Annotated in this window: 45 protein-coding genes, 1 tRNA gene and 1 pseudogene; 19 read left to right on the forward strand and 28 right to left on the reverse strand. The window is 71.7% G+C overall.

Annotated features, from left to right (window positions below):
• Positions 1-120: 120 nt before the first annotated feature.
• Positions 121-1,161 carry a glycosyltransferase 61 family protein gene (locus C5H89_RS08025; RefSeq protein ID WP_162799283.1) on the forward strand — a complete coding sequence of 347 codons (1,041 nt, stop codon included), beginning with the start codon at positions 121-123 and terminating at the stop codon, positions 1,159-1,161.
• Positions 1,162-1,317: 156 nt separating this feature from the next.
• Positions 1,318-2,901 carry an MDR family MFS transporter gene (locus C5H89_RS08030; protein WP_104106489.1) on the forward strand — a complete coding sequence of 528 codons (1,584 nt, stop codon included), beginning with the start codon at positions 1,318-1,320 and terminating at the stop codon, positions 2,899-2,901.
• Here the strand turns inward: C5H89_RS08030 and C5H89_RS08035 are convergent, their stop codons facing one another.
• The gene (locus tag C5H89_RS08035; RefSeq protein ID WP_104106490.1) at positions 2,902-3,783 is read right to left on the reverse strand and encodes a universal stress protein; all 882 of its coding nucleotides are present in this window, start codon (positions 3,781-3,783) and stop codon (positions 2,902-2,904) included.
• Between the two features lie 154 nt (positions 3,784-3,937).
• Here C5H89_RS08035 and C5H89_RS08040 point away from each other — a divergent pair, with 154 nt between their 5' ends.
• Positions 3,938-4,846 (forward strand): universal stress protein, encoded by a 909-nt coding sequence (locus C5H89_RS08040; protein ID WP_104106491.1) that lies wholly within the window; start codon positions 3,938-3,940, stop codon positions 4,844-4,846.
• 4 nt (positions 4,847-4,850) lie between these two features.
• Here the strand turns inward: C5H89_RS08040 and C5H89_RS08045 are convergent, their stop codons facing one another.
• The 6 genes from C5H89_RS08045 to selD all read right to left on the reverse strand — a co-directional run bounded on the left by C5H89_RS08045 (position 4,851) and on the right by selD (position 14,234).
• Positions 4,851-6,257, reverse strand: coding sequence for a DUF4389 domain-containing protein (locus C5H89_RS08045; protein WP_240181765.1), 1,407 nt, complete (start codon positions 6,255-6,257; stop codon positions 4,851-4,853).
• Positions 6,258-6,468: 211 nt separating this feature from the next.
• A complete protein-coding gene (locus C5H89_RS08050) occupies positions 6,469-7,782 on the reverse strand; it encodes an OFA family MFS transporter (RefSeq protein WP_104106493.1) in 1,314 nt (437 codons plus the stop codon).
• A 9-nt stretch (positions 7,783-7,791) separates the two neighbouring features.
• On the reverse strand, positions 7,792-8,862 hold the full coding sequence (nrfD, locus tag C5H89_RS08055; protein ID WP_205304922.1) for an NrfD/PsrC family molybdoenzyme membrane anchor subunit: 1,071 nt from the start codon (positions 8,860-8,862) through the stop codon (positions 7,792-7,794).
• A complete protein-coding gene (locus C5H89_RS08060; RefSeq protein ID WP_104106494.1) occupies positions 8,859-9,836 on the reverse strand; it encodes a 4Fe-4S dicluster domain-containing protein in 978 nt (325 codons plus the stop codon). The genes nrfD and C5H89_RS08060 overlap by 4 nt, the downstream gene beginning before the upstream one ends.
• On the reverse strand, positions 9,833-13,174 hold the full coding sequence (fdh, locus tag C5H89_RS08065) for a formate dehydrogenase (RefSeq protein WP_275887110.1): 3,342 nt from the start codon (positions 13,172-13,174) through the stop codon (positions 9,833-9,835). Before fdh ends, C5H89_RS08060 begins: the two co-directional genes overlap by 4 nt.
• Before the next feature lie 46 nt (positions 13,175-13,220).
• The gene (gene selD / locus C5H89_RS08075) at positions 13,221-14,234 is read right to left on the reverse strand and encodes a selenide, water dikinase SelD (protein WP_104106497.1); all 1,014 of its coding nucleotides are present in this window, start codon (positions 14,232-14,234) and stop codon (positions 13,221-13,223) included.
• A gap of 57 nt (positions 14,235-14,291) precedes the next feature.
• Between selD and C5H89_RS18905 the strand changes: the two genes are divergently transcribed.
• The 3 genes from C5H89_RS18905 (at position 14,292) to selB (ending at position 17,552) form a co-directional block, all read left to right on the forward strand.
• A tRNA-Sec gene (locus C5H89_RS18905) sits at positions 14,292-14,386 on the forward strand.
• A 34-nt stretch (positions 14,387-14,420) separates the two neighbouring features.
• Entirely contained in the window at positions 14,421-15,773 is a 1,353-nt protein-coding gene (selA, locus tag C5H89_RS08080; protein ID WP_104106498.1) for an L-seryl-tRNA(Sec) selenium transferase, read from the forward strand.
• A 3-nt stretch (positions 15,774-15,776) separates the two neighbouring features.
• The gene (gene selB / locus C5H89_RS08085; protein ID WP_104106499.1) at positions 15,777-17,552 is read left to right on the forward strand and encodes a selenocysteine-specific translation elongation factor; all 1,776 of its coding nucleotides are present in this window, start codon (positions 15,777-15,779) and stop codon (positions 17,550-17,552) included.
• An 8-nt stretch (positions 17,553-17,560) separates the two neighbouring features.
• Here selB and C5H89_RS08090 read toward each other — a convergent pair whose 3' ends face one another.
• Positions 17,561-18,868 carry a PP2C family protein-serine/threonine phosphatase gene (locus C5H89_RS08090; protein ID WP_104106500.1) on the reverse strand — a complete coding sequence of 436 codons (1,308 nt, stop codon included), beginning with the start codon at positions 18,866-18,868 and terminating at the stop codon, positions 17,561-17,563.
• Between the two features lie 22 nt (positions 18,869-18,890).
• On the opposite strand from C5H89_RS08090, the gene C5H89_RS08095 reads away from it, so the two are divergent.
• Positions 18,891-19,352, forward strand: a complete 462-nt coding sequence (locus C5H89_RS08095; protein ID WP_205304924.1) for a DUF1294 domain-containing protein — start codon at positions 18,891-18,893, stop codon at positions 19,350-19,352.
• Here the strand turns inward: C5H89_RS08095 and C5H89_RS08100 are convergent.
• Entirely contained in the window at positions 19,330-20,172 is an 843-nt protein-coding gene (locus C5H89_RS08100) for a DMT family transporter (protein ID WP_240181766.1), read from the reverse strand. The genes C5H89_RS08095 and C5H89_RS08100 overlap by 23 nt on opposite strands.
• Positions 20,173-20,230: 58 nt before the next feature.
• Here C5H89_RS08100 and C5H89_RS08105 point away from each other — a divergent pair, with 58 nt between their 5' ends.
• The 4 genes from C5H89_RS08105 to C5H89_RS08120 all read left to right on the forward strand — a co-directional run bounded on the left by C5H89_RS08105 (position 20,231) and on the right by C5H89_RS08120 (position 23,598).
• The gene (locus C5H89_RS08105) at positions 20,231-21,670 is read left to right on the forward strand and encodes a PLP-dependent aminotransferase family protein (protein WP_104106502.1); all 1,440 of its coding nucleotides are present in this window, start codon (positions 20,231-20,233) and stop codon (positions 21,668-21,670) included.
• An 89-nt stretch (positions 21,671-21,759) separates the two neighbouring features.
• The gene (locus C5H89_RS08110; RefSeq protein ID WP_104106503.1) at positions 21,760-22,230 is read left to right on the forward strand and encodes a PPOX class F420-dependent oxidoreductase; all 471 of its coding nucleotides are present in this window, start codon (positions 21,760-21,762) and stop codon (positions 22,228-22,230) included.
• A 391-nt stretch (positions 22,231-22,621) separates the two neighbouring features.
• Positions 22,622-23,011 carry a hypothetical protein gene (locus C5H89_RS08115; protein ID WP_104106504.1) on the forward strand — a complete coding sequence of 130 codons (390 nt, stop codon included), beginning with the start codon at positions 22,622-22,624 and terminating at the stop codon, positions 23,009-23,011.
• Positions 23,008-23,598 carry a class I SAM-dependent methyltransferase gene (locus tag C5H89_RS08120; RefSeq protein WP_104106505.1) on the forward strand — a complete coding sequence of 197 codons (591 nt, stop codon included), beginning with the start codon at positions 23,008-23,010 and terminating at the stop codon, positions 23,596-23,598. Before C5H89_RS08115 ends, C5H89_RS08120 begins: the two co-directional genes overlap by 4 nt.
• Positions 23,599-23,601: 3 nt before the next feature.
• Here C5H89_RS08120 and C5H89_RS08125 read toward each other — a convergent pair whose 3' ends face one another.
• The 4 genes from C5H89_RS08125 to C5H89_RS08140 are packed head-to-tail and all read right to left on the reverse strand — an operon-like array spanning position 23,602 to position 27,101.
• Entirely contained in the window at positions 23,602-24,342 is a 741-nt protein-coding gene (locus C5H89_RS08125) for an ABC transporter permease subunit (protein ID WP_104106506.1), read from the reverse strand.
• Entirely contained in the window at positions 24,339-25,286 is a 948-nt protein-coding gene (locus C5H89_RS08130; protein WP_104106507.1) for an ABC transporter ATP-binding protein, read from the reverse strand. The genes C5H89_RS08125 and C5H89_RS08130 overlap by 4 nt, the downstream gene beginning before the upstream one ends.
• A complete protein-coding gene (locus C5H89_RS08135) occupies positions 25,283-26,194 on the reverse strand; it encodes an ABC transporter permease subunit (protein ID WP_205304925.1) in 912 nt (303 codons plus the stop codon). Before C5H89_RS08135 ends, C5H89_RS08130 begins: the two co-directional genes overlap by 4 nt.
• Positions 26,178-27,101, reverse strand: a complete 924-nt coding sequence (locus C5H89_RS08140) for an ABC transporter ATP-binding protein (protein ID WP_104106508.1) — start codon at positions 27,099-27,101, stop codon at positions 26,178-26,180. The genes C5H89_RS08135 and C5H89_RS08140 overlap by 17 nt, the downstream gene beginning before the upstream one ends.
• Positions 27,102-27,247: 146 nt before the next feature.
• On the opposite strand from C5H89_RS08140, the gene C5H89_RS08145 reads away from it, so the two are divergent.
• A complete protein-coding gene (locus tag C5H89_RS08145) occupies positions 27,248-27,823 on the forward strand; it encodes a LysR substrate-binding domain-containing protein (RefSeq protein ID WP_104106509.1) in 576 nt (191 codons plus the stop codon).
• Positions 27,824-27,841: 18 nt separating this feature from the next.
• On the opposite strand, the gene C5H89_RS08150 is transcribed toward C5H89_RS08145, so the two are convergent.
• Genes C5H89_RS08150 through C5H89_RS08160 form a run of 3 tightly spaced genes read right to left on the reverse strand, consistent with a single transcriptional unit; the run spans position 27,842 to position 30,536 of the window.
• Positions 27,842-28,528, reverse strand: coding sequence for a sulfotransferase (locus tag C5H89_RS08150; RefSeq protein WP_162799284.1), 687 nt, complete (start codon positions 28,526-28,528; stop codon positions 27,842-27,844).
• A gap of 11 nt (positions 28,529-28,539) precedes the next feature.
• Positions 28,540-29,103 carry a nucleosidase gene (locus tag C5H89_RS08155; protein WP_104106511.1) on the reverse strand — a complete coding sequence of 188 codons (564 nt, stop codon included), beginning with the start codon at positions 29,101-29,103 and terminating at the stop codon, positions 28,540-28,542.
• The gene (locus tag C5H89_RS08160) at positions 29,100-30,536 is read right to left on the reverse strand and encodes a GuaB1 family IMP dehydrogenase-related protein (protein ID WP_205304926.1); all 1,437 of its coding nucleotides are present in this window, start codon (positions 30,534-30,536) and stop codon (positions 29,100-29,102) included. The genes C5H89_RS08155 and C5H89_RS08160 overlap by 4 nt, the downstream gene beginning before the upstream one ends.
• Before the next feature lie 46 nt (positions 30,537-30,582).
• On the opposite strand from C5H89_RS08160, the gene C5H89_RS08165 reads away from it, so the two are divergent.
• On the forward strand, positions 30,583-31,656 hold the full coding sequence (locus tag C5H89_RS08165) for a galactokinase family protein (RefSeq protein ID WP_240181767.1): 1,074 nt from the start codon (positions 30,583-30,585) through the stop codon (positions 31,654-31,656).
• On the opposite strand, the gene C5H89_RS08170 is transcribed toward C5H89_RS08165, so the two are convergent.
• Together C5H89_RS08170 and C5H89_RS08175 are read right to left on the reverse strand one after the other, a co-directional pair.
• Positions 31,625-33,082 carry a pyridoxal-dependent decarboxylase gene (locus tag C5H89_RS08170; protein ID WP_205304927.1) on the reverse strand — a complete coding sequence of 486 codons (1,458 nt, stop codon included), beginning with the start codon at positions 33,080-33,082 and terminating at the stop codon, positions 31,625-31,627. The two genes, C5H89_RS08165 and C5H89_RS08170, sit on opposite strands and share 32 nt — an antisense overlap.
• A 27-nt stretch (positions 33,083-33,109) precedes the next feature.
• Entirely contained in the window at positions 33,110-33,727 is a 618-nt protein-coding gene (locus C5H89_RS08175; RefSeq protein WP_104106515.1) for a hypothetical protein, read from the reverse strand.
• A gap of 127 nt (positions 33,728-33,854) precedes the next feature.
• Here C5H89_RS08175 and C5H89_RS08180 point away from each other — a divergent pair, with 127 nt between their 5' ends.
• The gene (locus C5H89_RS08180; protein ID WP_104106516.1) at positions 33,855-34,142 is read left to right on the forward strand and encodes a YiaA/YiaB family inner membrane protein; all 288 of its coding nucleotides are present in this window, start codon (positions 33,855-33,857) and stop codon (positions 34,140-34,142) included.
• A 60-nt stretch (positions 34,143-34,202) separates the two neighbouring features.
• Here the strand turns inward: C5H89_RS08180 and C5H89_RS08185 are convergent, their stop codons facing one another.
• Complete coding sequence (locus C5H89_RS08185) at positions 34,203-35,414, reverse strand: acyl-CoA dehydrogenase family protein (RefSeq protein WP_104106517.1); 1,212 nt, start codon at positions 35,412-35,414, stop codon at positions 34,203-34,205.
• 16 nt (positions 35,415-35,430) lie between these two features.
• Positions 35,431-36,783 (reverse strand): acyl-CoA dehydrogenase family protein, encoded by a 1,353-nt coding sequence (locus C5H89_RS08190; protein WP_104106518.1) that lies wholly within the window; start codon positions 36,781-36,783, stop codon positions 35,431-35,433.
• 87 nt (positions 36,784-36,870) lie between these two features.
• Here C5H89_RS08190 and def point away from each other — a divergent pair, with 87 nt between their 5' ends.
• Together def and C5H89_RS08200 are read left to right on the forward strand one after the other, a co-directional pair.
• Positions 36,871-37,470, forward strand: a complete 600-nt coding sequence (def, locus tag C5H89_RS08195; protein ID WP_104106519.1) for a peptide deformylase — start codon at positions 36,871-36,873, stop codon at positions 37,468-37,470.
• A gap of 62 nt (positions 37,471-37,532) precedes the next feature.
• Complete coding sequence (locus tag C5H89_RS08200; RefSeq protein WP_162799285.1) at positions 37,533-38,873, forward strand: HTTM domain-containing protein; 1,341 nt, start codon at positions 37,533-37,535, stop codon at positions 38,871-38,873.
• 22 nt (positions 38,874-38,895) lie between these two features.
• On the opposite strand, the gene C5H89_RS08205 is transcribed toward C5H89_RS08200, so the two are convergent.
• Positions 38,896-39,714, reverse strand: coding sequence for an RNA methyltransferase (locus C5H89_RS08205; protein WP_104106521.1), 819 nt, complete (start codon positions 39,712-39,714; stop codon positions 38,896-38,898).
• A gap of 5 nt (positions 39,715-39,719) precedes the next feature.
• Positions 39,720-40,949, reverse strand: coding sequence for a uroporphyrinogen-III C-methyltransferase (gene cobA, locus C5H89_RS08210; RefSeq protein WP_104106522.1), 1,230 nt, complete (start codon positions 40,947-40,949; stop codon positions 39,720-39,722).
• Positions 40,950-41,000: 51 nt separating this feature from the next.
• Here cobA and C5H89_RS08215 point away from each other — a divergent pair, with 51 nt between their 5' ends.
• Positions 41,001-41,522, forward strand: coding sequence for a YbhB/YbcL family Raf kinase inhibitor-like protein (locus C5H89_RS08215; RefSeq protein WP_104106523.1), 522 nt, complete (start codon positions 41,001-41,003; stop codon positions 41,520-41,522).
• Between the two features lie 20 nt (positions 41,523-41,542).
• On the opposite strand, the gene C5H89_RS08220 is transcribed toward C5H89_RS08215, so the two are convergent.
• Together C5H89_RS08220 and C5H89_RS08225 are read right to left on the reverse strand one after the other, a co-directional pair.
• Positions 41,543-42,160: an FMN reductase gene (locus C5H89_RS08220; protein WP_104106524.1), complete on the reverse strand. Its 618-nt coding sequence runs from the start codon at positions 42,158-42,160 to the stop codon at positions 41,543-41,545.
• Positions 42,157-43,254, reverse strand: a complete 1,098-nt coding sequence (locus C5H89_RS08225) for an LLM class flavin-dependent oxidoreductase (RefSeq protein ID WP_104106525.1) — start codon at positions 43,252-43,254, stop codon at positions 42,157-42,159. The genes C5H89_RS08220 and C5H89_RS08225 overlap by 4 nt, the downstream gene beginning before the upstream one ends.
• Positions 43,255-43,412: 158 nt before the next feature.
• Here C5H89_RS08225 and C5H89_RS08230 point away from each other — a divergent pair, with 158 nt between their 5' ends.
• Positions 43,413-44,372: an alpha/beta hydrolase gene (locus C5H89_RS08230; RefSeq protein WP_104106526.1), complete on the forward strand. Its 960-nt coding sequence runs from the start codon at positions 43,413-43,415 to the stop codon at positions 44,370-44,372.
• A 27-nt stretch (positions 44,373-44,399) separates the two neighbouring features.
• Here the strand turns inward: C5H89_RS08230 and C5H89_RS08235 are convergent, their stop codons facing one another.
• From C5H89_RS08235 to C5H89_RS08250, 4 genes are all read right to left on the reverse strand, one after another.
• Complete coding sequence (locus C5H89_RS08235) at positions 44,400-45,161, reverse strand: sulfite exporter TauE/SafE family protein (RefSeq protein ID WP_104106845.1); 762 nt, start codon at positions 45,159-45,161, stop codon at positions 44,400-44,402.
• Positions 45,161-46,249 carry an SPFH domain-containing protein gene (locus C5H89_RS08240; RefSeq protein WP_104106527.1) on the reverse strand — a complete coding sequence of 363 codons (1,089 nt, stop codon included), beginning with the start codon at positions 46,247-46,249 and terminating at the stop codon, positions 45,161-45,163. Before C5H89_RS08240 ends, C5H89_RS08235 begins: the two co-directional genes overlap by 1 nt.
• Positions 46,250-46,280: 31 nt before the next feature.
• Positions 46,281-46,742, reverse strand: coding sequence for an NfeD family protein (locus C5H89_RS08245; protein WP_104106528.1), 462 nt, complete (start codon positions 46,740-46,742; stop codon positions 46,281-46,283).
• 75 nt (positions 46,743-46,817) lie between these two features.
• Entirely contained in the window at positions 46,818-47,618 is an 801-nt protein-coding gene (locus C5H89_RS08250; protein ID WP_104106529.1) for an ABC transporter ATP-binding protein, read from the reverse strand.
• Positions 47,619-47,670: 52 nt separating this feature from the next.
• Here C5H89_RS08250 and C5H89_RS08255 point away from each other — a divergent pair.
• A pseudogene (locus C5H89_RS08255) lies at positions 47,671-48,060 on the forward strand (hypothetical protein); the annotation flags it as partial.

The raw sequence follows: 48,060 nt of genomic DNA on the forward strand, positions 1-48,060 counted from the left end.
TCAGGGTGCGCACGATGACTCGTCGCCCCAGACATCCCGGCACGCCCACCCTAGGGTGGAGCCGCACTAACCTGACGCACGCGGGGGACGCGGTGCGACGACGTGGATGCGAGGCACGACTTGGCCGCTCTTGCCCTTCGGGCACCCAGGCTCAGGCACCGTAGCGAGTGGCGCGCCGCCGTCCAGCCGGTCCGCCCCCGCCGTACGCCGCACGTCGAGGAGGTCGCGGACGCCTACTTGTCCCGGGTGGCCACCGGTGAGCTGGCCACGGTGCACCGCCCGAACAAGTGGTTCTCAGGCGCGGTGTACACCTCGGCTGGGGAGTTGGTGCCCGCCTCGCAGAAGATCCTGGGAGACCCGCGCGGTCTTCGGGTGGCCGCAGACCCGAGCTTCCTCCCGCCTGTCGCGGACGTCCGCCTCGACGGCACGTGGCTCTACGGCGGCACGTGGGCGCCGACCTTCGGGCACTTCCTGGTCGAGACCCTCACGACCCTGTGGCCACGCCTGCCTCAGCAGCCGAGCGGCCTGGTGTTCCATTCGAGCTTCGGTCCCACCAACGTCGAGGGGTGGCACCGGCGGCTGCTCGCCCTGGCCGGGTTCGCCGACCTGTCCGTACATGTCGTGGGCACGGGTGGGCCGGTCGTGGTGGAGCACCTCGTGGTCCCCTCCCGCAGCGTCGCCCTCCAGGCCTGGGTCCATCCAGAGGCCCGGAGTGTGTGGGACACCATCGCCAGTCCGTTCCGCGGCGCCGGGCAGCAGCGCGTCTACGTCTCCCGGACCATGCTCAACGAGCACCGGCGAGCCGTCCGATACCGACGGGAGGTCCGTTCCTCGGCCGAGCACGACCGGGCGCTGGACGAGGTGTTCGCCGCGCGCGGCTTCGACATCCTCTGTCCCGAGACGCTGGACATCGGTGAGCAGCTCGAACGGGTCGCCTCTGCCGAGGTCATCGCTGGGCTCTCGGGATCCGGGCTCCACCACTCCGCCTTCATCCCGCGTGGCGGCCGGGTCGTGGAGCTCGGCGACGGCCGGAACGCGACTCGTCCGGTGCGGATGCAGTGCGCCATCGACGCCGCCTCAGGCCATCAGCGGCGCTTCATCCGGGGCGACGCCGCTCCCGGGGAGGTGAATCACATCCTGGGGAGGTTGGGGCTCACCTGACGTCGTCTCCCCCGCGTATGCGGTCGCACCTGGGCCGCAGGATGGCAAGGCTCGGGGCGGCTCGGGTGTAGCGTGCGAGAGCGGCATCTGCGAGTTCCCACGGCCGGCCTCGGTCCTCGGCATCCTGTAGGAAATCTCCTTCGGCTGGAGCCCGGCATGGCAACCACCTCCCAGCGCGATCCGAATGGCGGCACGACGACGGCAGGGTCCGAGAAGCTGGATCGCACTGTCATCGTCACCGGGCTCGTCATCGTCTCAGGCATGATCATGTCCGTCCTGGACACCACGATCGTGAACGTCGCACTCGACACCTTGAGCTCCGACCTCGACGCGACCTTGAACAAGACGCAGTGGGTCGTGACCGGATACCTGCTCTCGGTCGCGATGGTCATCCCGATCACCGGGTGGGCCATGGACCGCTTCGGGTCGAAGCGGATCTGGATCCTGGCGGTGGGCCTGTTCATGCTCGGCTCCGCCCTGTGCGCGGCCGCGTGGAACATCGAGAGCCTCATCGGGTTCCGGATCCTCCAGGGCCTCGGCGGGGGCATGCTGCTGCCCGCCGGCCAGACCTTGATCGCCCGAGCCGCAGGATCCGACCGGATGGGACGCGCCATGTCCATCCTCGGCGTCCCCATGCTGCTCGGACCGGTGTTCGGTCCGGTGCTCGGCGGCCTGCTCGTGGAGTACGCGAGCTGGCACTGGATCTTCGTGGTCAACGTTCCCGTCGGCATCCTGGCGATCTCGCTGGCGGTGTGGAAGCTGCCCAGCGGCACAGCTCTCGACACCCCCGGGCGACTGGACGTCATCGGGCTGGTCCTGCTCTCGGGCAGTCTCGCCAGCCTCCTCTACGGCTTCTCCGAGGCCAGCTCGCGGGGCGGCTTCGGCGAGTGGGCCGTCCTGGGCTGGTTGGTCGGCGGCGCGACCGGCCTGGTGCTCTACGTCGGCTACAGCCTGTATCGCGGGGCGGACTCCATCATCGACGTGCGCCTGTTCGCCAACCGCGTCTTCGCCAGCAGCACGGTTGCGGTGTTCCTGGTCGCCATCGGCATGTTCGGCGGGATGCTGCTGCTGCCGCTGTACTACCAGACCGTCCGCGGGGAGGGCGCGCTCGACGCCGGGCTGCTGCTCGCCCCCCAGGGCCTCGGGGCGATCGTGGCGGTGCTCCTCACCGGCCGGCTCACCGACCGCATCGGCGCCGGGTACGTCGTCCCCGTGGGAGTCGTGCTCGCCCTGCTGGGCACCTTCCCCTTCACCCAGGTGGGCGTGAACACCTCCTACACGGGGCTCTCCGTCGCCCTGTTCGTACGCGGCATCGGTATCGGCGCCGTCATGATGCCGACCATCTCGTCTGCCTACAGCCGTCTCAGCAAGGAGAATGCCTCCCGAGCGGCCCCGTCCCTGTCGGCCATCCAGCAGGTGGGGGCGTCCCTGGGCAGTGCGGTCCTGGTCACCGTGCTCACCCACCGATTCACCCATGAGCTCGCCTCCCGAGGCCTGCAGTCCGGGGCCAGTGGCACCGGCGGTGGCAGCACCGAGCTCGCCTCGATCCCGCGGGCGGAGCTGCGGGTCGTGGGGCCGCTGCTGGCCGACTCCTACGGCTATGCCTTCTGGGTCGCCTTCGCCCTCACCGCGCTCATCATCATCCCCGCACTGCTGCTCCCGCGGCACCTGCACGGCAAGGACGGGGCGGCCGGAGAGCGGCAGGGCGACCCCGTCGAGGCCGGCGGCCAGGGGCGCTGATCAGGTCCGCTGGGTCGTCCCCGGCTCCGGTACGACGGCAACGAACCGAGGCGCGTGCTCGACCACCGTCTTGGGCACGTTGAGATCCATCATGCTCAGGACCGATCTCCGCTGGTGCGAGCCCACCACCACCATCTCACTCCCGCCCGCAGCGTCCACCAGTGCCTCGTCGGGGATCCCGCGCCGCAGCTCGCACTGGACCTCCACGCCGGGATGACGGGTCCCGAAGCGCTCGGCGAGGGTCACCAGCCGGGCTCGCCGCTCCTCGTGCGCAGTGTCGTCCGCCGGGACGATGCCGGCCGGGTAGCCGTCGAAGACCGTGTGCACCAGGGTCAGCGGCAGGCCCCGCACCACGGCCTGGTGGAACGCCCAGTCGACGGCCACCTCGGAATGCCGACTCAGGTCGGTGCCGACCACCAGCCCGTCGCCGCGGTCCTCGGCGTCGTGCGGACGCCGTACCACCACAGGACAGTGTGCCTGCTGGCTCAACGTGAGTCCCACCGAGCCGAGCACCAGCGTCTTGATCGCCCCCCGGCCCCGGGAGCCGATCACCGTCAGGTAGGCGACCTCCGAGGCATCCAGCAGCGCTGCCCGGGGATCTGCCAGCACCACCCGGGAACGGAGGTCGGGGATCACGTGGGCGGCCGCGACGCGGGCACGCGTCTGGGAGACGAGCTCGTCGCCCTGGGCCTCCATGGCGGCCACCAGAGCCGCGACGTCGACCTCCGGCGGAGTGCTCCACACCCCCGTGGCATGGAGCAGGGTCAAGGGCCGCCCTTCCAGGACCGCCTGTTCCGCCGCCCAATCGATCGCTTGCTCGCTTGCCTGCGAACCGTCGACGCCGACCACTATCGCGCCGTCGGCCTGCTCCAAGAGGTCCATACCGTTCTCCAAGGCCGTCGTGTCGGCGGCGCGGGCAGCGTGCCGTGTGCACCACGATTGCTTCCCGTGGCACCGGCGTGACAGGGGCAAACGTCAGCACGCACCGGGACTTGCGGCGGTGGTGACCACGACCGGGCCCGACCATCCTGGTGACATGACGCCCCAGGACATTCCTCCCGGCGCCGTCCTGGTCGCGGTCGACGGCTCCGAGCATGCCGCACGTGCCGTGACCTGGGGCGCCCGGCAGGCCCACCGCTCCCACCGGACGCTCGTCCTGATGCACGCCACCGGAATCGGGGAGCCCTTCGAGTTTCCCCCGTTCGGCGCCAGCGCGACCGACTACCCACCGAGGGCCGACGACCCGGACCGCGACGACGGCCTGGTCCTCGAGATGGCCGAGGAGAGGGCACGGACGGTGCTGGCGGACAGCCCGATCGTCCGCGTCTCGGTCCGTGACGACCCGCGCCGGGCGCTCGTGGCTGCGTCCTCCCGTGCTGCGCTCCTCGTCCTCGGATCCCGGGGGCGGGGCGTGGTCAGCAGTCTGGTCCTGGGATCGGTCAGCGCGGCAGTCGCCAGGCACGCCGACTGTCCGGTCGCGGTGGTTCGGGGCCACGAGGAGGTCGACTCGCTTACGCGTGTGGTCGTGGGCGTCGACGCGACCGCGGAGTCCAGGACAGCGGTGGAGTACGCCTATCGGTTCGCCTCGCTGCACCGGGTCCCGATCCTGGTGGTGCACTGCTATTGGGACGTCGTCGGCATCCTGGCCGGGGGAAGCGACGCGGCCGCGGACGACCCGGCCGCGACGCAGCTCGAGGTGGAGGTGCGCGAGCTGATCGCCGGTCTGGCCGAGGACTACCCCGACGTCCAGGCTCGCGTGGTCCTGCGGCACGGCCTCGTGGACACCGTGCTGGCCGAGAATGCGTTGCTCGGTGACGTCATCGTCGTGGGACGGCACGAACCGGGGTCCGCCGCCCAGTTCCTGGCGCGCTCGGTGTCGACCGCGGTGCTGGAGCGGGCCCGCTCGACGGTGATCGTGGTGCCGACCGGCACCACGATGTCCTGACGGGTCAGGGCCCAGCTGCCGGGTCGCGCTCCGCTGCCGGGACGTCGTGCCGGTCCCGGCGCACCAGGCTCGCGGCGAGGATGGCCGCAGCCAGCAACCCGGCTACCAGGCCGCTCACCAGCAGGATGCCGACCAGGCCATCCACCACGGGTGCAGTGGCCCCGAGAGCGACCCTGGTCACCACGGGACTGGAAGCGTCGGCGTTCATCACCACCAGCGTCCAGTCGCCCTCGCTCGGCGAACCGGTGATGCTCTGGGTGCCGCCGCCTTCGGACGAGGCCACCCAGAAGCCGGCCTCCCCGGGAGCCGTCCGCGGCGCTCCGCCCTCGACGAACCTCGTCTTCAGGCTGTCGTCCTCGGCCACGTCCGTGACCACCGAGCGCGCAACCCGGTCCAGGTAGGCGCGGACGTCCGTGGTCCGTGCGATGCCGACGAAGACAGAGCCTCCTTGCGATGCGGTGGCCTCCACCTTGAGCTCGCCGAGCAGGTCTCGCAGCCCATCGATCAAGCCGTCGGAATCATCCAGCTCTGCCTTCTCCGAGACGATCGCGTAGCCGGGCGACTGCACCTCGACCTTGGCGGTCGTGAGGTAACCGTCGTCGCGCAGCTCCTCGTCTGCGCTTGCCAGCACCGCACCGGTGAGCAGGGCACCGATCGCGCCGAGCGCCAGCACCGAGCCCACCACGACGCCGATCACGCGTCCCGCACCCCACCGAGGGGAGTGATCCGGCACCGTCCCCGATGCCTGGGGCGAGCTCGGCGCAGCACCTGCCACCCCGGGCGTCTCCGTCTCCAGCGTGGACGCCACGGACCGGCTGGCCGGGTCTGTCCCGCCCTGGTCCAGCCGGAACGGCGGATACTCATCGGTCATGAGGCCCGTGTAGGCACCTACTCTGAGCATCCACCGGTTGATTCCGATCACGAGGTCGAACAGGCCAGGCCGGTAGCGCCCGGTGAACAGCAGCGCGACCGCAACGAAGAACACAAGCAACCCGAGAAGCCCTACGCCGCTCGCAGACTGGACCCCATCGGCATCGCCGTTGGCCGCGACTGTCCACGCAGAGCCGGTGAAGATCCCCAGCACGAGGTAGTGCGGGATCGCCAGCAACCACCACTTCACCAGAGCTAGCCCCCTGGAGAGCCGAGCGGGGTACTCCACGTACAGGTGGGCGGGGTAATCCGCCCGTTCCCAGAGGCTGAAGGGGGGGTAGCGGTCCGTGCCGAGCGCGCTGTAGGCGTAGTAGGAGACTCGCCAGCTCCAACGCATGACCCCCACGTTGAACTCGAAGATGCCCCGCGGATAGCGACCGGTGACCACGATGGCGACCAGCGCCACGATGCTGAGGACGAGGTACGCCGCCCACAGGAACGCGAGCAGGAAGACGTGCGGGAGGACCAGCAGCCACTTCACCAACCACAGCCAGCGGCCCGGCCCAGGATCGAGCGCCGCGTCGACTCGCACTGGATATTGCCCTGGGTTCATGGGGACCTCCGGTCGCCTGATGCGCCTGCCTGCTCAACACCGTGGGTGGCAGCAGGCACACCGGCCAGGGACCAAGGTCACGAACTGGTCGGGACCCCCCTTCGACCCCGTGGCACCTGCCGGTGCGGGGCCGAGCCCGTCACCGCGGGATCGTCTCTGCGCTCCCGCTGCCCGCGTCCGGTCGCCCCTCGGGCATCTTGGTGACGAAGGTCAGCACCACCGCGGCCAGGGCCACCACCCCGATCGTGGTGTACGCGGTGGTGTAGTTCAGGTCGTCCCCGATCAGCGCCGAGGCCACCAGCGGTCCCACCACGCCACCGATGCTCCAGCCGATGAGCATCAGCCCATAGATGGCACCGGCGTTGCTGACCCCGAAGAAGTCCCCGGCCGTGGCCGGCATGGTCCCGAACGCACCGCCGTAGCAGAGGTAGATGACGGCGGCGAGGGCGACGAACAGTGCCGCGTTCTCCGCGTGCGGGATGGCGATCAGGCAGATGCCGGAGAGCCCGAGCATGGCCGCGAACGACTTCATCCGGCCCAGCTTGTCCGACGCCGCTGCCCAGACGACCCGGCCCGCTCCGTTGAAGATGGCCAGGACCCCCACCACGCTGGCAGCGGCCGCCGCTGAGTAACCCGCGATGTCGGACGCGCTGGCTGCGGCCTGGGAGATCAGCGAGATTCCTGCCGCGACGTTCAGGGTGAGGATCGCGGTGAGCAGGTACCACTGCGGGGTCCGCAGGGCCTCCCCCTGGGTGTAGTCGTGGACGGCCGACCTGCCCGACGCCTGGGCCGTCGTCCCCTGCTCCCCCACCGTGTAGCCGGCGGGCGGGTTCTTGAACACCGACGCACCCAGCACCGACATCACCAGGTAGGCGATGCCCAGCGGGATGAAGGCCTTCGTCGGCACGTCGGGGTCCCGGTCGATGAGCCAGTTGGCCACCGGCGAGGTCAGCACCGCGCCGAACCCGAAGCCGCCCACCGCCAGGCCCGTGATGAGGCCCCGCTTGTCCGGGAACCACTTCTGGAGCATCGCGATCGGCACGATGTAGGCCACCCCGAGCCCGAAGCCGCTGATCACCCCGTAGCCCAGGATCACCAGCCAGAACGTGTCGGCGTCTCGGGCGATCCCGGCGATCAGCACCCCGATGCCGTAGATCACCCCGCCCACCATCGCCACGGTGCGAGGCCCGCGCTTGTCCTGGATGCGGCCGCCGATGTAGGTGCCGATGAAGATCATCCCGATGGTGACCTCGAACGGGATCGCCGCTTGGACCGAGCTGAGGTCGAAGGCCGAGGACTCCTGCAGCGCCTTGGAGAAGACGCTCCACGCATAGACCGCACCGATCGAGAACTGCAGGAGCAGTGCCGCGGCGACGAGCAGCCAACGGTTGGTGGTGGGTCCCCCAGGCTGGCCGGAGTCACCGGTCGGGCGCGTTCCGGCTGCACTGGTCATGGCGACACCTCACTGCTCGTAGCGGACGGGTCCCTCACGTTCGAGCCGCTCCCGTTGGGGAACGACCGTGTACTTGGGGTCGCGGGCTGAGACCAGCCCCGCCTCGAACACGCCGAACCGCGTGCACGCGGAGCCTGCCATCAGCGCGACGCCGGACAGCCCCGCCAGCACCCGGCTCCGACCGCCCAGGGCGGTACCGAGCGCCCCCGCCACCGTCAGCAGCTTGGAGGCGCGCATCAGGCGTCCCGCCTTGCCCTCGTGCAGCGGCTCGACGGTGATCCCCATCGAGTGCTCCATCCGTTGCTCGGCGACCAGTTCCAGAAGCGCTCCGCCGACCGCGAGGCGGCGTACCGGGAGCGTCTCGGACACGGGCGCGCCGAGCAGCCCCAGGCCCGCCGAAGCCGCGGCTGCGGACCCGACGAAGACGAAGGGAAGCTCGCGGTAGGCCGCGTGCCAGGACGGCGTCGCGGTGTCGGAGAGCAGGACCGCGGTGTACGCCGCCAAAGGCGGTGCGAACAGCGCCGCCCACAGCCCCGCAGGGCGATCAACGAAGGCGGTGAGGCGAGAGAGCCTGCCCAGCAGGCCCGGCCGGCGACTCGCGGGCAGCATCTCGATCAGCTCCGCGACGCCGGCCAACCCGGCCCCGGGCGCGTACCCGGTGATGATCCAGGTGCCGACCGACATCGGGCTGGTCAGCTTGGCCACCCGCAGCATGTTGACGAAGCGCGAGGGTCTGCCGAGGTCGTGGACCAGCGCCGCCCCGGAGAACGTCAGGGCCGCCAGGGCGCCCAGCCGCCCGGTGCGCCGCAGGTGCGGACGGCCGGTGAGGTCGGCTCCCGCAGCGATCAGTGCGGAGCCTGCGGCCAGACCACCGGTGAAGAGGTACGCCGGGATGTCGGCCTCCCAGGGCGCGGGCTTGACGATGGGCCGCCCGTAGTAGGAGCTGAACTCAGCCTCGGGCACCACCGACTCCACGCCCGGACCGTGCCGTCGCCGGCCGCCGGGCCGCCGGGGCCGGCGGCTACCTGCCGACCCGATCACCGCCGAGGTCTGCTGCTCATCCCGCGGGTCCTCGTTCACCGGCGCCGCCCCACGAACGCCAGCCCCGCACCCGCCAGCAGCGTCACCGCGGCCGCGGTGGCGCGGCGGAACATGTGGGGCAGGTCCGCGGTGGTGACCACCGGGTCGGGGGGGAAGCCGTAGACCTCCGGCTCGTCGAGCAGCAGGAACATCGAGCCGGCGCCACCCACCCCGTCATGCGGGTCGTTCCCGTAGAGGCGGGCATCCATGATGCCGGCCTGGTGCAGCTGCGCCACCCGGGCGCTGGCCCGCTCCCTGAGCTCCTCCACGTCACCGAACTGGATGGACTGGGTGGGGCAGGACTTCGCGCAGGCGGGCGTCTCACCGGCGGTGAGACGGTCGTAGCACAGGGTGCACTTCTGGGCGATCCCGACGTTGCGGTGGCCCTCGGGGCCCCTGCGGCGATCGATGACGCCGTACGGGCAGGCGGGCACGCAGTAGCCGCACCCGTTGCAGATGTCGTCCTGGACCACGACTGTCCCGAACTCGGTGCGGAACAGCGACCCGGTGGGGCACACGTCCAGGCAGGCGGCGTGGGTGCAGTGCTTGCACACGTCGGAGGACATCAGCCAGCGGAAGTCCGGTTTCTCACCGGGGTCCGTTGCCGGATCCCCCTGGTCCGCCACCGCCTCGGCCGCGTCCGTGGGACGCATGGTGGGCATCGGCAGATCGGTGACCTCCGGTGGGCGCATCCCCGGATCCTGGGCGCCCAGCTGCTTGCGCTGCTCGATGAACGCGACGTGGCGCCACTGGTTGGCGTTGAGCGAGTGGCTGTTGTCGTACGACGTCGCCGTCATGTCGAAGTGGGTGGCCGGGACGTCGTTCCACTCCTTGCACGCGACCTCGCAGGCTTTGCAGCCGATGCAGATGCTGGTGTCGGTGAAGAAGCCCTTGCGCGGCGGATGGTCCGCGCTGTAGCCGGCGTTGGCCGTGGGGTTGACCGGGCCGAAGAGGCTGTTCTTGCCGCCGATCATTGGTCGTCTCCGCTCGTTGGATCACTCGGTGCCGATCCGTCGCCGCTGCCGCCGTCAGGGCGGGGGGTCGCGTCCCCGGAGTCCGCGCTCCCGGCTCCCGGACCGGTGGTGACGATCGGTCTCGACAGGTCGTGGTCGACCCCGGCCCTTCGTTGGTAGTCGGCGACCAGGGCGCTCAGGTCGCGGCCGGTCGGCCGGCGTCCCGCCCGAACATCGCAGGTTCCCACCTTGGTCTCCTGGATCAGCACGTTCGGGTCGAGCGAGATGCCGATGAGATCGTTGGCCGAGTCGCCGGTCACAATGCCTCCCTGGCCCCAGTGGTACGGCAGCCACACCTGATGAACCACCCTGTTCTCGACACGCAGCGGTGTCAACCGGTCGGTCACCATCACCCGGGCCTCGATCGCTGCCCGAGCCGTGACGATGGTCGCCCAGCCACCGTTGTCCAGGCCGCGTTCGGCGGCGAGCTCGGGTGATACCTCCACGAACATCTCCGGCTGCAGCTCGGCCAGCCGCGCGACGTACCGGCTCATCCCACCCGCGGTGTGGTGCTCGGTGAGCCTGCTGGTGGTGAAGACGAACGGGAAGACGTCCCCGTGCTCCTCCGGCGGGCTGGGGTTCATCCGGTTCTCGGCCCGGGCATACTCCTTGCGCGCCGGATTGGCCTGCTGTCCGTAGATCGGGTTGGAGAACGGCGACTCGACCGGTTCGTAGTGGGTCGGCATCGGGCCCTCGAGCAACCCCACCGGCACGTAGAGCGCGCCCTTCCCGTCGCCCTGCATGATGAACGGGTCGTCGCCGGAGATGCCGGCAACGCCTTCGTCGTCCGGGCCGGAACGGTAGGACGGAGGCTTGTTCCTCTCGAAGTCCGGGACGTCGTGGCCCGTCCACTCCCCCGCCTCCGCGTCCCACCAGACGTAGGCCTTCCGGTCGCTCCACGGCTTGCCGTCCGGATCGGCGGAGGCACGGTTGTAGAGGGTGCGTCGGTTGGCCGGCCACGCCCATCCCCACTCCGGGGCGACCCACGACTGCTCCGCACCGGGCTTGCGCCGGGCCGCCTGGTTGACCCCGTCCTTGAAGACGCCGGTGTAGATCCAGCAGCCACCGATGGTGGAGCCGTCCGTCTTCATCTCCGTGAACGTGGACAGCGGCCGTCCGGTGGCGACCTCGTATCCGTTGATCTCCTTGAGCACCGCCTCGGCGCTGGGCTCGGCGTGCTCGCCGTGAGTCGGGTAGTCCCAGGCCAGGTCCAGGAGGGGACGGTCGCGCTCGTCCCCGGAGCTCGCCAAGCGCTCCCGGACCATCCTGCCCAGGTGGTAGAAGAACCACAGCTCCGAGCGACAGTCGCCGGGTGCCTCCACCGCCTTCTCCCGCCACTGCAGCATGCGCTGGGTCTGGGTGAAGGTCCCCTCCTTCTCCACGTGGGAGGCCGCGGGCATCAGGAAGACCTCGGTGCCGCACTCCTCCGGCACGATCTCGCCCGTGGCCACCTCCGGGGAGTCCTTCCAGAAGGTGGCGCTCTCGATCTCGAACAGGTCGCGCACCACCAGCCAGTCGAGGTTGGCCATCCCGAGGCGCTGTGCCTTGCCGTGCGCCGAGCCCACTGCCGGGTTCTGCCCCAGCAGGAAGTAGCCCTTCACCTTGCCGTCGATCATGTCCAGCACCGTGCGGTAGGTGCCGTGGTCGCCGGAGATCCTCGGCATGTGGTCGAAGCAGAAGTCGTTCTCCGGCGTGGCCGCGTCACCCCAGTAGGCCTTGAGCAGGCTGATCGCGTACGCCGGTGAGTTGGCCCAGAAGCCCTTGGCGCCGGGCTGTCGGACCGCGTCGACCCACTTGTCCAAGGAGGTGTGCTCCTGGGCGTTGGGCATCGGCAGGTAGCCGGGCAGCAGGTTGAACAGCGTCGGGATGTCCGTCGAGCCCTGGATGCTGGCGTGACCGCGCAGCGCCATGATGCCGCCCCCCGGGCGTCCGATGTTGCCCAGCAGCAGCTGCAGGATCGCCCCGGTGCGGATGTACTGGACCCCGACCGAGTGCTGGGTCCACCCCACGCTGTAGACCAGCGCCGTGGTCCGGTCCCGGCCGGAGTTCTCCACCCAGGCCCGACAGACCTCGAGGAAGGCCTCCTCGGAGACTCCGCAGGTGCTGGACACCAGCTCGGGGGTGTAGCGGGAGTAGTGCCTCTTGAGGATCTGGTAGACGCAGTTGGGGTCCTGGAGCGTCTCGTCGCGCGGCGGGTGGCCGGAGACCTGGATGCCGTGGGTCTCGTGCTGCATCGCGCTCGCGGTCTCGCGCTGCATCGCCTCGTCGTCGTCCGCGGAGTCACCCTCCTGCGTCGCGTACTGCCACGACTGGGTGTCATAGGTGCGGGTCTCGGGATCGAAGCCGGAGAAGAGCCCGTCAAGGTCCTCGGTGTCGCGGAAGTCCTCGCTCACGATGGTGGCGGCGTTGGTGTAGGCGACCACGTAGTCCCGGAAGTCGAGCCCGTTGCTCAACACGTAGTTGACGATCCCGCCCAGAAAAGCGATGTCGCTCCCCACGCGCAGCGGCACGAAGGTGTCGGCCAGGGCGCTGGTCCGGGTGAACCGGGGGTCGACGTGGATGACCTTGGCGCCCCGCGCCTTGGCCTCGACGACCCACTGGAAGCCCACCGGGTGCGCCTCGGCCATGTTGGAACCCTGGATGATGATGCAGTCAGAGTTCGCGAGGTCCTGCAGGAACCCGGTGGCGCCGCCGCGCCCGAAGCTGGTCCCCAGACCGGGGACGGTGGCGGAGTGTCAAATACGCGCCTGGTTCTCGATCTGGATGGCGCCCATCGCGGTGAAGAGCTTCTTGATGAGGTAGTTCTCCTCGTTGTCCAGCGTGGCTCCGCCCAGGCTGGCGATCCCCATGGTGCGGCGGACCCGGCGGTCCTGCTCGTCGAACTCCTGCCAGTAGTCGCGGCGGGTCTTCACGACCCGGTCCGCGATCATCTCCATGGCGGTCTCGAGCTCCAGGTCCTCCCACTCGGTGCCGTAGGGGCGTCGGTAGCGGATCTTGGTCTGGCGCAGCGAGCTGGTCACGAGGTTCTTGCTCGCGGCCCCCTTGGGACAGAGCCGACCGCGGGAGATGGGGCTGTCGGGATCACCCTCGATCTGGGTGACCTCGCCGTCCTTGGTGAACACCAGCTGACCGCAGCCGACCGCGCAGTAGGGGCACACGCTGCGGGCGACGCTGTCGGCCGTGGTGGTGCGGGAGGTGGTCTCCTCGGTGCGCCGCGAACGCACGGAACTGCCACGCCCCAGCACGTCGTCGCCCCGCAGCTGCCGCAGTACCGGCCAGTTCAAGAACGTCTTCGCCATCTCGTCACCTCCGCTCAGGACGCCGACCTAACCCAGTGTGCATGCTTCATGCCCGGATCACCACCGTCGCTTCGCCCGAATCCCGGGCGCCGCGCGCCACGAACTCGCCCACCACCGGGTGGCCGGGCAGCTCGCCGGCGACCAGCAGGCCGCCGGAGGTCTGGGCGTCGGCGAGCAGGACCAGCTCGTCCTCGGACACGTGGGCCTGCAGGTGCGGGCGCACCCACTCGAGGTTGCGGCGACTCCCCCCGGGCACGTAGCCCTCGGCGTACGAGGCGCGGACGCCGTCCAGGTAGGGAACCGCCGCGCTGTCGATGACCGCGGTGACCCCGCTGGCACGCGCCATCTTGTACAGGTGGCCCAGCAGGCCGAACCCGGTCACGTCGGTGGCGGCGCGCACGCCCGCCGCGAGCGCGGCCCGGGAGGCGTCCCGGTTCAGGGTGGTCATGGTCGCCACCGCCTCCTCGAACTGCTCCCCCGTGGCCTTGTGCCGGTTGTTGAGCACTCCGAGCCCCAGAGGCTTGGTCAGGGTGATCGGCGTGCCCGCCACGGCGGCGTCGTTGCGCAGCAGCCGGTCGGGATCCCCCAGGCCGCTGACCGCCAGGCCGTACTTGGGCTCCGGGTCGTCGATGCTGTGCCCGCCCGCGAGGTGGCACCCGGCCTCGACGCAGACGTCGGCGCCGCCGCGGAGCACCTCACGAGCAAGCTCGAACGGCACCTTGTCCCGGGGCCACGCCAGCAGATTCACCGCGAGCACGGGCTCGCCACCCATGGCATAGATGTCCGAGAGCGCGTTGGCTGCCGCGATCCGGCCCCAGTCGTAGGGGTCGTCCACCACGGGGGTGAAGAAGTCGGCGGTGGCGATGAGGGCCTGCCCGCCGGCGATTCGCACCGCTGCCCCGTCGTCGCCGTTCTCCAGCCCGACCAGCAGGTCGCCCCCGGAGGCTCGGGCCCCGGGCAGGTCTGCCAGCACCCTCTCCAGCTCGCCGGGTGGGACCTTGCAGGCACAGCCACCGCCTGCGGCGAACTGGGTCAGCCGGACGGTGGGAGCAGCGGTCATGGGACGACCCTAGAGACCGCTGGGGGGCACCTGTCTAGAGTGTTGACGACGTTGCGGGGAGGCGTTTCTCGTCTGGTGACGGGCACGGTCCTCAAAACCGTTGTGAGCGAGCATCTCGGTCAGGCGGGTTCGATTCCCGTCCGCCTCCGCCAACGTCGACGCTCCAGCCGAGCTCGGGAGGCCCAGATGGTGGATCCGCCAGGCAGCGACGTACGCCGGGCGGTGCCCCGCACCGACGTGGTGCTGGCCGATCCGGGGCTGGCCGAGGCGATCCAGCGTCTCGGCCCCGCGCTGGTCAAGCAGGCGGTCCAGCGGGCTCAGCACCGCTGCCGGACGGGCGAGGTGGCCCCGGAGTCGGTGGCGGCCGCGGCGCGCGAGGAGCTGCCCCGATCCGGGACCGCGATGCGCCGCGTGCTCAACGCCACCGGGGTGGTGGTGCACACCAACCTCGGCCGGGCCCCCCTCTCCGCGGCCGCCGTCGAGGCGCTGGCGGTCGCCGCTGGCGCCACCGACGTGGAGCTGGACCTGGCCAGCGGCCGACGAGGACGCCGGGGCCGCTCCGCGCTGGACGCGCTCGCCGCCGCCGTGCCGGAGGCCGGCGGGGTGCACGTGGTCAACAACGGGGCCGCCGCGCTGGCCCTGGTGGCCTGTGCGCTCGCCGGGCCGGGGCGGCCCGACGCCCGCGACCCCGTGGCACAGCGGCGCACGGAGGTGGTGATCGCCCGGGGCGAGCTGGTCGAGATCGGCGACGGGTTCCGCATCCCCGAGCTCCTGGAGTCGGTGGGGGCTACGCTCCGCGAGGTCGGCACCACCAACCGGGTCCACCTGGCCGACTACGCCGGGGCCGTGGGTGAGCGGACCGCCTTCGTGCTCAAGGTCCATCCCTCCAACTTCGTGGTCTCCGGGTTCACCTCCTCCGTCGGTCTCGCCGAGCTCGCCACCCTGGACGCGCCGCTGGTGGTCGACATCGGCTCGGGGCTGCTCGCCCCGCACCCGCGGCTGCCCCAGGAGCCGAGCGCGGCAGCCGCGCTGCGGGCCGGGGCCGACCTGGTGACGGCCTCGGGCGACAAGCTGCTGGGCGGTCCCCAGTGTGGCTTGATGCTCGGGGACGCCGAGCTCGTCGAGCGGTTGCGCCGTCACCCCTTCGCCCGTGCGCTGCGGGTCGACAAGCTCACCCTTGCCGCCCTGGAAGCGACGCTCACCGGCCCCGTGTCACCCGTCGCGGCCGCGCTCGCCGCCTCGCCCGAGGAGCTGTGCCAACGCGCGGAGCAGATCTGCAACGCGGTGGCCGACGTGGTCGAGGCGGAGGTGGTGATCAGCGAGGCTGCCGTCGGGGGTGGCGGCGCCCCCGGCGTCCGCCTCCCCAGCGCCGCGGTGGCGCTGCCGGTGCACCTGGCCGGGCCGCTGCGGGTCGACCCCGTGCTGCCGATCGTGGGCCGGGTGGAGAGGGGTGCCCTGCTCCTCGACCTGGTCGCCGTGGACCCCGCCGAGGACGAGGCGCTCGTCGCGGCACTGCGACGCGTGGTCGCGGCGGACTGAGCGGTGTACGTCGTCGCCACCGCGGGGCACGTCGACCACGGCAAGTCCACCCTGGTCGACGCGTTGACCGGCATGCAGTCCGACCGGCTGGAGGAGGAGCGCCGCCGGGGGCTCTCCATCGAGCTGGGATTCGTCTGGACGAACCTGCCCGATGTCGGGGAGGTGGCCTTCGTGGACGTCCCCGGCCACGAGCGGTTCATCACCACCATGCTGGCCGGGATCGGCCCGGTTCCCGCGGTGCTGTTCGTGGTGGCCGCGGACGACCCGTGGATGCCCCAGGCTGCGGAGCACCTCGCCGCCCTCGACGCGCTCGGCGTCCGGCACGCCCTGGTGGCGGTGACCCGGTGCGACCTCGCCGACCCTGCCGGGGCCGTGTCCCGTGCGTCCGCCGAGGTCGAGCGCACCTCGATGCGCGGCGCCCCCGTGGTCGCCGTCTCCGCGCGCACCGGGGCCGGGCTCGACCAGCTCCGGTCCCACCTGGCCGCCATGGTCGGCGCGCTCCCCCAGCCCGACCCGGACGCCGACGTGCGGTTCTGGGTGGACCGTCGCTTCACCGTGCGCGGCGCGGGCACCGTGGTCACCGGCACCCTCCCGGCCGGCCGGATCGCCCGCGGTGACGAGCTCGCGCTGGGCGGTGTCCGGCTGCGGGTGCGCGGCGTGCAGTCGCTGGGGCGACCGGTCGAAGCGGCTACCGGGGTCTCCCGCGTGGCGCTCAACCTCGCCGGTGACGGCGTCGCGCGGGTGGACCGGGGCAGCGTGCTGGTGACCCCGGACGCCTACCACCACACGAAGGTGCTGGACGTCCGGCTGCACGGCGGGCACCAGCGGGGGGACCGGCTGCCCGGGCACCTGCAGCTGCACGTCGGGGCAACGGACGTGCAGGCCCAGGTCCGCCCCCTGGCGGCCGACCTCGACCCCGACCTGGTCCGCCTCAACCTCGAGCGCCCGCTGCCGGTGCGGGTCGGTGACCGGGCACTCCTGCGGGACCCCGGAACCAGAACGGTCTGGGGTGTCCACGTGCTCGATCCCGCCCCTCCCCCGCTGGGGCGCCGTGGCGCCGGTCGCGTGCGGGCCCGGCAGCTGGCCGACGTGACCGGCACCCCGGACGTAGCCTCGGAGATCGCCCGGCGCGGCCTGGTGGACGACCGGACACTCCGCCGGATCGGCGTACCGGCGGGCGAGCCGCCGTCTGGCGCGGTGCGCGCTGGCGGGTGGTGGCTCAGCGCCGAGCGTGCCGAACGGGCCGCCCGTGAGACGGCCCGGATAGTCGCCGAGCACGACGCCGCGCAGCCGCTGGACCCCGGGCTGCCGCTCACCGTGCTAGCCGATCGCCTGGGCCTGCCGTCGGCGGAGCTGGTGTCAGCCGTCGTCGCAGCGCCGCTGCGGGTGGCGGGCGGGCGGGTTCGGGCACCAGCCTCCGCCGCCTCTCTGCCGCCCGAGCTGGAGCGTGCCGTGGCCGTCCTGGAGCAGGACCTCGCGGGTTCCCCGTTCGCCGCACCGACCGCGGAGCGGCTGGCCGAGCTGGGCCTCGACGTACGCCGGATCGCCGTCGCAGCCAAGGCCGGACGGGTGCTGCGGGTCGCGCCCGGGATCGTCCTCCTGCCGGGCGCCGAGCAGCAGGCGGTGGACCTGCTGTCCGGCCTGCCCCAGCCCTTCACCACCAGCGAGGCGCGGCAGTGCCTGGCCACCACGCGCCGGGTCGCCCTGCCGCTGCTCGACGCCCTGGACCGGCGGGGGCTCACCCGCCGGCTGCCCGACGACCGGCGCGAGCTCTGCTGAGCAGGGCCTCAGTCGGAGGCGTCGCTGGCCCGTGCGGGGTCCGCCCCGGAGACCACGTCACGCGACTCGTCGTGGCTGCCGTGCCAGTCCAGCACCAGCACCGTGGCGTCATCCTCCAACGCGTGCCCCGCTGCCACGAGTGCACTGTCTGCGAGCGCCCGCACGACCTCGCGCGGATGGAGGTCGCCGGTCTCCCGGATCGCCCCGGCGAGGTCGATCCCGGCCACGTTGCGCTCCAGCATGCCGTCGGTGACGAAGACGAGCCGGTCTCCCGGCTCGAGGTTCAGCGTGGTGCTGCCGTAGGTGCTCTCGGTGAACAGGCCGAAAGGCAGGTCCACGCCGAGCTCCAGCGGCACGACCGCCGAGTCGCGCAGGAGGAAGGGCAGGACGTGACCGGCGTTGACCAGCTCCAGGACGCCCGTCCTGAGCTCGAGTCGGCCCATCACGCCGGTGACGAAGTCATCGCCGTCGTGACTGGCCGCGTGGACGGACAGGGCGACGTTGGTCGCGGCCGCCTGGTCCAGGAGCGAAAGGCCGCGTCGGCGCGCGCCCCTCATTCCCCCGAGGCAGACGCTCGCCGTGAGGGCGGCGTTGACTCCATGGCCCATCGCGTCGGTCAGCGAGAGCTGCAGGGAGTCGCGGGCCAGGCTGTAGTCGAAGGTGTCCCCGCCGATGCTGGCCGCCGGCTCGAGCCACCCCGCGAGGGTGAACGCTGCTGCCTCGCAGGTCCGAGCCTCGGGCAGCAGGCGCTGCTGGATCTCGGCGGACAGGCTGAACTCGCGGCTGCGCTGTCCCCACTCGAACAGATCGGTGTGCCGCCGGTTGGCGATCACCACGAACGCCAGCAGGTGGGCCACCTGGGTGATCTCGGTGACGACGGCGTCGTCGGGTTCGACGGGGAGGACCATCTCCAGCAGTCCGATCGACTCTCCGCGTTCGGTCACCGGCGCCAGCACCCGCCAGGTGTCGAGGGCGAATCCGCCCACGCCGTCCGACGGCACCACCTGGACCTGCTGGGTGCGCACGGTCTGCTCCTCCAGCCCGCCGTCGAACGGCACCACGGTCGCCGACTCCTCCTCGTCACGACGCTCACCCGTGACAGGCCCGTCGGGCTGGGAGGCAGTGCTGGGCACCAAGGGCACGTGGGCCAGCCGGACCAGGGCTCGCCCGGACATGTCGGTGACGAGGAACGACACCGCGGAAGCGCCGAAGGCGAGGCCGAGCTCGCGGGCCACCTGTTCGACTGCCTCGACCGGCGAGGCGGCCTCCGCGGCCTCCAGGAAACGTCTGACGTCGGTGAGCCTGTGACGTTCCATTCGCGGAGCATAACGGTACGAGGTGAGGCATCCTGTGGCGGTGGAGGACGACGGTGGCCGCCAGCGCGGCGTCCAGATGCGGTACGTCGGGGTCGGGCGCCTCGGGTCGACCGGGTCCGGCGCGCTGGGGGCGGCGGCAGGCGCGGCCCTGTTCGGGGCCCTGCTGGTGGGGCTCCTGGTGCTGGCCGACCTGCCCAGCGTCGTCCCCCTCGGGTACGCCGTGCTCAGCGCGGTGGCCTTCGGGATGTACGGCGCCGACAAGGCGGCGGCTCAGCAGGGCAGGCGACGCACCCCGGAGTCCACACTGCACCTGATCGGGCTGGCGGGCGGATGGCCGGGTGCGCTGATCGCGCGGCAGCTCTTCCGGCACAAGACGGTCAAGCAGCCGTTCAGCACGATCTTCTGGGGCACGGCCGCCATCAACTGCGGGGCACTCGCCTGCTTCTGGATGGTCCCGACCCTCAGCTCCTTGCTCGCTGCGTGACGGCGATGCACCCCAGGACCACCACGCCCGTCACCGGGACCGATGCCGGGAGGTGCTCGCCGAGCAGCAGGACGGCCCACACCACGGTGAACAGGGGCTGGGCCAGCTGCAGCTGGCTGGCCCGGGCGACCCCGATCAGGCCCATGCCTCGGTACCACACGACGAAGCCGAGGAACTGGGACACCGCTCCCACGTAGAGCATCCCGCCGAGTGCGGTCCCGGTGAGGTGCACGGGCTCGTGCTGCACGGCGAGCAACGCGATCGCGGCGTTCACCGGCACCGCGAGGACCACAGCCCAGGCAATGACCTGCCAGCTCGGCAGGTGGCCCGCGAGACGGCCCCCTTCGGCGTAGCCGGCCGCACACAGCGCCAGCGCTGCGAACAGGAGCAGATCCGCACTACTCGGGGTCCCCTGGTTCTGGCACAGGGTGAACAGGACCACCGCCGTCGCCCCGGTGCCGGCCGCCCCCCAGAACACGGCCGAGTGTCGCTGTCCGGTGCGCCAGGAAGAGATGGCAGCGGTGGCGACGGGCAAGCATCCGATGACGACCGCGGAGTGCGCCGTGGTGGAGGTCTGGAGCGCCAGGGTGGTGAGCAGCGGGAAGCCCACAGCGCATCCCAGCGCCACCACGACCAGGCCCGGCCAGTCCACGCGGCTCGGGCGGGACGCGCGCATCCCGACGAGTGCGCCACCCGCCAGCAACCCGGCCAGCAGGCCCCGTCCGCCGGTCGTCGTCCAGGGCCCGAGGCCGTCGAGCGCCCACACCGTGGCGGGGAAGCTGAAGGAGAAGGCCAGCACGCCCAGTCCGGCCAGCCACACGCCCGAGAACGTGGATGGCGGCACAAGGCGACCGGCGATAGCGCTACTCTGATCCGTCATGGAATACGATAGCAGCGCGGCCAGCACCCTGGCGGACAAGCTCGCGGTAGAGATCGAGATGCTGCCGGAGGGCCGACGCGTGCCGTCGCAGCGCGTGCTGGTGCGCCGGTTCGGCGCGAGCGCCACCACGGTCGCCCAGGCGCTGCGACTGCTGACCCAGCGCGGACTGGTCGAGACGCATCCCGGCTCCGGGACGTTTCGCGCCCGGACCGGGCGCCCTGTCGCGTCGGGTGACACCTCCTGGCAGGAGGCCGCCCTCGAGCTCACCGAGGGACTCCGGGAAGGCGGGGGCACCCGCAGGTTCGGCGGTCCCGGCCTGGCCGACGTCCTCGACGCACACGGGCCCGACGTGATCGACCTCAACGGCGGCTACCTGCACCCCGAGCTCCAACCGTCCCAGCTGCTCCGAGCGGCGCTGACCAGGGCCGCCAAGCGGGTCGAGTCCTGGGAGCGGCCAGCGGCCGGCGGGATCCCGGAGCTGCGCGACTGGTTCGCCCGCGACATCGGCGGCGGGCTCGGACGCAGCGACGTCCTGGTGTGCGGCGCCGGCCAGGCTGCCCTGGCCACGACGATGCGGGCACTCGCCCAGCCGGGCGACCCGGTGGTCGTGGAAGCCCCCACGTATCCGGGCACCATGGCGGCCGCCCTCGCCGCGGGACTGAGGCCCGTCCCGGTCCCGCTCGATGCGGAGGGGATCGTCCCTCAGCACCTCGACGACGCGCTGGCCCGAGCGCGAGCGCGGGTCGTCGTCGTTCAACCCAGGTGGCACAACCCCACCGGCGTCTCAATGAGCCCGGGCCGGTGCGCCGAGGTACGCAGGATCGCCAAGGCGCATGACGCCTTCGTGGTCGAGGACGACTTCGTACGGCACCTGGACCACGCCGACGCGCCGGTGTCGAGCCCGCCGATGGTCGCCGACGACGCGGACGGCACCGTGATCCACATCCGATCCCTGACCAAGGCCACCTCGCCGAACCTCCGGATCGGGGCAATCGCGGCCCGTGGCCCCGTCGTCGACAGGCTGCGGGCCGCACTGCTGGTCGACACCATCCTCACCCCCGCTCCCCTGCAGCTCGCGGCGCTCGAGGTGGTGACCTCGTCGGGCTGGCGCCGGCACCTCACGACGCTGGGCGTGCAGCTGCAGGAGCGCCGCGAGATCGCGGCACGGGCCGCCGTGGACACGTTCGGCGAGGGCTGTCTGCCCACCGCGCCGCGCGGCGGCTACCACCTCTGGGTCGCCCTGCCGCGGCACGCTGACGGAGCGGCCCTGGCCCGCCGGGCGCTGACCCTGGGCGTCGCCGTCACTCCCGGGTCCAACTACTACCTGCCCGGCACCGAACCCCGTCCCAACCTGCGGCTGAGCTATGTGGCCACGCCCAGCGGTGCGGACCTCGAGACCGGGATCCGCCGCTTGCGCGACCTGCTCCCGCCCCCCTGAGGCTCACCCTGCCCGCTCCCCGCCGACCCGGCTACGCTCGAGCAGACGCCGACCGGCCCCATCCAGATCGTTTGTGAACGGAGCACCCCATGGCACGCACGATCGCCACCAACAACCGCGTCGACCTCGACGGGCTGCTCGAGTTCGTCCGTCCTCGGCACCGGATGCTGCTGATCACGCAGCGCGCGGACGGGACCCCGCAGGCCTCGCCGGTGACCGGCGGCGTGGACGACGCCGGCCGCCTGGTGATCTCCAGCTATCCCGAGCGCGCCAAGACCCGCAACGCACGACGGCGCCCCCAGGTCGACGTCGTGGTCGTCTCGGACGAGTGGAACGGCCCGTGGGTGCAGGTCTCCGGCACCTGCGAGGTCCTCGACGCCACGGCCGGCGAGGAGGCCCTGGACGCCTTCGTCGAGTACTTCCGCAACATCGCCGGGGAGCACTCCGACTGGGCGGAGTACCGTCAGGCCATGCTGGACCAGGGCAAGTCGCTGCTGCGCATCACGCCCACCAGGTGGGGTCCCGTGGCCACCGGCGGCTTCCCCGCGTCGTCGGCCTGAGCCGCACTCCGGGGCCACGACCGGACACTGGAGACCCGCGCGATGCGGATCACGATGGCCACCAGCGCCGGCCACGTGGGCCGGGAGAACGAGGACTTCGTCGGGGCGGTCCCCGGCGCCGCCGTGCTGGTCGATGGCGCCGGCATCCCGGGTTCTCAGCATCTCTGCCGGCACGGCGTGGCCTGGTACGCCCAGCTGCTCGGGGGCACCCTGCTCGGGCAGCTGGCGTCGCACGACTCCCCCACCCTCGCCGAGGCTCTCGCCGCCGCGATCGAGCACGTCGCCAGACAGCATCGCGACTCGTGCGACCTCGCCCACCCCAACAGTCCCCAGGCCACGGTCGCGGCCCTGCGTCTGAGAGGTCGACGTCCGCGCCGAGTGCACGACGCTCATGGACCGCCTGAGCCCAGGCACGCCCGAGTACGAGCACGCCCGCCGGGCGGCGGGCGCGGGGATGCGGCAGCGGCGCAACCAGCCAGGTGGCTACTGGGTCGCCAAGGAGGATCCACACGCCGCGTCCGAGGCCGTCACCGGGAGCGCGCCGGTGCACCAGCTGCGTGGGGCGGCCCTGCTCAGCAACGGCGCGAGCCGCCTGGTGGACCCCTACGGCCTGGCCCGATGGCCCGAGGCCGTGGCGCTAATGCGACGCGCGGACGGCCCCCAGGCGCTCGTCGGATGGGTCCGGCGGGCCGAGTCCGAGCCGGGCGCCGCCGAGAGGCTCCCCCGAGCAGACTCCCCGGACGACGCGACCGCGGCCTACTGGGCGAGGATGGGGGCATGACCGACCAACCGCGCTGGTTCACCCACGCCGACGAGGGCCACTCCCAGTGGTACGTCGAACGCTTCCGCACCATGGCCGCCGAGGGCGCCGACCTCGAGGGGGAGGCCAGGCTGGTGGACGCCATGGTCCCGCGCGGCTCCCGGATCCTGGACGCCGGCTGCGGCCCGGGCCGCATCGCGGGCGCCCTGCACCGCCGGGGGCACCACGTGGTGGGCGTGGACATCGACCCCGTGCTCATCGAGGCCGCCAAGGCTGACCACCCCGGGCCGACGTACCACGTGACGGACCTCGCGGAGCTGGACCTGGAGGAGGAGCCGTTCGACCTGGTGGTCTCCGCGGGCAACGTGATGGTGTTCCTCACCCCGGGCACCGAGCCGGCCGTGCTCGCCCGGTTGCGGGACCACGTGCGGCCCGGTGGCCGCATCGTCCTGGGGTTCCGCCGGGAGCCCGACATCTACCCCTACGACCGGCTCGACCGCGACGCGGCAGCGGTAGGGCTCACCGTCGAGCACCGGTTCGCCACCTGGGACCTCGAGCCGTTCACCGCCGACTCGGGTTTCGCCGTCACGGTGCTGCGGGTGCCCTGAGCCTCACTCCCCCAACCGGATGGTCCGCAGCCGCCGGGTGGCGTACCAGGTACCTCCCACCACCACGACGAGGAGCAGCACCACGGCGGTCGACAGGTCCACGGCCGACTCGATGCCGAGCCGGGTCGCCTCGTCGCCCAGCACGGACTCGGTGACCGCCAGCGCCCACTGCAGGATGCTCAGTGACTGGGCGCCAGGCACGATCTGCCCCACCAGGGACTCCCAGACCAGGGCGTAGACGAGTCCGAGCACCACCGCGTTGCGAGTCACCACCGAGAGCATCAGGAACAGGGCGCAGTAGGCCACGCCCCCCGCCAGGCTGCCGACGCCGAAGGCGAGCGCGACCCGCCCCAGCTCACCGGTGACCACCACGGCTCCCACCAGCACCGGCAACGCCCCCAGCACGGTGACGACCGCGACCGCGACCGCCAGCTTGGTGAGGATGATCGTGAAGCGGCTCAACGGCTTGGACAGCAGGTAGACGATCGAGCCGTCGTCGATCTCGGAGCCGATCGCGCCGGTGCCGGTGATCAGTCCCAGCAGCGGCAGCAGCACGGCCATCCCGAAGCCGGCCACCACGCCTTCGACGATCCCGGCGCGGGCGGAGGCGTCGTCGTCGAGCGAGGCGAAGACCCGCGCGAACACGCACAGGGCCAGCAGCACCCCCGGCAGCAGCACCAGGAGGAGAGCGCGCCGGCGCCCCAGCAGCGTGCGGGCGGTGAGCCTGGCGACGACCCGGTTCATCGCTCCACCAGGTAGGAGAAGACGCTCTCCAGGGACTCGTCGGAGGGACGGACCTCCAGCAGTCGCACTCCCTGTGCCGCGGCCAGCTCCGGCAACGCGTGCACGAAGGCAGCGTGGTCGGTGACCTGCACCGCCAGCTGCGCCCCGCCCTGACCGGTGCCCCCGGCAGCGGCGCCGTCACGGGACAGCTCCACCCCGGACACGCTGGGCTGCGTCATCAGTGCCGAGGCCAGCACCCGGTCGGAGTCGGAGCGGATCGTGTACTGGTGGGGCCGTTGCGTCATCAGCCGTCGGATCTCCCGGAAGTCGCCGGACGCCGCGTGCCGCCCGGAGACCATCACCTCGATGCGTCCCGCGATCTGCTCGACCTCCTCCAGGATGTGGGAGCTGAACAGCACTGTGCGCCCCTCGTCCCCCAGCCGGTCCAGCAGCTCCATGAGCTGGAGCCGCTGACGGGGGTCCATGCCGTTGAACGGCTCGTCGAGCAGCAGCACGGCCGGATCGTGCACCATCGCCGTGGCCATCTTGACCCGCTGCTTCATCCCCTTGGAGTAGGTGCGCATCTCCCGGTCCTGCGCCGGTGTCATCTCGACCGTCTCCAGCGCCCGCCGGGCGGCACCGTCGGGGTCGGGAAGCTTGTGCAGCTGGGCGTTGGCGAGCACGAACTCCCACCCCGTCAGCACGTCGTACATGTCCTCGCGCTCGGGCACCAGCCCCAGGTCGCGATAGATCTGCTCGTTGCGCCACACGGGCACGTCCCCCAGCGTCACCGATCCCGACGACGGCGCCAGGAACCCGCCCATCATGTGGATCAGGGTGGACTTGCCGGCGCCGTTGGGTCCCAGCAGCCCCGTCACGCCGGGCCCGATCCGCATGGTGACGTCGTTGACCGCGACCACGTTGCCGAACCAGCGCGACACCTGGTCGAGCACCAGCGCGGTCATGAGGTCGGCACCCGGCGGTAGCGCAGCAGCAGTGCGAGGTAGGCGCCCAGCACCAGGGTCACAGCCACGGCGGCGTAGACCAGCGTGCCGGTCAGACCGATGGACCAGCTCCCGGAGCCGTCGATCACCGCGCCCGCCAGCTCGTCGACCAGCGCCGGCGGCGAGATCAGCCCCGAGTAGTCGGCCAGCGCCGGCTCGTCGTACTCGGTGGCGATGCCCCGGATGGCGGACTGCACGCCGGAGAGCACCAGCAGCACCGTGATCACCGCGGCGACCCCGAGTCCCCGCCGTGGAGTGAGCGCTGCGATGAGCAGGGCCAGCCCGGAGAGCAGCACCGCGTAGCCCAGGCAGACCACCAGAGCCACGAGGAAGTCGGGCAGCTCGTCGGCAAGCGGCTGCTTGAGCAGCAGGGCGCCGACGAACAGGATCGTCACCGGGACGACGAGCAGCACCAGGACGGCGGCCACCATGGCGGCGAGCTTCGCCTGCACGTACGCCGCGCGTCCCAGTGGTCGGGCGAAGTACAGCGGGACCACCCGGAAGCGCAGGTCGCGGGAGACCAGCACCGGTGCCTGGCCGGCGACGAAGATGGCCACCACGACCTGGAACTCGAACGGGTACTCGCGGTAGGTCACCGGCAGCTCGTCGGCACGGATCATGCTGGTGACCACCACCATGACCACCGCCGGGAGGCACATCACCGCGAGCAGCAGCATCGGCATCACCTTGGACCTCGCGGACCTGCCCAGGCCGTAGGCGCCGCGCAGGCTGTCGAGGAAGAGGGATCGCTGGACGTAGCGCTCCCCCAGCCTCGGGCCGTCGTAGTGCCGGTAGCCGATGTCGTGGATGACGCCGGTGTGCTCACCGCCGTCCCCGGCGGGCGAGCCGGCATCAGCGCTCGGGACCACCGCTCACCTCCTCCGGGCCGGTGAACATCTCCGCCATCCGGTGCCGCCCGGGCTCCAGCCGCACGAGCCCGCACCCCAGCTCGACGGCGGCGTCCCTGATCCGGTCCAACACCGCCTCGTCGTCCAGCCTCACCTGGAGCAGGCGGCCGTCGCGCCCCACCTCGGTGCCACCGGCACGGAGCAGGTCGGCCAGGGGCCCCGGGTCGCCGTCCACCTCGACCAGCAGCACGCCGGTGGTGGTGGTGATGTCAGCCGTGCTCGAGTAGCGCAGCAGACGGCCGCCGTCGATGACCACCACGGTGTCGCACACGCGTTCCAGCTCGCCCAGCAGGTGGGAGGTCACCAGGACCGAGATGCCGAACTCGGTGCCCACCCGCCGGATCAGACCGAGCATCTCCTCCCGTCCCGCTGGGTCCAGCCCGTTGGTCGGCTCGTCCAACATCACCAGGTCGGGGTCGTGGACCAGCGCCTGGGCAAGCTTGACGCGCTGCCGCATCCCGGTGGAGTAGCCGCCCATCGGGCGGTAGCGCTCCTCGTAGAGGCCGACGTGCCGCAGCGTGTCCGCTGCGCGCTCGCGGGCCGCGGTGGTGGGCAGCCCGGACATCCGGCCCATGTGCACGACGAACTCGGTCGCCGAGACGTCCGGTGGCAGGCAGTCGTGCTCGGGCATGTAGCCAACGCGCTCCCGGATGGCCATCGGCTCGGTCGCGACGTCGAGGCCGAGGACCGCAGCCGATCCCGAGGTCGGCTCCGCCAGGCCGAGGAGCATCTTGAGCAGCGTGGACTTGCCGGCACCGTTGGCGCCGACCAGGCCCACGATGCCGGGAACGATGTCGACGCTCAGGTCCTCGACGGCCGTGACCGCGCCGTACCGCTTGGTGAGTCGATCCGCGCTGATCAACGTCATCCGCCGCTCCCACCTCCGGGGCTCGTGCCCGCCAGGACAGTCTGACCTCCTGGTGCCGGAGCCGCAACGGCGCCGCGGCAACGTCCGCGGCCACCTTCGCCTCGCCCTGGGGTCGGCGCGCTGCCGCGTCGTGCGAGGCTTGGTCCGTGACCCTGCGTATCGCCTTCACCCCCGGCGCGACTCCCGACAAGTGGGCTCGGGCCTGGCGGGACCGCCGTTCGGAGTCCCTGGAGCTGCTCCCGATCGAAGAGTCCGAGCAGCGCTCGGTGCTCGACCAGGGACGGGCTGACATGGTGCTGGCCCGGCTGCCTGTCGAGGGCGACGACCTGTTCTGCATCCCGCTCTACGAGGAGCTGCCCGTCGTCGTGGTGGGGTTGGAGCACCCGCTGTCGGTCTACGACGAGATCTCGGTGGCCGACCTGGCAGACGAGCAGTTCGTGCTGGGCGTCCCGGCCGAGGTCTCGGCCTCCTCCCCCCAGCTCGACTTCCCCCCGATGAGCGCCCGGGACGCCATCGAGGTGGCTGCCAGTGGCACCGGCGTGGTCGTCGTGCCCCTGTCCGTGGCGCGGCTGCACCACCGCAAGGACGTGGTCCACAAGGTCGTCACCGACCTGCCCACGACCCGCATCGGCCTGGTATGGCTCAAGGACGCCGACGACGACCGCACCCAGGCCTTCGTGGGCGTGGTCCGCGGCCGCACCGCCCGCAGCTCGCGGGAGTGACCTGAGCTGGGAGTCGCCTCAGGAACGTGCCGTGACCGAGTGCCGCACCGCCAGGGTCTTGCGGATGCTCTCCTCGTCGAAGGGCTCCCCGAGCCACTCGAAGAGTCCTCGTAGCGCGCCCGGGTCGTCCTGGTAGTCGTCGTAGTGCACCCGGTACGCCGCCTCGCCGAGGTCGTCGGCCACGGCCAGCATCCGCTCCTCGATGACCTCCAGACGACCCAGGGCGTCGTCCTTGTGGCGCCAGAAGGCGCTGGCCGCGACGTCGGGGAGGTTCCGGGTGTTGACCACGAAGCGAGCGCCGGGGAACACCTGCCGCAGGAAGTCGACGTAGTTCGCGAGGTCGGTGTCGTACCAGCGGATCTCCTTGAACCCCGCCACCCTCGTGCGGCGCTGCGGCCGCAGCAGGGTCTCGAGCACCAGCCGACGGATGTCGCGCAGGGAGGCCTCCTCGTCGAAGCCATGGATGCCGAACCAGGGGTGTGTCGACTCCCGCGCGTTCTGCGGGTTGACCCGAGCCCGCTCCACCAGCCCGCTGCGGTGGAACTCGTAGAGGTGCCGCAGGGCGTGCCGGTTCTCCCCGCGGATGAGGTAGCCCGGGATGGAGTTGAGCAGCCCCATCAGCAGCGTGGACCCGGAGCGTCCGTAGGTCATCACGAAGACGAACTCCAGCTCGTCACCCGCGACCCCACGCCTCGTCCACCGCACGGGAGGAGATTCTAGCCTTCGTCGCGGAGCAGCTGGTCCAGCCATCGCCCGAGCTCACGGGCGCTCGCCTCGACCATGGCCGGCCAGTCGTTCGCCGAGGAGTCGGCGTTGTCGGACACGTGCTTGACCAACCTGGCCGGGACCCCGAACTGGGCCGCCGTCCAGGCGACGGCATAGCCCTCCATGTCGACCAGGTGGGCGCGTCGGGCCAGGTCCGCGCGCACGACCGGGTCATTGACGAAGACGTCGCCGGTGGCCAGCACCATCTCGCCCGCCCCCACGACCAGACACTCCTGGGGGTCGTAGCCCAGCGCCCGGACCGCGGCGGCGCTGATGTCGTGGTTGAGGACCACGCCCGGCTCGAAGAGACCGGACAGGTCGTCGCGCAGGGCCCCCGCAGTGCCCACGTTGACCACCGTCAGGTCGCTGAGGTCGACCATCTGCGCGAGCGCCCGCGCCGTGCCGGCCGCCGCGGCGGTCTTCCCCAGACCGGTGATGACCAGCGGCAGGTCCGGCGGCACGTACGCCGCCTCCGCGGCCGTGGCCGCGACGACCAGCAATCGCTGCCGGCTCACCAGCTGCTCGTCAGCGGACGACCCTCGTGGAACCCCGCGGCGGACTGGATCCCCACCACGGCGCGTTCGTGCAGCTCCTCCACCGAGCGCGCGCCGGCATAGGTGCAGGCGGAGCGGACGCCGCTGCAGATCTCGTCGATCAGGTCCTCCACGCCCGGCCTGGCGGGATCGAGGTACATCCGCGAGGACGAGATCCCTTCCTCGTACAGCCCCTTGCGGGCCCGGTCGTACGCCGACTCCCCCGCGGTCCGGTTGGCCACCGCCCGCGCGGAGGCCATGCCGAACGACTGCTTGTAGGCCCGTCCCTCCGCGTCCTGCATCAGGTCCCCGGGGGACTCGTGCGTGCCGGCGAACCAGGAGCCGACCATGGCGGCGGACGCGCCGGCCGCCAGTGCCAGGGCCACGTCGCGGGGATGGCGGATCCCGCCGTCGGCCCAGACGTGCTTGCCCTTGGCGCGCGCTGCTGCGGCGCACTCGAGCACCGCGGAGAACTGGGGCCGGCCGACCCCGGTCATCATCCTGGTCGTGCACATCGCGCCGGGCCCGACGCCTACCTTAACGATGTCGGCGCCGGCCTGGACGAGGTCCTCGGTGCCCGCGGCCGAGACCACGTTGCCGGCCACCAGCGGCACACCAGGGTCGAGCGCGCGCACCGAGCGCAGCGCCTCCAGCATCCGCTCCTGGTGCCCGTGCGCGGTGTCGAGCACGAGGCAGTCGACGCCGGCCGCCAGCAGCTCCTTGGCACGGGAGACCACGTCGGTGCCGATGCCCACGGCGGCGGCGACCAGCAGTCCGCCGGACCCGTCCTGCGCCGGGCTGTAGAGCGTGGCGCGCAGCGCGCCCTGCCGGGTCAGCACCCCGACCAGCTCGCCCGCCTCGTCCACGGCGACCGCGAGCGGGGCACGCGCGGCGTCGAGACGCTCGAACGCGGTGCGCGGGTCGGTGCTGGCCGCGATCAGCACCAGGTCGGTGCTCATCACGTCCTTGACCTGGGCGAAGCGGTCGACCTCGGCGCAGTCGGACTCCGCCACCAGGCCCACGGGGCGGCGGCCCTGGAGCACCACCGCGGCCCGGTGGGCGCGCTTGGGGATCAAGGAGAGCGCCTCCCCCACGGTCTGGTGGGGGGCGAGCTCGATGGGGGTGTCGAAGACGTGGTGCCGAGCCTTGACCCAGCCGACCACCTCCGAGACCACGGGGATCGGGATGTCCTGCGGGAACACGGTCAGCCCGCCGCGGCGGGCCACCGTCTCCGCCATCCGCCGGCCCGCGATGGCCGTCATGTTCGAGACCACCAGGGGCAGGGTGGCGCCCGTGCCGTCTGCGGTGGCGAGGTCCACGTCGTACCTGCTCGCGACGTCGGAGTGTCGCGGTACCATGAAGACGTCGTCGTAGGTGAGGTCCTGTGCCGGGTACTGGTCGTTGAGGAATCGCACAGCCTGCAACCTACCCGGAGCTCGGGCACCTCCTAGGCTGATGCCCGTGCAGCTGATCCCCGGCGAGGACCTAACCGCCCACGTGCGCGGGGCCTTCGTCGCCGCATTCGGCCACCTGCCAGAGGCCATGGCCAAGGCGCCCGGCCGGGTGAACCTGATCGGCGAGCACACCGACTACCACGGCGGGCTCTGCCTGCCGATCGCGCTCCCGCACGCCACCTGGGCAGCCGTCCGTGGCCGCGACGACACGGCGGTGCGCCTGGTCAGCACCTGGGGCGGAGAGTGGCACGGCACCCTGGCCGAGCGCCCGGAGGGCTGGGCCTCCTACATCCTGGGCGCCCTGCGCGCCACCGGTCATCGCGGCGGTCTGGAGGTCCTGGTGGACAGCACCGTCCCGGTGGGGGCGGGCCTCTCCAGCTCCGCAGCGCTGATCTGCGCGGTGGCCCTCGCCACCTCCTCGGCGCCGGTGGAGGAGCTGGTGGCGCCCTGCGTCCGGGCCGAGTCCGAGGAGGTCGGCGCCCCCACGGGAGGTCTGGACCAGACCGTCGCCCTGCTCGGCGCTGCGGGCCACGCCTTGCTCCTGGACTTCGCCTCCGCCGCCAGGCAGCAGGTGCCCTGGGAGCCCGGGCGAGCCGGTCTGGAGCTGCTGGTCGTGGACACCCGCACCCGGCACGAGCACGCGGCCGGGGGCTATGCGGACCGGCGCCGGGAGAGCGAGGAGGCGCTGGCTGCGGAGGCCGACGAGCTCTCCCCGCTGCACCGCCGCAGGCGCCGCCACGTGGTCTCGGAGAACGCCCGGGTCTCCGCCTTGGTGGCCGCCCTCCACGGTGGCGACTGGCCCCGGGTCGGCGCCCTGATGACCGCCTCGCACGAGAGCCTGCGCCACGACTTCGAGGTCTCCTGCGCCGAGCTCGACGCGGTGGTCGACACCGCCTTGGCCCACGGCGCGCTGGGCGCCCGGATGACCGGCGGCGGGTTCGGCGGCTGTGCGATCGTGCTGTCCCCCGTCGGGATGCGGGACACCGTGCTGACCGAGATCTCTTCGGCGTACGCCGCACGTGGCTGGCCGCAGCCCGCCGCGCTGCTGGCTACGGCGTCGGCGCCGGCGACCCGGCTGTGACGTCGTCGGTCAGTGCCGCGATCGCCGCCCAGGTGCGGTCGACGTCCTGCTGCGTGGTGCGCCAGCCGCCGACGGCCAGGCGCATCGCGGCGAGTCCCGCAACCCGGGTGTGGCTCAGGTAGGCGATGCCGCCCTCGTTGAGGGACTCCATCACGGCCAGGGTCGCCTCGTCGCCGGCCCGCAGCCGGAACACCACCAGTCCCAGCACGGGTTCGGTGACCAGCTCGAACCGTTCGTCGGCGCTCACCCGGTCAGCGAACCGCCGGGCGAGCTCCACGCCGGAGCGGATGTGCTGCTGCAGCCCGGTGATGCCGTAGGTGCGCAGCACGGCCCAGAGCTTGACCGCGCGGAAGCGTCGCCCCAGCTGGGGGTGCCAGTCGCGCAGGTCGACCACCGCCCCGGAGTCGGTCGCGGGGTTGCGCAGGTATTCAGGAAGCAGCGACAGCGCCCCCAGCAGCTGGGTGCGGTCGCGCACCCAGAAGGCGCTGCAGTCGAAGGTGGTGAGCAGCCACTTGTGAGGGTTCGTGACGAAGGAGTCCGCATGCTCGGCCACTCCCGCGGTGGCGTCCCGGTGCTCGGGACACACCGCGGCCACGCCGGCCCAGGCGGCATCGACGTGCAGCCACAGGCCGTGCTCGCGGGCCACCACCCCGATGGCAGCGACGTCGTCGAGGGCACCGGTCGAGGTGGTGCCGGCTGCGGCCTGCACGAGCACCGGCCGCAGCCCGGCAGCGACGTCGGACTCCACGGCCTCGCGGAACGCGGCGACGTCCATCGCCTGGGTGCGCGGATCGACCGGGACGACGCGGAGCGCCTGCTCCCCCAGCCCGCTCATGATCACTGCCTTGTCCAGGGAGGAGTGAGCCTGGCTGGAGGCATAGACGCGCAGGTCGCTCGTCACCCCCTCAGCACGGGCCCGGCCGCCGGTGACTCGGTGCAGGGCGCAGATCAGGGCGGTGAAGGTGGCGGTGGACGCGGTGTCCTGGATGACGCCACCTCCCGGTCCGCTCGAGCAGAACTCCTCCGGCAGTCCCAACGCGCGAGCGAGCCAGTCCAGCACCACCTGCTCGACCTCGGTCAGGGCCGGGCTGGTGGCCCAGAGCATCCCCTGGGCGCCCAGCCCCGAGGAGATGAGGTCACCGAGGACCGCCGCGGGAGAGCTGTTGGCCGGGAAGTAGGCGAAGAACCGTGGGTGCTGCCAGTGCGTGATCCCGGGCAGGACCACCCGGTCAAGGTCGGCCAGCAGCGCGCCGAAAGGCTCGGGGTCCTCCGGCGCCCGGTCCGGGAGCAGCGCGGCGATCTGGCCCGGCGCCACCTGGGATCGCACCGGCAGGTCGTCCAGCCGGTCCCAGTAGTCCGCGATCCAGTCGATCACCGCGTGGCCCTGCTGCCGGAACTCCTCGGGGGTCATGTGTGCGCCGGACATGGGTGCCAACCTAGACGCAGCTCCCGATCAGGGGGCGGTGCGCTGGGGGGGACGCAGACCTGTGTCCCGCAGCTCCAGCTCGGCGAGCCGGCGTACCACCTCCGGCTCGTTGCGTCGCCAGGCGCCCGCCGGGTCGTCGCTGATCCTGCCCAGCACGTGCATCGGCTGACGCGCCAGGGCCCGGAGCGCGAAGAGGTCGAGGTCGTAGCCGGAGTCGATGAAGCGAGCCCCCGCGGTGGCCTCCCGGACGAAGCGCCAGCGCAGCGGCAGGTAGAACGCGGCGACCACCAGGATGGGGATCGCGGCGAGGGACAGGCCCAGCCAGAAGGCCAGCCGCTCCACGGCGCTGACGGTGGACCTCCCGGCGCCGGCCAGGTCGTCCGAGGCGGCCGCGGCCCGGTCGAACGGGTCCGCCACCTCGTCCCCGACCAAGGGGATGTCGTCGAGCCGACCGCCGGCGTCCCGGAGCCCCGAGGCGATCCCGGAGGCGGACTCGGCGGTCTGGCGGCCAGGCTCGGCCAGCGCCATGGTGCCGTCGTGGACGGCCATGCCGACCCATACCCAGGTGAGGAACCATCCGAGGACGAGCAGGTCCCCGACCAGCTGACGAGTACGACGTCCGGCGGTGTCGGCATAGATCTTCATGCGCCCCATCCGACCAGTTCCCGCCGCCCCTGGCGAGCGGCACCCCCATCACTGGGCCTGCGTACTCACTCCGGATTGCGTAGCCGCCCGGATCCCGGGCCCGAGCCACCGGGAGAGTCTTGGCGGCATGAGCAATCCATCCACTGCCCGCAACACCAACGCCTTCTTCCTTCAGGCCGGCATCTCCTTCGGAGTCGCCCTCCTGACGATGATCGTCGGCATCCTCTACCTGCCGGTCGATCCCTGGGTCCGCGCCTTCCTCGGCATGGGCACCGTCTTCCTCACGACCTCCTGCTTCACGCTCGCCAAGTGCGTGCGGGACGCACAGGAGACCCAGAGCGTGGTGAGTCGTCTCGACCAGGCTCGGGTGGAGAAGATCCTGGCCGACCACGACCCGTTCAACGCCGTCGCCTGAGCGGCCCCAGGTCGCCCGGCCGCTGGTGCAGCCCAGCGGCCGAGCGCCACGCGTGCGGAGCTACTTCAGCTCGGCGCTGGAGAGGCCGAGAACGCGGCGGGCCACGATGAGCTGCTGGATCTGCTGGGTGCCCTCGAAGATGTCGAGGATCTTGGAGTCCCGTCCCCACTTCTCCAGCAGCTCGGTCTCGCTGTAGCCCAGCGTGCCGGCGAGCTCGACGCAGGAGAGAGTGATGTCGGAGCCCACTCGGCCCGCCTTGGCCTTGGACATCGAGGCCTCGAGCGAGTTGGGCTTCTTGTTGTCCGCCATCCAGGCGGCCTGCAGCGCCAGCATCTGGGCACCCTCGAGGTCGGCCTCCATCTGGAGGAACTTCGCCGCGGCGGCGCTCTGCACCAGCGCGGGCCGGTCGTAGTCGATGACGACCCCGGCCTGCTCCAACAGGTCCCGGGTCAGGTCCAGGGCCGCGCGGGCGCACCCGATGGCCATCGCCGCCACCAGGGGGCGAGTGTTGTCGAAGGTCGCCATGGCGCCCCCGAACCCGGCCTTCACGTCGATGTCCGGAGAGCCGAGCAGGTTCTCCGCGGGAACGCGACAGTCGGTGAAGGTGATCACCGCGGTGTCGGAGGCGCGGATGCCGAGCTTGTGCTCGAGCCGCTCCACCTTCATGCCGGGCGTGCCCTTCTCCACCACGAAGGACTTGATGGCGGCCCGGCCCAGGGACTTGTCCAGCGAGGCCCACACCACGACGGCGTCGGCTCGCTCCCCGGCGGTGACGAAGATCTTCTCGCCGTTGATGACGTAGTGGTCCCCGTCCAGGATGGCGGTGGTGGTCAGCGCTGCGGAGTCGGAGCCCATCCCGGGTTCGGTGATCGCCATCGCCGCCCAGGTCCCCTTGAGGCGCTGCTGCTGCTCGGCGTCGGCGACCGAGGCGATCGCCGCGTTGCCCAGCCCCTGGCGGGGCATGCTCAGCAGCAGGGCGGTGTCGCCCCAGCACATCTCCGCGACCGAGAGGATCGAGGCGATGTTGGCGCCGTTGCGCACCGAGCCGTCGTCGGACTTCCGCTCCTTGATCACCGGGGCAGCCCCGGCGCCCTCGGCGGTGCCGGACTCCGACAGGCCGTCGATCATCGCGGCCAGCATGTCGAGCTCCTTGGGGTAGGAGTGCTCGGCGCGGTCGTACTTGCGGGAGATGGGCCGCAGCATGTTCATCGCGACCTGATGTGCCTGGTCGACCAGAGTGCGGTGCTTCTTGGGCGTCTCGAGATTGATCATGTCGTGTGCCCCGTCCTCAGACGAGGACGCCTCCTTCCATCACGCCCAGGGCCCGGAGGTCGCGGTACCACCGCTCCACGGGGTGCTCCTTGACGAAGCCGTGTCCCCCGAGCAGCTGGACGCCGTCGAGGCCGATCTGCATGCCCTTGTCCGCGCAGAGGCGTCGAGCCAGCGCCACCTCCCGGGCGAAGTCCTTGCCCTGCGCGGCTCGCGCCGCCGCCTTCCAGGTGACCAGACGCATCGCCTGGAGCTCGATCGCGATGTTGGCGACCATGAACGCCACCGACTGGCGGTGCGCCACCGGTTCGCCGAAGGCCTCCCGCTCCTTCACGTAGGGGGTGACGTAGTCGAGCACCGCCTGTCCGGTGCCGACCGCCAGGGCGCACCAGGCGAGCCGGGACAGGCGCAGGCACTCGGTGTACGACGACCCGTCGGCCTCGCCGAGCAGCTGGGCGGGGGTCTCGTCGAGGGTGAGCCGCGTCAGCCCAGCGGCCCGCACTCCCATCGAGGGATCCGCCTCGACGCGCAGCCCTGCTGCCGTGGACTCCACCAGGAAGAGGGCGGGAGCGCCCTCGAGCATGGCGCCCACGACGAAGAGCTCGGCCTCGGCACCGCGCACCACGGCCGACTTGCAGCCCGTCAGCGTGTAGCCGTCCTGGGTCGGCGTGGCTGCGGTCGCCGGGGCGAGGGCGTCGTAGAGCACCGTCGGCTCGGCGAGGGCGAGGGCCGCCGCGGGAACGTCGTCGCCCGTGAAGGCCGGCAGGTAGGTCTGCTGCTGCTCGTCGTCGCCCCACAGCGAGATGGCGGTGGCGACCGCACCCGGCGCCAGGGTCGCGACAGCGAGACCCATGTCTCCGTGGGCCAGCGCCTCTGCCACGAGCGCGCCCGCCACCGCGGAGCGCTCCTCGAAGATCCCACCGAGGGCCTCCGGGACACCCAGGGTGGGCAGACCGATCTCCAGGCTCGACCTCAGCACGTCCTCGGGGGCGGCACAGGTCTCGTTGGACTCGCCGGCGGCCGGCCGCAGCACCTCGGCGGCGAGCTCCCGCACCACGTCGACGAGCATCTGCTCGTCCTCGGTCGGGGTGAGGTCGAAGACCTCCCCCGGGCGAGCGGTCGCCACCCGGACGCCGTCCTGCTTCTTGCCCCGACGGGCGAAGGTCCGTCCCGCGGCGGCCGCGACCTGGAAACCGTTGCGGGTGGCGGTGTAGACCGCCTGCTCGGTCGTCCGGCGAAGGCCGACGCGGTCCAGCAGGTCGCTCTGGGCCAGCCGGTTGAGCGCGGCGACGGCATATCCGATGGGGGCGCGGGTCTCCCAGGAGGCGAGCCCGTGCTTGCCCCGGGAGGTGAGGCCGGTGATGGTTGCCATGCGCCATAATGTAACTCGCAGTTACACAAACTGCCACGGTGCGGTGTGTGATGCAGGTCACATCATGCCTCTCCGTAGGATCGTGGCATGGCAGAGACCGTCCGCGCGCCCTACGGCCCCCTCCCCGAGGGGGGCACCGTCCGCCCGATCACGCGCTGGGGTACGCCGGTGATGCACCGGCCCCAGCAGCGGGTCACCGAGTTCGACGCAGCCCTCCGGGCCCTCGCGGCCGACATGGTGGCCACCATGTACGCCGCTGACGGTGTGGGACTGGCCGCCTGCCAGATCGGTGAGGACGTCGCCATGTTCGTCTTCGACTGCCCCGACGAGCGCGGCGTGCGCACGGTCGGCGTGGTCTGCAACCCCGCCGTCACCCTGCCGGACCTCAAGGACCGGCACCTCGACGAGGACGACGAGGGATGCCTCTCGTTCCCCGGCGCGTTCGTGGAGTGCGCCCGGCCCGACTGGGCCCGGGTCGACGGGGTGGGGCTCGACGGTGAGCCGGTGTCGTTCGAGGGCGACGGACTGCTGGCCAGGTGCCTGCAGCACGAGACCGACCACACCCTGGGGATGGTCTTCGGGGACCGCCTCGCCAACCGCCAGCGGAAGAAGCTCAACAAGGCCCACCAGGCCGCCGCGTCCGACTACCCGCTGGAGTGGCCGGCCACCGGAGCCTCCGCGGGCTAGGACTCCTCCCCAGATTCCGCAATACCCAGCGGGGGCGCCGCCTCGCCGCGAGCATGGGGCACGTGGATCTGCGACAGAGGGTGTTCGCGCGCCTGTGGGGTGTCGCGGCCCTGGCCCACCTCGCGGGAAACCCCGCCTACGGTGGCCTGATCCCCTCCGCCGAGCCGGTCGGGGTGCTGCTGGCCCTCCTCGGCCTGGTGGCCACCGGGGTCATCCTGAGACCCGGACGCGCGGCCGTCCTGGTGCTGATGCTCCTGGTGGTGCTCAGCGCACTGGCGGAGGCCCCGGTGCTCGGCAACCACTGGCTGCTGGCGGCCCTCCTCGCCCTCGCCTACCTGCTCACCGGCGGCGCCTGGCACCGGTTCGAGCCCGCGGCCCGCACGGGACTGCTGGTGTTCTACTCATTCGCCGCGTTCGCCAAGCTCAACACCGGCTTCCTGGACCCGGTCACCAGCTGCGGGGTCTTCCACCTCGACCAGGCGATCGGCGCCGTGGGACTGCCGCCGCTCGACTCCGGCTCGGTGCCGGCACTGCTCGCGGCCTGGGGCCCCGCCGCCATCGAGCTCTCGGTGCCGGTGCTGCTCCTGCTGCGACCGACCCGACGAGTCGGGGTGCTGGTGGCCGTCGGCTTCCACACCGCGCTCTCCTTCGACCCGGCACAGCACTTCTACGACTTCACGGCGGTCCTGCTGCCGCTCTTCCTGCTGTTCCTCGACGACGCGACGTTCGTGCGGATCAACCGGTGGGGCCGGGCCGGCGCGGGTCGGGCCCGGAGCTGGCTGCGGGCCGCGGTACTCGTGGTGGGGGTGACCACCACCGCGGCCAGCGTGCTGCCGGCGAGCCGAGGATCGGCGGCGTGGCTCGAGTCCGGCTCGTTCCTGTGGTGGGCCGGCTACGTCGCACTGCTGGTCTTCGCCCTGGTGGGACCGGGACGTGTCGCGGCCCTCTCGTGGCGCGTGGGCCCGGCCGGGGTGGCGCTGGCGATCCTGGTGGCCGCCAACGGCCTCTCGCCGTACCTCGAGGTCAAGTCCGCCTACGGCTGGAACATGTACTCCAACCTGGTCGTGGTCGACGGGACCTCCAACCACCTCCTGGTGCCCGCGTGGCCGCTGCGCGCCGGACACCAGGACCTGGTGCGGGTGCTGGCCACCGACGACCCCGGGCTGGCCCGCTACGTGAGCGAGGACTACCTCCTGCCCTGGCCGACCTTCCGGACCTACCTGGCGGACCGCCCCGACGCCTCGGTCAGCTATCGACGCGGCGCCGAGACCGGGGTGGTGGACCGGGTGGGCGACAGCGACCTCGGGGCTCCCGTCCCCTGGTGGTGGCGATGGCTGCCCCTGCGGTCGGTGCACCGCACCACGCCGGCGACCTGCCAGGACGTGTTCCTCCCGGCCCTGTGACTGGGCCCAGCGACTCGGGCCTTCAACCGTGCGCGCCCGGGCGGCGCGCGGCCACGTAGCACGCCACCGCCGTCGCGGCGGCCACGTTGAGGGAGTCGATGCCCTCACGCATCTCGATGATGGCTCTGCGGTCGGCGCTCGCCTGCCACCGCGTCGACAGGCCCGGGCCCTCCGAGCCGAGCACGAGGGCCAACCGGTCCACGTCGGCGACCGCCTGCTCGATCGGCGTCGCATCGGGCGCCAGGGTCAGCGCCACCGTGGTGAAGCCGGCCGCCGTCAGGGTCGGCAGGGCTTCGGCCCAGTCGGGCAGGCGGGTCCACGGCATCGTGAAGACCGCGCCCATGGCGACCTTGATCGACCTGCGGTACAGCGGGTCCGCGCAGCGCGGGGACAGCAGCACCGCGTCGAACCCCAGTGCGGCTCCGGACCGGAAGATGGCCCCGACGTTGGTGTGGTCCACCACGTCCTCGAGCACCAGCACGGACCGCGCACCGGAGAGCACCTGCTCCAGCGGGGCCAGCGGCTGACGGTGCAGGGAGGCCAGCGCGCCCCGGTGCACGTGGAAGCCGGTGACCTCCTCGGCCAGGTCCTCGCTCAGCACGTAGCAGGGCGCCTCGGTGGTCGCCAGCACCTCGGCGAGGCCGTCGAGCCAGCGCGGCGCCATCAGGAACGAGCGAGGGGCGAAGCCGGCCTCGACCGCCCGGCGTACCACCTTCTCCCCCTCGGCGATGAACAGCCCGTGGTCGGCCTCCAGGCTCTTGCGCAGCTGCACGTCCCGGAGGTCGCGGTAGTCGCCCAGTCGGGGATCGTCGGGGTCGGAGATCTCGATCAGCTGGGCCACGAGGCTCAGTCTGCCAACACCCGGTAACGCTCCGGATGGGCGACCCGGACCACGTCTCCCACGACGATGATGGCCGGCGGACGTACCTGGTGGCTGGCCAGGTCCTGGGCCAGCTCGCCCAGCGTGGACAGGACGGTGCGCTCGCCCGGCATCGTGCCCTCCATGATCACCGCGACCGGGGTCTCGGCCCTCCGGCCACCCAGCAGCAGCTCCTCGGCGATGGCCGGCGCATTCTCCACCGCCATCAGCAGCACCACGGTGCCGCGCATCCGCGCCACCGCCGACCACTCGACCAGGGAGTCGGGGTGTCCGGGCGGGAGGTGCCCGGAGATCACCGTGAACTCATGGGCCACGCCCCGATGGGTGACGGGGATCTGGGAGACGCCGGGGACGGAGATGGAGGAGGAGAGCCCCGGGATCACCGTGACCGGCACCCCGGCCTCCCGGCAGGCGAGCAGCTCCTCGTACCCCCGGCCGAACACGAAGTTGTCCCCGCCCTTGAAGCGCACCACCCGCTTGCCCTGGCGTGCCCGGTCGATCAGGAGCTGGTTGATCTGCTCCTGGAGAGCGCTGCGCCCGCGGGGCAGCTTGGCCACGTCGATGAGCTCGACGTGAGGTCCGAGCTGTCCGAGCAGCGCGCGCGGCGCCAACCGGTCTGCGACCACCACGTCCGCCGAGGCCAGTGCGTGCCGCGCCGCGACGGTCACGAGCTCGGGGTCGCCGGGCCCACCTCCGACCAGCACCACGCCAGGGGTGCGGTCCAGGGCACCGGCCGTCGTGAGCTGGCCGTCGCGCAGGGCGGTGATGATGTCGTCCCGCAGGGAGGCCGACTGGCGGGGCTCGCGGTTGCCGAGAACCGCCACCGTGACCGAGCCGTGGCGCCCGACCGCCGGGGTCCAGGCCGTGGCGGCCGTGGCGTCATCACTGCGGACGCAGAAGATCCGGCGTTCCTCCGCCGCCTCGGAGATCTGCTCATTGGCTTCCGGGTCGTTGGTCGCGGCGACGACGTACCAGGCGCCGTCGAGGTCCGAGGGCCGGAATCGCCGCAGCTCGAGCGTGATCTCGCCGGCCATCCCCTCGATCGCGGGCGTCACCTGGGGGGAGACCACCAGCACGTCGGCTCCGGCTGCGAGCAGGGAGGGAACGCGGCGCTGGGCGACGTGTCCGCCACCCGCCACGACCACTCGTCGGCCGGCCAGGCGCAGACCGGTGGGATACGGGGGGAAGTCCTTCACCGCACCATTGTCCCTGTCCCCACTGACCGACCCGTCGCTAGAGTCCGACCCATGAGCATCGAGCGACCGATCGCCCCGAACCCGTACGACTACCTGCCTGCCGTGCCGAGCTTCACCGTCACCAGCGCCGACGTCACCGACGGCGCCCCACTCTCCGACGACCAGGTGGCCCACCTGGGCAACACCTCTCCACAGCTGAGCTGGGAGGGAGCCCCCGAGGGCACCCGGTCGTTCGTGGTCACCGCGTTCGATCCCGACGCCCCCACCCCGTCAGGCTTCTGGCACTGGGCGCTGGTCGACATCCCGGCGTCGACGACCTCCCTGCAGAGCGGGGCAGCCTCGGGCGCGCTCCCGGGCGACGCCTTCCACCTGCGCAACGACACCGGGGAGCAGGGGTTCACCGGCGCCGCGCCGCCGGAGGGCGACCACCCCCACCGCTACTTCTTCGTCGTGCACGCGGTCGGGGAGGAGAGCCTGGGCATCGACGAGACCGCGACCCCGGCGGTGATGAGCTTCAACCTCGCCTTCAAGACGCTGGGTCGGGCCATCATCCACGGCACCTACCAGCGCTGACCCGGCCTGACCCGGCCCGGTCACGGGCGTGAGAGCAGCTCCGAGAACGGGGTCGGGTCGGCCAGCTCGTCCTCGACGCTGCGCAGGCGCGGTGCCGGACGAGGCAGCTCGGCGCCCAGCATCGCGACGAGCTCGGCCGCGGCCCGCTCGACTCGCGCGGACAGGGCCGGGTCGCCGCCGAAGTCCTCGGTCGCCGCGAAGACCGCCGTGGGCACCGTGATCGCCCGGAGGTAGGAGAACAGCGGACGCAGTGCGTGCTCCAGCACCAGCGAGTGCCGAGCCGTTCCTGCGGTCGCTCCCAGCAGGACCGGCTTGCCGAGCAGCATCTCCGGCTCGAGCACGTCGAAGAAGGTCTTGAAGAGGCCGGAGAACGAGGCCGAGAAGACCGGCGTGACCGCGATCAGGGCGTCGGCGGAGCGCACCCGCGCCACGGCGTCGGCGAGCTCCCCCGACGGGAAGCCCGTCAGCAGGTTGTCGGCCAGGGCGTGCGCCAGGGCGCGCAGCTCGATCACGCTCACCCGGGGTGCCTCCCCGGCGTCGGAGAGCCTCCGTACGGTGGCGTCCCTCAGCTGGTCGGCCAGCAGGCGGGTCGAGGAGGGCACCTGGAGCCCGGCGGTGACGACGACGAGGTGGCTCATGCCGACACCTCCGTGCTCTGCGGCGGGGCGGCGGCCATCAGCGACGCGTGAGTGGGGGCCTCGGGTACGTGCGCGGGCCGCAGTGCGGCGAACTCCTTGCGCAGCACCGGGACCACTTCCTCGCCGAGCAGGTCCAGCTGCTCCAGCACCGTCTTGAGCGGCAGCCCGGCGTGGTCCATCAGCCACAGCTGGCGCTGGTAGTCGCCGGCGTACTCCCGGAAGCTGAGCGTCCGTTCGATCACCTGCTGCGGCGACCCGACGGTCAGCGGCGTGGCACTGCTGAACTCCTCCAGCGAGGGACCGTGACCGTAGACCGGAGCGTTGTCGAAGTACGGCCGGAACTCGTTGACCGCGTCCTGGCTGTTGCGGCGCATGAACACCTGGCCGCCCAGGCCGACGATGGCCTGGTCCGCGGTGCCGTGGCCGTAGTGCTCGAACCGGCGACGGTAGAGCCGGATCATCTGTGCGGTGTGGGACGCGGGCCAGAAGATGTGGTTGGAGAAGAACCCGTCGCCGTAGAACGCCGCCTGCTCAGCGATCTCCGGACTGCGGATCGACCCGTGCCAGACGAAGGGCGGCACACCGTCGAGCGGCCGCGGGGTGGAGGTGAAGCCCTGGAGCGGGGTGCGGTGCTTACCCTGCCAGCTCACCACGTCCTCGCGCCACAACCGGTGCAGCAGTGCGTAGTTCTCCACGGCGAGCTCGATGCCGTCGCGGATGTCACGACCGAACCACGGGTACACCGGGCCGGTGTTGCCACGGCCCAGCATCAGGTCCATCCGCCCGTCCGCGAGGTGCTGCAGCTGGGCGTAGTCCTCCGCGATCCGCACCGGGTCCGTGGTGGTGATCAGGGTGGTCGAGGTGGACAGGATCAGCCGCTCGGTCTGAGCCGCCACGAAGGCCATAGTCGTGGTGGGTGAGGATGCCGCGAAGGGAGGGTTGTGGTGCTGACCGAACGCCATCACGTCCAGGCCCACCTCCTCGGCCTTGCGGGCGATGGCGACGGTGGCCTTGATCCGCTCGTGCTCGGTGGGAGTGCGTCCCGTGGTGGGATCGGTGGTGACGTCTCCGACGGTGAAGATCCCGAACTGCATGACCGCTCCCCTTTGGTTGAAGGCACAACTACACGCAGAACCCGCGCGTACGGCGTCCTATTCCTCGAGGGACCTCGTGCCCCTCAGGCCGCGATCCAGGTCGGGCTACTCCCCCACACCTGCGTGCGCCCGACCGGGAGACTGCGAGAATCCAGGTCATGCCCATCGACGAGTCCGCAACCGACGTCGTGCTCGGAGCGCCGTACACGGCGGAGACCATCCAGCTCCCGGGCGACGAGGAGGGAGCGGTCGTCGCGACCCTGGTCCGGCGACCGACCCACGGGCCCACCAACTGCGCCGTGCTGCACGTCCACGGCTTCGCCGACTACTTCTTCCACACCGAGTACGCCGAGTGGTGGACGGAGCGGGGCTACACCTTCTACGCCCTCGACCTGCGCAAGTACGGCCGGTCCATCCGCCCGCACCAGACCCCGAACTACGTCACCGACCTGCACGACTACTTCCCCGAGATCGACGAGGCGTGGCGTCGGATCACCGAGCGCGACGGCCACGAGGCAGTGGTGGGCAGCGCGCACTCCACGGGCGGACTCACCCTGCCGCTCTGGGCCGACGAGAGACGATCCCCGCTCTCCGGACTGGTGCTCAACTCCCCCTGGTTCGAGCTGCAGGGCCCGTGGTGGCTGCGCACGGTGGGGACCACGGTGCTGCAGCAGGTCGCCGCGATGGCCCCCCGGCAGGTCATCCCTCGCACGGTGCGTGGCTTCTACGGCGAGTCGCTGCACTCCGAGCTCGGTGGGGAGTGGGACTACGACCTTGCCTGGAAGCCCGTCGAGTCCTGGCCGATGCGAGCCGGCTGGATCTCCGCCATCCGCGCCGGGCATGCCGCTCTGCACCGGGGCCTCGACCTGAGCTGTCCGACGCTGGTGCTCTCCTCGGCCCGCTCCGCCCAGCCTCAGGAGATGAGCGAGGAGGTGACCAGCAGCGACATCGTCCTCGACGTGGAGCAGATCCGTCGCTGGGCGCCGTCGCTGGGCCGCCACGTCACGAGCGTGGCACTGGTGGGCGCCATCCACGACGTGGTGCTCTCCCGTGCCGAGGTGCGCCGGGAGGTCTACTCGACCCTGGACCGGTGGCTCGCCGCGTTCGTGGAGGCCTGAGGAGGCCGATGATCGGCGCCGATCAGCTCAGCGCGCCACGAAGAAGACCAGGGCGGTGAGCCCCACGGCCACGATCGCCAGCCGGAGCGCCTTGTCGGGGAGCCGGCGCCCCACCTTGGCTCCCAGCAGCCCGCCGATCACCGAGCCGGTGGCGATCAGGAGCACCACCTGCCAGTCCACGTCGGCCACCACGACGAAGATGAGGCCGGCGACTCCGTTGACCAGGGCTGCCAGCACGTTCTTCACGCCGTTGAGCCGTTGCAGGGTCTCCGGGATGCCGATCCCCATGACCGCCATCAGCAGCACGCCCTGGGCGGCCCCGAAGTAGCCGCCGTACACCCCCGTGGCCGCCACAGCGGGCCAGACCCAGACCGCACCCTGCTCGGGCAGTCCGCCGAGATGGGCGTGACGTCGCGCCACGGCAGCAGAGATCCGAGGGCCGGCGACGACCAGGACGACCCCCAGCAGGATCAGCACCGGCACGATCGACTCGAAGGCCGACGCGGGCAGCACCAGCAGCAGGGTGGCCCCCACGGTGCCACCCAGCACCGAGGCAACAGCCAGCCGAGCGACCCGGGCACGTTGTCCCGACAGCTCGGCGCGGTAGCCCAGGGCACCGGCGAGCGAACCGGGCACCAGGCCGATGGTGTTGGAGACGTTCGCGGTCACCGGGGGCACTCCGAACGCCAGCAGGGTCGGGAACGTGATGAGCGTTCCCGACCCCACGATCGCGTTGATGGCTCCGGCGCCCACGCCCGCCAGCAAGACGACGGCCGCTTCCCAGAGCATCACGGGGCTGGCGTGTCCCCTCCAGTGCTCTCCGGCACCTGCGAGACCTGCTTCGCCTCGGCGATGGCCTCCTCGACGGCCTTGCTGGCCGAGGACTGGCCCATCTCGGCCGACGAGCGCGGCAGCTGCGGCTCGGAGGGCCCCATGTCCACCCGCTTGGTGGGGGTGGCGTCGCGCGGGATGCCGGCCATGTCGGTCATGGTCGACCCCAGCCCTTCGAGGGCCTTGCCGATCTCGGACGGCACGATCCACACCTTGTTGGCGTCGCCCTCGGCGATCTTGGGCATCATCTGGAGATACTGGTAGGCCAGCAGCGACTGGTCCGGCCGGCCGTCGTGGATGGCCTGGAAGACCGTCTGGATGGCCTGGCCCTCACCCTGGGCGCGAAGGATCTGCGCCTCCCGGTCGGCCTGGGCCCGCAGGATCTGCGACTCCCGGTCGCCCTCGGCGGAGAGGATCGCGGCCTGCTTGGAGCCCTCGGCGGTGAGGATGGCCGACTGTCGCTGCCCCTCCGCGGTCAGGATGGCCGCACGCTTGTCGCGGTCGGCACGCATCTGCTTCTCCATCGAGTCCTTGATGGAGGGCGGCGGGTCGATGCCCTTGAGCTCGACCCGGTTCACCCGGATCCCCCAGCGTCCGGTCGCCTCGTCGAGCACGCCTCGCAGACCGGTGTTGATCGAGTCGCGGCTGGTGAGCGTCTCCTCCAGGTCCATGCCACCCACGATGTTGCGCAGCGTGGTCATGGTCAGCTGCTCGATGGCCTGGATGTAGTTGGCGATCTCGTAGGTGGCCGCCACCGGGTCGGTGACCTGGAAGTAGATGACGGTGTCGATGGAGACGACGAGGTTGTCCTCGGTGATCACCGGCTGCGGCGGGAAGCTCACCACCTGCTCCCGGAGGTCGATCAGGTAGCGGACCCGGTCGATGAACGGGACCACGATGTTGAGTCCGGCCGGGAGCGACTGCTTGTACTTGCCGAACCGTTCGACGATCCCGGCACGGGCCTGCGGGACGATGCGCAACGTCTTGGCCATCACGACGATGACGAAGATCAACAACAGCGCCAGCAGGACGAGGAATGCCTCCACTGCGCCTCCTAACTGATGGTGGATGGGTGAATCAGGGCTCGAGTCGCGCGACGGGGTACACGACGGCGGTGGCGCCGCGGATCTCCAGCACCTCGACCGTCTCGCCCGCGGGGATGGTGGCGGTGTCGTCGTAGGGCTGGGCGGTCCAGATCTCACCGGCCAGCTTGATCCGTCCGACCGCGAGCCCCGAGATCTCCTCGGTCACGAGTGCCTGCTTGCCGACCAGCTTGCCGTGGCCCAGCTGCAGCTCCGGGCCGGAGTGCAGACGCTTGACCATGGAGGGCCGGGCCAATGTCAACGCGGCCAGGGAGGCGGCGGCAGCGGCGATCACCTGGACGGCGACGTGGAGGTCCAGCGCGGCCGCGACCATGCCGACCAGGGCGCCGGCTGCCAACATGGCCAGCACCAGGTCCAGGCTGAACATCTCGGCCACGCCCAGGACCACGGCGATGCCCAGCCAGGTCTCCCACGCGTGGTCACGGAACCATTCCATGCCCGGAGCCTATCCCGAAGGGGTGTGACAGACGCCGCAGGTCGCGCTCTGCCGAGAGGTTGTGCCGGGTGCGGGTCAGAGCACGCGGCGCGCCGGTCGACGCCGCGCGGCGTAGCGGCCGTCGGCGACCGTGAGAGACAACGGCATCCCGAAGGTCTCCGAGAGCGCCTCCTCGGTCACCACGCGGTCCAGCGGACCCTGGGCCACCACCCGGCCCTGACGGAGCATCAGGGCGTGGGTGAAACCGGGCGGGATCTCCTCGACGTGGTGGGAGACCAGCACCGTCGCCGGGGAGTCCGGATCCATGGCCAGGCTGGAGAGGGTGGAGACCAGGTCCTCGCGGCCACCGAGGTCGAGACCCGCGGCCGGCTCGTCGAGCAGCAGCAGCTCTGGGTCCGTCATCAGGGCCCGGGCGATCTGGACCCGCTTCCGCTCACCCTCGCTGAGGGTGCCGAAGGTGCGCATCGCCAGGTGCTCGGCGCCGACCTCGGCGAGCAGGCCGGCGGCCCGGTCGTGGTCCAGCTCGTCGTAGGACTCACGCCAGCGGCCCACCACGCCGTACGACGCGGAGACCACGACGTCGCGGACCAGCTCGTCGCGGGGTATCCGGTCGGCGATCGCGGCGCTGGTCAGCCCGATCCGCGGCCGCAGCTCGAAGACGTCCACGGTGCCCAGCACCTCGTCCAGGATCCCCACCACACCGGCGGTGGGATGGATCTGAGCGGCCGCAACCTGCAGCAGGCTGGTCTTCCCGGCGCCGTTCGGGCCCAGCACCACCCAGCGCTCGTCGTCGTCGACAGACCAGGACACCTCCTCCAGCAAGGTGGTCCGGCCTCGGCGCACGGTGACGTCGGCGAACTCCAGCACGGCGCTCATGCCCTCACCCTATCCAGGGCCTCATCCGCCCCCGTGGGTAGCCTCACCGAGCGTGAACAGTTCTCTGCCCGAGGCCGCGGCTCTCGCCTGGTGGGGCACCGCCTGGCTGCGTGGTGCCGTCGTGACCGACCTCGTCCTCGACGAGGTGGTGGGTCCGCAGGACGTCCACACCGTGCTGCTCGGCGGCACCACGGCCACGGAGCAGTCACCCGCGGGCCTGCTCGACCTCCTGCTGGCCCTGCGGCGGGCCGGTGCCGGTTCCCTCGGGCTCGCCCTGCCGATCGAGGGGGACCCGCTGGGTCTGGGCGGCCCGGTGGACTTCAACGCCGAGGCGATCGAGGCGGGTCAGGCCGTGGTGTCCCCCGAGGCCGGGCTCGGGGCCGTCCCCCGTCGCGTGGGACGCGGAGTGACCTGGGTGCTGGGGCCGGCGCGCCGGCGCGGC

The organism is Nocardioides sp. 616 (genome assembly GCF_002930065.1).
Classification (GTDB): Bacteria; Actinomycetota; Actinomycetes; order Propionibacteriales; family Nocardioidaceae; genus Nocardioides; species Nocardioides houyundeii.

Bases quoted from the DNA above. Each gene is read 5' to 3' on its own strand.
- C5H89_RS08030 (WP_104106489.1), top strand. From the start codon at position 1,318: ATGGCAACCACCTCCCAGCGCGATCCGAATGGCGGCACGACGACGGCA.
- C5H89_RS08035 (WP_104106490.1), bottom strand. From the start codon at position 3,783: ATGGACCTCTTGGAGCAGGCCGACGGCGCGATAGTGGTCGGCGTCGAC.
- C5H89_RS08040 (WP_104106491.1), top strand. From the start codon at position 3,938: ATGACGCCCCAGGACATTCCTCCCGGCGCCGTCCTGGTCGCGGTCGAC.
- C5H89_RS08050 (WP_104106493.1), bottom strand. From the start codon at position 7,782: ATGACCAGTGCAGCCGGAACGCGCCCGACCGGTGACTCCGGCCAGCCT.
- C5H89_RS08060 (WP_104106494.1), bottom strand. From the start codon at position 9,836: ATGATCGGCGGCAAGAACAGCCTCTTCGGCCCGGTCAACCCCACGGCC.
- selD (WP_104106497.1), bottom strand. From the start codon at position 14,234: ATGACCGCTGCTCCCACCGTCCGGCTGACCCAGTTCGCCGCAGGCGGT.
- selA (WP_104106498.1), top strand. From the start codon at position 14,421: ATGGTGGATCCGCCAGGCAGCGACGTACGCCGGGCGGTGCCCCGCACC.
- C5H89_RS08090 (WP_104106500.1), bottom strand. From the start codon at position 18,868: ATGGAACGTCACAGGCTCACCGACGTCAGACGTTTCCTGGAGGCCGCG.
- C5H89_RS08105 (WP_104106502.1), top strand. From the start codon at position 20,231: ATGGAATACGATAGCAGCGCGGCCAGCACCCTGGCGGACAAGCTCGCG.
- C5H89_RS08110 (WP_104106503.1), top strand. From the start codon at position 21,760: ATGGCACGCACGATCGCCACCAACAACCGCGTCGACCTCGACGGGCTG.
- C5H89_RS08115 (WP_104106504.1), top strand. From the start codon at position 22,622: ATGGACCGCCTGAGCCCAGGCACGCCCGAGTACGAGCACGCCCGCCGG.
- C5H89_RS08120 (WP_104106505.1), top strand. From the start codon at position 23,008: ATGACCGACCAACCGCGCTGGTTCACCCACGCCGACGAGGGCCACTCC.
- C5H89_RS08125 (WP_104106506.1), bottom strand. From the start codon at position 24,342: ATGAACCGGGTCGTCGCCAGGCTCACCGCCCGCACGCTGCTGGGGCGC.
- C5H89_RS08130 (WP_104106507.1), bottom strand. From the start codon at position 25,286: ATGACCGCGCTGGTGCTCGACCAGGTGTCGCGCTGGTTCGGCAACGTG.
- C5H89_RS08140 (WP_104106508.1), bottom strand. From the start codon at position 27,101: ATGACGTTGATCAGCGCGGATCGACTCACCAAGCGGTACGGCGCGGTC.
- C5H89_RS08170 (WP_205304927.1), bottom strand. From the start codon at position 33,082: ATGTCCGGCGCACACATGACCCCCGAGGAGTTCCGGCAGCAGGGCCAC.
- C5H89_RS08175 (WP_104106515.1), bottom strand. From the start codon at position 33,727: ATGAAGATCTATGCCGACACCGCCGGACGTCGTACTCGTCAGCTGGTC.
- C5H89_RS08180 (WP_104106516.1), top strand. From the start codon at position 33,855: ATGAGCAATCCATCCACTGCCCGCAACACCAACGCCTTCTTCCTTCAG.
- C5H89_RS08185 (WP_104106517.1), bottom strand. From the start codon at position 35,414: ATGATCAATCTCGAGACGCCCAAGAAGCACCGCACTCTGGTCGACCAG.
- C5H89_RS08190 (WP_104106518.1), bottom strand. From the start codon at position 36,783: ATGGCAACCATCACCGGCCTCACCTCCCGGGGCAAGCACGGGCTCGCC.
- def (WP_104106519.1), top strand. From the start codon at position 36,871: ATGGCAGAGACCGTCCGCGCGCCCTACGGCCCCCTCCCCGAGGGGGGC.
- C5H89_RS08215 (WP_104106523.1), top strand. From the start codon at position 41,001: ATGAGCATCGAGCGACCGATCGCCCCGAACCCGTACGACTACCTGCCT.
- C5H89_RS08220 (WP_104106524.1), bottom strand. From the start codon at position 42,160: ATGAGCCACCTCGTCGTCGTCACCGCCGGGCTCCAGGTGCCCTCCTCG.
- C5H89_RS08225 (WP_104106525.1), bottom strand. From the start codon at position 43,254: ATGCAGTTCGGGATCTTCACCGTCGGAGACGTCACCACCGATCCCACC.
- C5H89_RS08230 (WP_104106526.1), top strand. From the start codon at position 43,413: ATGCCCATCGACGAGTCCGCAACCGACGTCGTGCTCGGAGCGCCGTAC.
- C5H89_RS08235 (WP_104106845.1), bottom strand. From the start codon at position 45,161: ATGCTCTGGGAAGCGGCCGTCGTCTTGCTGGCGGGCGTGGGCGCCGGA.
- C5H89_RS08245 (WP_104106528.1), bottom strand. From the start codon at position 46,742: ATGGAATGGTTCCGTGACCACGCGTGGGAGACCTGGCTGGGCATCGCC.
- C5H89_RS08250 (WP_104106529.1), bottom strand. From the start codon at position 47,618: ATGAGCGCCGTGCTGGAGTTCGCCGACGTCACCGTGCGCCGAGGCCGG.